56 protein-coding genes and 2 pseudogenes (1 of these 58 running past the window's edge) are annotated in these 57,671 nt (G+C 47.3%); 2 read left to right on the forward strand and 56 right to left on the reverse strand.

From position 1 onward, the window contains the following. The 14 genes and pseudogenes from DWX91_RS11145 to secG form a co-directional block, all read right to left on the reverse strand. Nucleotides 1–726 (reverse strand): glycosyltransferase family 2 protein (locus tag DWX91_RS11145; protein ID WP_147354397.1); only part of this gene is annotated, 726 nt, incomplete at its 3' end. Nucleotides 727–751: 25 nt separating this feature from the next. Next, nucleotides 752–1,702 carry a hypothetical protein gene (locus DWX91_RS11150; protein ID WP_118538878.1) on the reverse strand — a complete coding sequence of 317 codons (951 nt, stop codon included), beginning with the start codon at nucleotides 1,700–1,702 and terminating at the stop codon, nucleotides 752–754. A 12-nt stretch (nucleotides 1,703–1,714) separates the two neighbouring features. Next, on the reverse strand, nucleotides 1,715–2,851 hold the full coding sequence (locus tag DWX91_RS11155) for a glycosyltransferase (protein ID WP_182435076.1): 1,137 nt from the start codon (nucleotides 2,849–2,851) through the stop codon (nucleotides 1,715–1,717). Nucleotides 2,852–2,868: 17 nt separating this feature from the next. Beyond that, entirely contained in the window at nucleotides 2,869–3,606 is a 738-nt protein-coding gene (locus tag DWX91_RS11160; RefSeq protein WP_118490660.1) for an ABC transporter ATP-binding protein, read from the reverse strand. Between the two features lie 15 nt (nucleotides 3,607–3,621). Continuing rightward, nucleotides 3,622–4,449 carry an ABC transporter permease gene (locus tag DWX91_RS11165; RefSeq protein WP_412693894.1) on the reverse strand — a complete coding sequence of 276 codons (828 nt, stop codon included), beginning with the start codon at nucleotides 4,447–4,449 and terminating at the stop codon, nucleotides 3,622–3,624. Further along, on the reverse strand, nucleotides 4,407–6,224 hold the full coding sequence (locus tag DWX91_RS11170) for a glycosyltransferase family 2 protein (RefSeq protein WP_118538882.1): 1,818 nt from the start codon (nucleotides 6,222–6,224) through the stop codon (nucleotides 4,407–4,409). The genes DWX91_RS11165 and DWX91_RS11170 overlap by 43 nt, the downstream gene beginning before the upstream one ends. Nucleotides 6,225–6,249: 25 nt before the next feature. Next, nucleotides 6,250–7,365: a glycosyltransferase family 2 protein gene (locus DWX91_RS11175; RefSeq protein ID WP_118538884.1), complete on the reverse strand. Its 1,116-nt coding sequence runs from the start codon at nucleotides 7,363–7,365 to the stop codon at nucleotides 6,250–6,252. Next, nucleotides 7,328–8,662 carry an exopolysaccharide biosynthesis polyprenyl glycosylphosphotransferase gene (locus DWX91_RS11180; protein ID WP_412693895.1) on the reverse strand — a complete coding sequence of 445 codons (1,335 nt, stop codon included), beginning with the start codon at nucleotides 8,660–8,662 and terminating at the stop codon, nucleotides 7,328–7,330. Before DWX91_RS11180 ends, DWX91_RS11175 begins: the two co-directional genes overlap by 38 nt. A 144-nt stretch (nucleotides 8,663–8,806) precedes the next feature. Further along, nucleotides 8,807–9,718: a glycosyltransferase gene (locus DWX91_RS11185; RefSeq protein WP_118490650.1), complete on the reverse strand. Its 912-nt coding sequence runs from the start codon at nucleotides 9,716–9,718 to the stop codon at nucleotides 8,807–8,809. Further along, entirely contained in the window at nucleotides 9,715–10,251 is a 537-nt protein-coding gene (locus DWX91_RS11190; protein WP_118472846.1) for a transcription termination/antitermination NusG family protein, read from the reverse strand. The genes DWX91_RS11185 and DWX91_RS11190 overlap by 4 nt, the downstream gene beginning before the upstream one ends. A gap of 487 nt (nucleotides 10,252–10,738) precedes the next feature. After that, complete coding sequence (locus tag DWX91_RS11195; RefSeq protein ID WP_412693896.1) at nucleotides 10,739–11,305, reverse strand: PD-(D/E)XK nuclease domain-containing protein; 567 nt, start codon at nucleotides 11,303–11,305, stop codon at nucleotides 10,739–10,741. Between the two features lie 35 nt (nucleotides 11,306–11,340). Next, nucleotides 11,341–11,804: pseudogene (smpB, locus tag DWX91_RS11200) on the reverse strand (SsrA-binding protein SmpB). Nucleotides 11,805–11,853: 49 nt separating this feature from the next. Continuing rightward, nucleotides 11,854–13,958, reverse strand: a pseudogene (gene rnr, locus DWX91_RS11205) (ribonuclease R). Between the two features lie 615 nt (nucleotides 13,959–14,573). Then, the gene (gene secG, locus DWX91_RS11210; protein ID WP_107000428.1) at nucleotides 14,574–14,810 is read right to left on the reverse strand and encodes a preprotein translocase subunit SecG; all 237 of its coding nucleotides are present in this window, start codon (nucleotides 14,808–14,810) and stop codon (nucleotides 14,574–14,576) included. 250 nt (nucleotides 14,811–15,060) lie between these two features. Here secG and DWX91_RS11215 point away from each other — a divergent pair, with 250 nt between their 5' ends. Next, nucleotides 15,061–16,776: a CvpA family protein gene (locus tag DWX91_RS11215; protein WP_243099036.1), complete on the forward strand. Its 1,716-nt coding sequence runs from the start codon at nucleotides 15,061–15,063 to the stop codon at nucleotides 16,774–16,776. A gap of 7 nt (nucleotides 16,777–16,783) precedes the next feature. Further along, the gene (locus DWX91_RS11220; protein WP_117795671.1) at nucleotides 16,784–17,794 is read left to right on the forward strand and encodes a nucleoid-associated protein; all 1,011 of its coding nucleotides are present in this window, start codon (nucleotides 16,784–16,786) and stop codon (nucleotides 17,792–17,794) included. Nucleotides 17,795–17,861: 67 nt separating this feature from the next. Here the strand turns inward: DWX91_RS11220 and DWX91_RS11225 are convergent, their stop codons facing one another. The 42 genes from DWX91_RS11225 to DWX91_RS11425 form a co-directional block, all read right to left on the reverse strand. Then, complete coding sequence (locus DWX91_RS11225; protein ID WP_118472849.1) at nucleotides 17,862–18,590, reverse strand: histidine phosphatase family protein; 729 nt, start codon at nucleotides 18,588–18,590, stop codon at nucleotides 17,862–17,864. Nucleotides 18,591–18,675: 85 nt separating this feature from the next. Beyond that, entirely contained in the window at nucleotides 18,676–19,488 is an 813-nt protein-coding gene (locus tag DWX91_RS11230) for a hypothetical protein (RefSeq protein ID WP_118472850.1), read from the reverse strand. Further along, entirely contained in the window at nucleotides 19,485–20,705 is a 1,221-nt protein-coding gene (locus DWX91_RS11235; protein WP_118472851.1) for a DUF5716 family protein, read from the reverse strand. The genes DWX91_RS11230 and DWX91_RS11235 overlap by 4 nt, the downstream gene beginning before the upstream one ends. Nucleotides 20,706–20,732: 27 nt before the next feature. Continuing rightward, entirely contained in the window at nucleotides 20,733–24,311 is a 3,579-nt protein-coding gene (locus DWX91_RS11240) for a DUF5717 family protein (RefSeq protein WP_118472852.1), read from the reverse strand. A 268-nt stretch (nucleotides 24,312–24,579) separates the two neighbouring features. Next, a complete protein-coding gene (locus DWX91_RS11245; protein WP_118538888.1) occupies nucleotides 24,580–28,377 on the reverse strand; it encodes a hypothetical protein in 3,798 nt (1,265 codons plus the stop codon). Further along, nucleotides 28,320–29,471 carry a type II secretion system protein gene (locus tag DWX91_RS11250; RefSeq protein ID WP_118538890.1) on the reverse strand — a complete coding sequence of 384 codons (1,152 nt, stop codon included), beginning with the start codon at nucleotides 29,469–29,471 and terminating at the stop codon, nucleotides 28,320–28,322. Before DWX91_RS11250 ends, DWX91_RS11245 begins: the two co-directional genes overlap by 58 nt. Before the next feature lie 81 nt (nucleotides 29,472–29,552). Beyond that, on the reverse strand, nucleotides 29,553–30,224 hold the full coding sequence (locus DWX91_RS11255; protein WP_117795685.1) for a type II secretion system protein J: 672 nt from the start codon (nucleotides 30,222–30,224) through the stop codon (nucleotides 29,553–29,555). Nucleotides 30,225–30,235: 11 nt separating this feature from the next. Next, complete coding sequence (locus DWX91_RS11260; RefSeq protein WP_147341923.1) at nucleotides 30,236–30,661, reverse strand: hypothetical protein; 426 nt, start codon at nucleotides 30,659–30,661, stop codon at nucleotides 30,236–30,238. After that, nucleotides 30,651–31,514: a hypothetical protein gene (locus tag DWX91_RS11265; protein ID WP_117795689.1), complete on the reverse strand. Its 864-nt coding sequence runs from the start codon at nucleotides 31,512–31,514 to the stop codon at nucleotides 30,651–30,653. Before DWX91_RS11265 ends, DWX91_RS11260 begins: the two co-directional genes overlap by 11 nt. A 3-nt stretch (nucleotides 31,515–31,517) precedes the next feature. Further along, a complete protein-coding gene (locus DWX91_RS11270) occupies nucleotides 31,518–32,213 on the reverse strand; it encodes a hypothetical protein (RefSeq protein ID WP_118472854.1) in 696 nt (231 codons plus the stop codon). Beyond that, on the reverse strand, nucleotides 32,210–32,839 hold the full coding sequence (locus tag DWX91_RS11275; RefSeq protein WP_118472855.1) for a hypothetical protein: 630 nt from the start codon (nucleotides 32,837–32,839) through the stop codon (nucleotides 32,210–32,212). The genes DWX91_RS11270 and DWX91_RS11275 overlap by 4 nt, the downstream gene beginning before the upstream one ends. 12 nt (nucleotides 32,840–32,851) lie before the next feature. After that, on the reverse strand, nucleotides 32,852–33,913 hold the full coding sequence (locus DWX91_RS11280) for a pilus assembly protein PilM (protein WP_182431324.1): 1,062 nt from the start codon (nucleotides 33,911–33,913) through the stop codon (nucleotides 32,852–32,854). Nucleotides 33,914–33,926: 13 nt separating this feature from the next. Further along, on the reverse strand, nucleotides 33,927–34,703 hold the full coding sequence (locus DWX91_RS11285) for a prepilin peptidase (protein WP_118538892.1): 777 nt from the start codon (nucleotides 34,701–34,703) through the stop codon (nucleotides 33,927–33,929). A 118-nt stretch (nucleotides 34,704–34,821) separates the two neighbouring features. Beyond that, nucleotides 34,822–35,355, reverse strand: coding sequence for a pilin (locus DWX91_RS11290; protein ID WP_118293240.1), 534 nt, complete (start codon nucleotides 35,353–35,355; stop codon nucleotides 34,822–34,824). A 356-nt stretch (nucleotides 35,356–35,711) separates the two neighbouring features. Then, entirely contained in the window at nucleotides 35,712–36,179 is a 468-nt protein-coding gene (locus tag DWX91_RS18180) for a type II secretion system protein (RefSeq protein WP_270497524.1), read from the reverse strand. A 73-nt stretch (nucleotides 36,180–36,252) separates the two neighbouring features. Continuing rightward, nucleotides 36,253–37,476 carry a type II secretion system F family protein gene (locus tag DWX91_RS11300; RefSeq protein WP_118472859.1) on the reverse strand — a complete coding sequence of 408 codons (1,224 nt, stop codon included), beginning with the start codon at nucleotides 37,474–37,476 and terminating at the stop codon, nucleotides 36,253–36,255. A gap of 342 nt (nucleotides 37,477–37,818) precedes the next feature. Beyond that, nucleotides 37,819–38,253, reverse strand: coding sequence for a Fe-S cluster assembly sulfur transfer protein SufU (gene sufU / locus DWX91_RS11305; RefSeq protein ID WP_118472860.1), 435 nt, complete (start codon nucleotides 38,251–38,253; stop codon nucleotides 37,819–37,821). After that, nucleotides 38,243–39,454 carry an aminotransferase class V-fold PLP-dependent enzyme gene (locus tag DWX91_RS11310; RefSeq protein WP_107000052.1) on the reverse strand — a complete coding sequence of 404 codons (1,212 nt, stop codon included), beginning with the start codon at nucleotides 39,452–39,454 and terminating at the stop codon, nucleotides 38,243–38,245. Before DWX91_RS11310 ends, sufU begins: the two co-directional genes overlap by 11 nt. A gap of 168 nt (nucleotides 39,455–39,622) precedes the next feature. After that, entirely contained in the window at nucleotides 39,623–40,675 is a 1,053-nt protein-coding gene (locus DWX91_RS11315) for a SufB/SufD family protein (RefSeq protein ID WP_118538894.1), read from the reverse strand. 91 nt (nucleotides 40,676–40,766) lie between these two features. Next, nucleotides 40,767–42,173: a Fe-S cluster assembly protein SufB gene (gene sufB, locus DWX91_RS11320; RefSeq protein ID WP_118472862.1), complete on the reverse strand. Its 1,407-nt coding sequence runs from the start codon at nucleotides 42,171–42,173 to the stop codon at nucleotides 40,767–40,769. 99 nt (nucleotides 42,174–42,272) lie between these two features. Next, nucleotides 42,273–43,043 carry a Fe-S cluster assembly ATPase SufC gene (gene sufC, locus DWX91_RS11325; RefSeq protein WP_107000429.1) on the reverse strand — a complete coding sequence of 257 codons (771 nt, stop codon included), beginning with the start codon at nucleotides 43,041–43,043 and terminating at the stop codon, nucleotides 42,273–42,275. 259 nt (nucleotides 43,044–43,302) lie between these two features. Then, nucleotides 43,303–43,752, reverse strand: a complete 450-nt coding sequence (locus DWX91_RS11330; protein WP_118472863.1) for a SpoVA/SpoVAEb family sporulation membrane protein — start codon at nucleotides 43,750–43,752, stop codon at nucleotides 43,303–43,305. 15 nt (nucleotides 43,753–43,767) lie between these two features. Next, a complete protein-coding gene (locus DWX91_RS11335; RefSeq protein WP_118472864.1) occupies nucleotides 43,768–44,331 on the reverse strand; it encodes a stage V sporulation protein AB in 564 nt (187 codons plus the stop codon). After that, a complete protein-coding gene (locus DWX91_RS11340; RefSeq protein WP_118472865.1) occupies nucleotides 44,321–44,956 on the reverse strand; it encodes a stage V sporulation protein AA in 636 nt (211 codons plus the stop codon). Before DWX91_RS11340 ends, DWX91_RS11335 begins: the two co-directional genes overlap by 11 nt. Then, nucleotides 44,953–45,165, reverse strand: a complete 213-nt coding sequence (locus tag DWX91_RS11345) for a hypothetical protein (RefSeq protein ID WP_022358678.1) — start codon at nucleotides 45,163–45,165, stop codon at nucleotides 44,953–44,955. The genes DWX91_RS11340 and DWX91_RS11345 overlap by 4 nt, the downstream gene beginning before the upstream one ends. 121 nt (nucleotides 45,166–45,286) lie before the next feature. Next, complete coding sequence (locus DWX91_RS11350) at nucleotides 45,287–46,009, reverse strand: SigB/SigF/SigG family RNA polymerase sigma factor (protein WP_118468787.1); 723 nt, start codon at nucleotides 46,007–46,009, stop codon at nucleotides 45,287–45,289. Continuing rightward, nucleotides 46,002–46,460 carry an anti-sigma F factor gene (spoIIAB, locus tag DWX91_RS11355; RefSeq protein ID WP_182429178.1) on the reverse strand — a complete coding sequence of 153 codons (459 nt, stop codon included), beginning with the start codon at nucleotides 46,458–46,460 and terminating at the stop codon, nucleotides 46,002–46,004. Before spoIIAB ends, DWX91_RS11350 begins: the two co-directional genes overlap by 8 nt. A gap of 142 nt (nucleotides 46,461–46,602) precedes the next feature. Beyond that, the gene (locus tag DWX91_RS11360; RefSeq protein WP_022358681.1) at nucleotides 46,603–46,950 is read right to left on the reverse strand and encodes an anti-sigma factor antagonist; all 348 of its coding nucleotides are present in this window, start codon (nucleotides 46,948–46,950) and stop codon (nucleotides 46,603–46,605) included. Between the two features lie 192 nt (nucleotides 46,951–47,142). After that, nucleotides 47,143–48,564, reverse strand: a complete 1,422-nt coding sequence (locus DWX91_RS11365) for a tetratricopeptide repeat protein (protein WP_233430161.1) — start codon at nucleotides 48,562–48,564, stop codon at nucleotides 47,143–47,145. Nucleotides 48,565–48,570: 6 nt separating this feature from the next. Then, entirely contained in the window at nucleotides 48,571–48,726 is a 156-nt protein-coding gene (locus DWX91_RS16665) for a hypothetical protein (protein WP_022358683.1), read from the reverse strand. Nucleotides 48,727–48,780: 54 nt separating this feature from the next. After that, nucleotides 48,781–50,124 (reverse strand): bifunctional folylpolyglutamate synthase/dihydrofolate synthase, encoded by a 1,344-nt coding sequence (locus DWX91_RS11370; protein WP_118472866.1) that lies wholly within the window; start codon nucleotides 50,122–50,124, stop codon nucleotides 48,781–48,783. Nucleotides 50,125–50,636: 512 nt separating this feature from the next. Continuing rightward, the gene (locus DWX91_RS11375) at nucleotides 50,637–50,810 is read right to left on the reverse strand and encodes a helix-turn-helix domain-containing protein (protein WP_118482555.1); all 174 of its coding nucleotides are present in this window, start codon (nucleotides 50,808–50,810) and stop codon (nucleotides 50,637–50,639) included. A gap of 330 nt (nucleotides 50,811–51,140) precedes the next feature. Then, nucleotides 51,141–51,596: a hypothetical protein gene (locus DWX91_RS11380; RefSeq protein ID WP_118538896.1), complete on the reverse strand. Its 456-nt coding sequence runs from the start codon at nucleotides 51,594–51,596 to the stop codon at nucleotides 51,141–51,143. Between the two features lie 19 nt (nucleotides 51,597–51,615). Further along, nucleotides 51,616–51,900: a hypothetical protein gene (locus DWX91_RS11385; RefSeq protein WP_118538898.1), complete on the reverse strand. Its 285-nt coding sequence runs from the start codon at nucleotides 51,898–51,900 to the stop codon at nucleotides 51,616–51,618. After that, nucleotides 51,897–53,717: a DnaB-like helicase C-terminal domain-containing protein gene (locus tag DWX91_RS11390; protein ID WP_118538900.1), complete on the reverse strand. Its 1,821-nt coding sequence runs from the start codon at nucleotides 53,715–53,717 to the stop codon at nucleotides 51,897–51,899. Before DWX91_RS11390 ends, DWX91_RS11385 begins: the two co-directional genes overlap by 4 nt. Next, the gene (locus DWX91_RS11395) at nucleotides 53,717–54,547 is read right to left on the reverse strand and encodes a phage replisome organizer N-terminal domain-containing protein (RefSeq protein ID WP_118538902.1); all 831 of its coding nucleotides are present in this window, start codon (nucleotides 54,545–54,547) and stop codon (nucleotides 53,717–53,719) included. Before DWX91_RS11395 ends, DWX91_RS11390 begins: the two co-directional genes overlap by 1 nt. An 11-nt stretch (nucleotides 54,548–54,558) precedes the next feature. Continuing rightward, on the reverse strand, nucleotides 54,559–54,903 hold the full coding sequence (locus DWX91_RS11400) for a hypothetical protein (RefSeq protein WP_347559419.1): 345 nt from the start codon (nucleotides 54,901–54,903) through the stop codon (nucleotides 54,559–54,561). Between the two features lie 5 nt (nucleotides 54,904–54,908). After that, nucleotides 54,909–55,394, reverse strand: a complete 486-nt coding sequence (locus DWX91_RS11405) for a hypothetical protein (RefSeq protein ID WP_118538904.1) — start codon at nucleotides 55,392–55,394, stop codon at nucleotides 54,909–54,911. A gap of 44 nt (nucleotides 55,395–55,438) precedes the next feature. Further along, entirely contained in the window at nucleotides 55,439–55,750 is a 312-nt protein-coding gene (locus DWX91_RS11410) for a hypothetical protein (protein WP_118538906.1), read from the reverse strand. Between the two features lie 13 nt (nucleotides 55,751–55,763). Then, nucleotides 55,764–56,081, reverse strand: a complete 318-nt coding sequence (locus DWX91_RS11415) for a zinc ribbon domain-containing protein (RefSeq protein WP_182435077.1) — start codon at nucleotides 56,079–56,081, stop codon at nucleotides 55,764–55,766. A gap of 64 nt (nucleotides 56,082–56,145) precedes the next feature. Next, nucleotides 56,146–57,072, reverse strand: coding sequence for a DNA-methyltransferase (locus DWX91_RS11420; protein ID WP_118538910.1), 927 nt, complete (start codon nucleotides 57,070–57,072; stop codon nucleotides 56,146–56,148). Further along, nucleotides 57,069–57,671, reverse strand: partial view of a helicase-related protein gene (locus DWX91_RS11425; protein WP_118538912.1) — the 3' end only. 765 nt of this gene lie beyond the right edge of the window; 603 of the gene's 1,368 nt are visible here — the last part of the coding sequence; its start codon lies beyond the right edge, outside the window; its stop codon occupies nucleotides 57,069–57,071. The genes DWX91_RS11420 and DWX91_RS11425 overlap by 4 nt, the downstream gene beginning before the upstream one ends.

Consider the following 57,671-nt stretch of genomic DNA (forward strand, 5'->3'; position numbering starts at 1 on the left):
ATCATATATTTCTTCATATGCTTTAAAAAACAATGTAGGGTCATCTTTTTTCAAACTTTGAAGATTTTTTGTTTGATTAACTCTATAATGAACTAATATATCATCTACATATGTAATTTTTTCAGCAACCGCTAATGATGCCAACACAAAAAATACATCATTACTATATTTCAAATTTTGATAATGCAAGTTCTTTTTTATTACAAATTCTTTTCTATATAATTTAGTCCATGGACATGGTGTTGTAACCTGAAACAAAAAATCCGGAATAGTTTGTCTCGAAAACACTTCATTATCCCCAATCAAATCGGTTCTTAATAAATGTTTTACCATCATATATTCCTTAGTTCTGGTATTATAATGATCTGCATTAAATAACACTATATCTGCATTTATCTCTTTTCCTTTTTTATATGTTTTCTCAAGCAAATCTAATTCAAACAAATCATCCGAATCAAGAAATATAATATATTCTCCCTTTGCTTCTTTTAAACCATTATTTCTTGCTACACCCGCATACAAATTTTTCTGATGTAAAATTTTAATTCTATCATCTTTTTCTGAATGTTTTTTTAATATTTCTAACGAGCTATCTTTTGATCCGTCATCCACACAAATTATTTCAATTTCTTTCATTGTTTGATGAGTTAAGCACTCTAACGTTTCATTTAAATATTCTTCCGCATTATATACCGGCATTACAACCGACACTTTCACTTTGCTCATTTGTATTCCCCTTTATTCACTATATCTACATACTTAATAAAAAATCCCAGTTTTCACTTGCCCATACACAGGTTTCTTTTTCTCCTGAATAAATCTCGTGTTTTGCCTGTATTCCGCTCTCTTTTAATTTATTATCTATTTCTCGAATTGTTCTTTTCTCCTGCATTCGGTTTACATCATCTAATATGATTACAAACTGATTTCCTAAGTACTCTGGAATTAATGACAATACATCGATCCTTGAATATACTTTCATATCGCCACCTATTGGCGCATCAATCAAAATCAAATCAAATGTTTTATTATTTTTTAATTCAAGCAAAAAATCCTTATAAACGCGTACCAATTCTGCATCTTTATAATTTATATATTCAATATCCATTTGGATAATATGGCTATTTTCATTCATTTCATGTGATTTTTTAAAAAAATCAATCCATGATTTATCATGTTCAACAATCGTATGGTTAATCTGTGACGATGTTTTCACATATTGAATCGTCATTACACTTGACTGCCCAAGACCTAATTCTAATATATTTTGAGGACGAAACTCATCTAATATGCGATACAATGCATACAAGGCTGGATATCCCAATGCCCATCTTCCAGGAGAAAACTTTTTCTTCTTTAGCCATTCTGAACTATTTATTGTATTATTAAATATTTCCGCCCAGACCGCTTCCTTAGAAATCCCAATTTCTTTATCCAGCCCAATCTTCAACATCTCATTTTTTTCTTGCAATTCTTCTATTTGTTCATTAAGGTCACTATATTTTTTTTGTGTACACTTTTGTATTTCCAGTGTTTTTTCCGCCACCTCCCTTAATTCAGATATTGTCTTCTCTTGTTTTTCTACTTTTTTGCTCAACCGTTCTATCTCAGCCAATATTTCACTTTTACATCTTTCCGATTCTTCTTCAACTTTTTTCCAAGATGCTGGGATGATTTTTTTTAATATTCTTTTTAATTTCATAAAATACCTCCACTATCTAAAAAATACTAATTTAATCGAGCGTGGTATATATAATAAAATTTCTCCAACTCTAAAAGTAATCGTTTTTTTTACAGCATCCGCTCCCGCTTCTAAAACATTTATCGTTTCTACTTTTTTTCTATATTCATCTATTAATCTGTCATAAAATGGATAACCATTCCGTTTTTTTTTTACAGCATCCGCTCCCGCTTCTAAAACATTTATCGTTTCTACTTTTTTTCTATATTCATCTATTAATCTGTCATAAAATGGATAACCATTCCGTTCTCTTCTATTTTTATCCAAAATACTATATATCTTTTCGATCCATTCTCTTGTATTTTTTTCTTTTTCTATAATTCCTTCGAATATTATCTTTCCAAACTCCTCCATCATCCGAAACCAAGTCAAATCAACAAGCCTTTCCAAATGGTTCTGCACTGCCATCTCCATGTCCATATAGATACCCTTCAACAAATCTATTCTCTTTTCTTTTGTCCATTTCAATTCCCGATGACCGTAACGATATCGATACACTACCTTCTTAACCGCATAAAATCTTTCTGCGGTAATCATTGCTCTTACAAAAAACGGTGGATCCTGAAACCGAATCAATTTAGGAAAATACAACTGATGCTCTAAGATAAATTCCCGGTTATACAAAAACCTATGATACCCAAAATCAAACTGCCAATCCTCATATTCGATCACACCCTCATTTGGAAACACATATCCAAAATACTGTTCCGGAAACTCTGTCCTAACCTCTCCCGTTCTATCGTCGTATTCGCTAAACTCCCCACCGCATATATGACATCCGCTTTTTTCTGCTTTTTCAAAAAGGACCTCCAGAATATCCTCCTCTGGATACCAGTCATCTGGATCCATAAAAATCAGATATTTGCCGGAAGCCTTTTTTATCCCGTTATTTCTTGCTGTCGAAACTCCCAGATTTTCCTGACGAATCGGCAAAATTCTGGCATCTGCTTTCGCATATTCTGCCAGAATCTCCCATGAGCGATCCGTTGAACCATCATCAATACATACTACTTCTATCTCTTTTAAGGTCTGGCTCAAAATACTATCCAGACATTCTTTCACATATACTTCCATATTATAAATAGGAACAATTACTGATACTTTCGTCATACTTTCTCCTATCATTTCTATTTTCTTTGTTCCATATATGCATCACAGACAGTCTGTACTTCTCCCGCCATTTTAAGTACGCCATGATCCAACCACGCTGCATGATCACAAAGTTTTTTCACTGTCTCTATATTATGTGACACAAATAATAAAGTTGTTCCACCCTCCAGCATGTGACTCATGCGTTCCATACATTTCTGTTGGAAAAGGAAATCACCTACTGCCAGAATTTCATCAACAATTAAAATCTCCGGCTTTACCATCGTTGCAATCGAAAAACCAAGTCTGGCAGACATACCTGATGAAAAGTTTTTAATTGGTGTATCAAGGAAATCATGTAATTCTGCGAAATCCACTATTTCATCAAAATGGTCATCCATAAACTTTTTTGAATGTCCCAAAACAGTTCCATTTAAATAAATATTTTCCCGGGCAGTTAAATTCGAATCAAAACCGGCTCCTAACTCAATCAATGGGGCAATTTCTCCATGTACTGTAATACTCCCTTTATATGGTTTTAAAATCCCACTGATCGCTTTTAAAAGCGTTGATTTTCCCGAACCATTCATACCAATCAGCGCCCATGCTTCTCCTCGTTTTATTTTAAAAGAGACATCTTTGACCGCCAAAAACTCTTGAAATATCAATTCTTTTTTTATCAACTTAATAATGTATTCTTTCAGGTTATCAACCTTTTCACTTGCCATATTAAAGCGTATGGTCACATGATCTATTTCGATTGCATAATCTTCCATTCCAACACCTGTTCCTTAAATATATAAAATAAAATCATCCTGTTTTCGTTTAAACATCAAAATCCCAAAGAATAGCATAATGAATGCTATTAGCCAACCACCTAAAAAAACACGCGGTCCCGGAAAATGACCGTAATAAACTAAATCTCTAAATTGTGCCACATAATAGTACAAAGGATTTAATCCTTTTACTACGAAAGCGACACTGCTTGGAAGAGACTCCACAGGATAAAAAATCGGAGTTAAGTACATCCATGCTGTAATAATTGCCTGATAGATATACTGAATATCTCGGAAAAAAACATTAAACTCTGCAAGAAAAAATCCAAGTCCACAACAAAAAATATAGATTTGAAGTACTACTAACGGAAACAAGAAAAAAGTCCAATAAATCCGGGCACGTGTTACAAGCATAACAATAAAAAGGGCACCAAATGAAAAAAGCAGATCTACCATACAACTTGTCACTTTAGATAATGTAAAAATATATTTTGGCACATACGTTTTCTTCAAAAGTGCCGCATTACCCGTAACAGAAGTCATCGCCTGGTTCGTCGATGTGGACATAAAATCAAACAACATCTTCCCCGTAAACAAATACACCGGGAAATTTTCAATATTCCGGCTGAACATCGTCGAAAACACAATCGTCATAATAATCATGACAAACAACGGATTCAGCACACTCCACAGATATCCCAGAAAGCTGCGTCGATATTTCAGTTTTATGTCACGGCTTACCAGCTGTATCAGAAGATCTTTGTATTTCATAAAAACATTGATCCGGTCAATCCAAGCCCTCATTTTTTGCTTCCTTTCTCTATCTCCAAATACTGTTTCCATGCGTCCATGGATGTGAATTTTTGAATTTCCTTCTGGTACTTCTCAGCTGCTGTTTTATGCTTTTTCATCAGTCTCCATGCGTCACGGTAAAGCCCACATGCAAGCCACAACTGTTTCCACTCTCTCTTTGCTAGAACTGCTTTTCCCGAAAATGGCTCAAACAACACAACTTTTTTCTTCCGAAATGCCTGAAATGGAGACTCAACTGGCGATAAAGCGATTATTTTTTTATCCGCAGGAAGCAGCCAGCCATTAAACGTCACTTTTTTTATCAGATTCGCCGCTTTTCGCGCCGGACTGAAGTATTCGTCTACCGTTTTCACTTCATAGGAATCCCGATAGTCATCCGCATATTGTTTAATCCGACGATAGTATTCTTCCCCTAATTCTCCCTTCAGATTTTCAATCGGTTTCATCGCAACCTGTTCTCGGAGCCAGTTATTCAGCTTTTCTGCATCCGTTTTATATAACCATTCCGGTCCACGGCAGAAATCATAGAATGCCTGATATGCCAATCGCATTTCTCCGTAGCGAAATTCAATGATATCCACTGTAATACGTTTCCAAATCCATTTAAGGATCTCTGTCTGACTTCTCTCCTGTTCGTTCAAAGCTGTGGTGATTAATGTGTTTCTCACATCGTAATACGTATTTACGCCTGTAAAGGTAAGTTCAAATCCCTTATGCCATACGCCAAATCCATTTAAAAAGACAATTCCTGCTTTCTGGTTCCGAATGCCAAATTCGATATCATCATGGTGAAGGAACAGCGGAATCGGCAGGTTATCCGGGCGCACAAGATTTAAACTCATGCAGCAGCACCACCAACCGGAATATGGCATATTTTTATGAACCGCTTCACACATATATTTATCCGTACATACGTGAAAATCTCTTAAATCTGCCAGCGGGAAATCGTTCTGTACCACGAATTCTTTGAACCACTCTCCGGCTGCCTGCTGAATATACGGAAAATCCTCCCGCCACAGGCTTCCGCCCAAAGTAATATCCTCCCACTCATCCTTCCGCATCCCCAAAAATCCATATGCCCGCACAAAAAGCTCCGGATCCATCACAGCGTCATCATCCATCATCTGCACATGCGTCAGTCCCAGGCGTTCTTTCTCCTCGATCGCTTCAATCATGCCCCTCGTAAAGCCGCCGGCGCCGCCGACATTTCGGTTGGGAATGATGCGAATTGTATCTGGATGCTGGTCAGCCAGGCGGCTGATTTCTTCGTGTTCCGAGAGTGTTCTCCCATTATCCACCAGCCAATAGCAGAGATTCATTGATGCATTTTCCGGTCGCTCTAAAAAGCGGAGAACACTTTTTAAATTTCGCAGCACATACGGTTCGCGTTTAAATGTACAGACAACCGCCGCGATGCGAACCGGCTTTTCCTCCTGGCATTTTCCCTCATACCACCCAGATAGCTGCGGTACATCTGATTTGCTGCTTATTCCTGGTTTTACTGAAAACCAGAACACACCTTTATCTATCTCCTGATACGGAAATTCCAATGTCAGCGGCTCCGGCTGTCCGCTTAATTCGATTTCACGAATCATGGTTTCGTCATGCATCAGCCGGACTGCCTGGCAATCGCCCACTTCCAGATGCAGCGTCAGTGTTTCCTGATTTGTATATTTTTTTCTTTTTTCTATATAAAAGAGATTGAAATAGCCATTGAAATCAATCCACTCACCATTCCGGTGGAAATACAGCTCTTCTTCCCTGCAAATGTCCGGTTCTGGGAACCGTATATTCTGTAATCTCATCCGCTCTTCTCCTTCTTTTGTTTCGTCAGAACTGACGTTTCTGATGTTTCAGCGCCCAAACCGCCGCCCCATACAACCGATACCGGCTCATCCGGAGTGCCTTTACCGCCTTATTCCGGTTTGCATGGTAAATTCCCGGATATTTTTTCAATAATTCTTTGTCAAACCGAACCAGCTGATTTCTCACCTTTTTATCCGCCGGAAGGCTCAAAAGGATCTTGACTCTTCCTGCCGCTACGCGGGCGATTCCGCTCTCGATATAGCGCAGTTTTTCCTCGGAGCAGTTAATTTCTCCATTCCGGCATTTCTGATAAAATGCACACAGGGATTCCAGCACCCGGTCGTAATTTTTCTTGTTCTGCACCATTTTTTCCGGGCTGACACTCTGACCCGCACGTCCAATCCGGTACTGATAGACAAAATCCGGCAGAAAGGACACGGTCCGCACCCACGGGATCGGATACAGGATGTATTCCGCATCGACGTAATAACAATGTTCGTCGATCGAAAGCGGCATCTGTCTCAAAATCTCTGTCCGCCAGGTAATCCCATGCATTTTCATATAAACCTGATCAGCGATACCATCCAAAACGTATGATTTTCCGTATTTCACGCCCTTGAATGGCTCTTTCATCTCCGCCTTACTCGGAAAAGAGGATTCCTCCCCGCTTCCATTGTCAAACCGCCAGTAAAAGCCGCTGACAACCGCATCATCGCTGGTATGTGCCAATGCATCTAATAAATTTGAAAATGCCTCCGGCTCGACCCAGTCGTCGGCATCGACGACCTTTAGATACCGGCCGCGCGCCTCCCGGATGCCGCAATTAATGCCGGAACCGTGACCGCCGTTTTCTTTATGAATCACACGGACTGTATCGGGATAGATTTTTGCATATTGATCTGCAATTTTTCCGGTGTGATCTGTCGAACCATCGTCTACCACCAACACTTCCAGGCACGACTGCCCATTTTCCTGGTATCTCGCATCCGGTTCTGTCTCTCCTTTCTCCATGTCTGAAATTTCAGGTTTTTCAAGAACTAGACGTTTGTTTGTACATTCGTCACAGAGAGAGTCCAATGTGTATTTAATATATTTTTCCGCGTTATACGCCGGGATGACGACTGTCAGAAGCGTTTCCATTGTCCGCCACTCCTTCCGTACTTTCTTTTAACATCATGATCTTCGGTGTCATCAGCATCAGCTTCAGATCCAGAAGCAGAGAATAATTCCGTATGTAGGTCAGATCCAGTTTCAGCTTGTCATAGGAAGTCGTATTGTATTTCCCGTAAACCTGTGCATAACCAGTCAGTCCCGCTTTCATTTTCAGGCGGTAGCAAAATTCCGGGATCTCTTCCTCTATCTCCTCCGCCAGCTCCGGACGTTCCGGGCGCGGTCCCACGATCGACATCTCGCCTTTCCAGATATTAAAAAGCTGCGGAAGCTCGTCCAGACGGGTTCTGCGGAGGAAGTGTCCGACCGGCAGAATCCGGTCATCATTTTCAGCCGCCAGTCTGGCGCCTGTTTTCGCCTCTGCGTTCTGGATCATCGTCCGGAATTTACAGATCTGAAACTCTTTCCTACCCTCGGTCAGCCTCGTCTGCTTATAAAACACAGGTCCCCGGTCGGTCAGATAGATTGACAGCGCCACCAGCAGAAAAAATGGCGATAAAACAACGATTCCCAATCCTGAAAAGAATAGGTCAATCGCCCGTTTTACAAACCGCTGTCCCCCGGAAATTCCTTCATTTCTGGACAGAAGAAGCGGACTGTCGAAAATATCCAGTTCTTCGGACGTCCGAATCAGAATGTCTGAAAGTTTCGGCACCGTATAGGTACGGATGTCCTCTTCAAAACATTTTTTCAACAGTTCATTCCGGTCCTTGGCCGGAATATCGCCGATAATCAAGGCGTCAAATGCTCCTGCTTCCCGGATGATCGCCTCCATTCCTGCCCGGATATGAATCGCTTTCGCCAGGTAATATTTATCCTCGCGCGAATTGATTTTTTCCATCAGATGAAATGCCGGACGATCGCCGCATACCAGAAGCATTCTTCTCGGCGGAAACAGCAACCGGTACAGCCGCTGAAATAAATATGTCCAGACGATAGCCGCCAGAAGCTGTACCAGCATCATCGCCAGCAAAGTCCGCGGATCGTGAAATTTCTTATCCAGCAATGAGATTTGTATATAGGTAATAATATTTAAAAGCCCGATCGACAGTATCTGGGAGCAAAGCAGGTTTCCCTTTTTCAGATATCCGATCCGAAATCCCCCATATGTATATAGGAAGAAAAACAAAATTCCTGCATACAGGGCGATCATCAGCCAGTTTCCTCTTCTCCAAAATGGAAATTCAATTAATTTATTGAAATAACCGTTCCAGACGCATCCATAAATTCCCGTCAGGACAGCCATCAAAATGACCGCGCCTCCCATTCGGAACAGCCTCTTGAATGGTTCGTATTGTCTCAAAATCGTATCCTCTCGCAACTGTCTGCTTTCTCACAGGCAAACTCCGCGTACAAATGTACGGTTCTTACCAAACAGTTACTTTCTTTCATCTTTTTTTATCCTGAACTATCAGGCGTGCATTCTTTCCCGCAACTTTTTCTGATACAAATAGCCGCGAATCCCAACCGGCAGTATGCTTGCCGCCACACGCACAGCACAGTTACTTATATATTCAGGAAATGTCAAAAATCCACTTTTATAAAAATGGGTCTGCAGACGTATATTTTCTCTCGCATACGCCAGACCGCCGCGCCGCTGCATCATGCCATTTCCCGTTCTCGCGTATACCAGCACATCCGGCAGATTTTCCGCCCGATAACCAGCCTGCAGCATCCGCACCCATAGTTCGTAATCTTCGGCACCCTTCACGGCACGATAATTGCCAACCGCTAAAACAGCGTCCCGCCGCATCATAACCGCCATGTGGTTCATCGGGTTGCGCTTGCGGGCAAATATAAGAATCTCCTCATAACCGCACGGCAGCGTCCGGGTACCGGTGATACAACAATCTTCTGGAATCTCCACCGGCTCTTTCGGTGTATCTATCGTCCACTGCATATTTGCTGCTTTTTCCAGCGAATCCATCTCAAACTCGGCAATCGCCCCGCTCGCCAGCGCCAGCGCTGGGTTGCCTCGGAACTGCACCAGCTGCTTTTCACATCGTTCCGGACAGGCGATATCGTCGCTGTCCATGCGGGCAATCAGATTATTTCGGCAGCTTTCCACCCCTGCTGCCAGTGCCGGTCCTATGCCGCGATTTTCCGGCAGACGCACGATTTTCACCTGTTCGGACCATGTTTCTTCTAATTTTCTGATTACTGCATCGAGTTCTTCCGTCAGCGGACCATCGCAGACCAGGACAAACTCATCCGGGGAAACACTCTGTTTCATCATGCTGAGCGCCGCCCGGTAAAAATAGAACGGATTTTCCTTTCGGTAAACAGGCATCAGAACGGAATACTTCATATCTAAACTTCTCATATGCCTGCCACCTGCTCCCGGTTTTCATCGCCTTTTACACGGATCGCCAGTTCGACCCGCCGTGCTGCTCCCAGCATCGGTATCTCCAGCGTCACAACCCGTTTTCGGATTCGTTTCCGCACGATCTGTCCCAGCGACTCTCCCAATATGCCTTCCGCCGACACGAGCTCTCCCGCCTCGTTTACCTGTACGAGAAATCGTCTTACCGTATGCTGCGGATCCTCTCGAAGCAGACGTTTCAGGAAATCTTCCTCCGCCTTTTCCAACGGTACTGCCTTCTCATCGAGCGGAAGCTTCGCAGAACCAGCCAAAATTCCTATCTTCTGTTCCAGTTCTCCCGCATCATCCGTATCCACAAAGATATATCCCGGAAACATCGGCTCCACACCGATGTGATAAATCCCGCCCATCCGCCAGGACCGTTCTTTAGACAGCACAAAACAGGGCTTATCCGACTCTCCCGAATAAACCCGGTTCAATTTCTCTGCCATCTCAGCTTCTCTTCCTGTAGGCGTTTGTACTGCGTACCACATACCGAGCTTCTTCCTCTCGTTTTTACAGTTTTCGCAGAATACCTAGTTCTGCGAAATTTGGAGGAAATTTCAGAGACACAAAAGGAGTTTTATTTTGACAATATTGATTTTTAAATAGTAGTAATTGGAAATTTGGTAAATAATTGATCAGAAATGCGTATCTTAATAATTTCATAATAGATTCTTGGGAGAAACTTCTATTGAATTCGCTCTAAAAGCATAGTATAATGAACAAAGATTTCGCAGACTAGGTATTCTGCGAAATCTTTATTGTTTGATTTATTTTGCAATACTATACAGTATATATACACATTATCTTTATGCTCAAATTGTGTATAATTGCCCTTACTTAGTTTTTTTAACATACAAAAAGCAGAGATGGATCTTTTTATGATTTCATCTCTGCTTCCCAATTTTCTTATTCTTTTATGTCCTACCAAATTTTCCGATAGAACCGTATATCCCTTAATACCGTTATCTTAGATACTTACTTTTTCTTCACCATACACCGTTTCTTAAAAAACGAAATACCATAGCAGAGTACCTGATCGTAGTCATCCTCATACTCCTTCGCATACATTCTGTCATCAATCTGCTGTAGCGCTGTATCGCACTCACTTTCTAATTTTTCCAGATTTTTCGTATACTTTGCCTCAAAGACTGCAACCTGTGCGTTGAGGGAATCGTAGACAACCACATCACTGCGCCCCTCTCCATGCTCCTTATTGGAATCCACCATATACCCAGCGCCGGTAAAGATTCCAGCGAGAAACGCATGGTAAAAATCTTCCCGATAATCATGGTAACTGATCGTGCGCCGCAGCAATGCATTCATCTCTCTCGTAATACCCTCGCTGTCACCGTTCCAGACCGCGTCAAACAGGGCATTCCGATCCCATTTCCTGGTGCTGTCATCGAACCATTTGATAACGATCGTTTCAAAGATCTCTTTAATTTCCGCATTCGGAATCATAAGGGCAGACATGCCATCTGGCAGATCATCCTTATAATCAGCTCTGCGCGCTTTCGTTAAGTATCCTGTCAGATACAACATGCTCTGTTTTTTATCGCCTATTTCAAATAAAAAAATTATTTCTGTCTCGCCTTAAACGCCCGGTCAATCTCCCGCTTCGCGTCCTTTTTCGCCAGATCGTCTCTCTTATCATACAGCTTCTTACCGCGTGCCAGACCAATCTCCACTTTTACGAGACTTCCTTTAAAATACACCTGCAGCGGTACCAGCGTATATCCTTTTTCTTTGATCTTTGACATCAGGCGGCGGATCTCCAGTTTGTGGAGAAGGAGTTTCCGCACACGCAGCGGATCTTTATTAAAGATATTTCCCTTCTCATATGGCTGATATGCATGCCGAATACATACACCTGACCGTCGCTCTCGATCTTGATAAATGCTTCCTTGATGCTGCATTTACCCATGCGGATCGATTTGACCTCGGTACCGAATAACTCGATCCCGGCTTCGAATTTATCATCGATAAAATAATCATGGTAAGCTTTCTTATTGTTCGCCACCATCTTGATTCCTGCTCCCATTTTAATTCCTCTTTCCCTCTCTACTTTTTACATCTTATTTTACAATCTTCTACTTCCAGTACACCGCCGGCATAAAATCAATCGTCCTCGCATACCGGTCGCACGCAGTCACGCGGACGCGGATAGTCTGACCGAGCTTGTACGTCTTTCTCGTCATCTCTCCGACCAGCTCATAGTGTGCTTCGTCAAATACGAAATAGTCGCCGCGCAGTTCATTGACATGAACTAATCCTTCAACCGTGTTCGGCAGCTCGACATAGAAGCCCCAGTTGGTGACACCGGAAATGACTCCCTCGAATTCTTCTCCGATGTAATGTTCCATGTACTGGACTTTCTTCATCTTATCAGTCTCGCGTTCGGCTTCGTCGGCGCGGCGCTCCAGGGCCGAGGTCTGAACTGCCACTTCCGGCAGGATTTTTTCAAAATGGGCGGTTTTTCGCGCATCCATATTGCCGTGCAGGCACTCTTTGATGATCCGATGGATCTGCAGATCCGGGTAACGGCGGATCGGGGAGGTGAAATGGGTATAGTATTTCGCCGCCAATCCAAAATGACCGGAGTTCAAGGTCGAATATTTCGCCTGTTTCATGGAGCGCAGCGTCAGACGGCTGAGCAATGCCTCCTCCGGCGTGCCCTCGATCTTTTCAAGCAGCTTTTGCAGCTCTTTCGGGTGGACTTCGCCGCCCGGCATCCGCAATGTATATCCAAAGTTGTTGATGAACGTGCCGAGTTTCGCCATCTTCTCCTCATCCGGTTTCTCATGGATTCGGTAGAGGAACGGCATTTCCTGCCAATAATAGTCCTCGGCTACCGTCTCATTTGCCATCAGCATGAAATCCTCGATAAGCTTCGTCGCCGCGTTGCGCTCATACGGCTTGATCTCGATCGGGCGTCCTTTGGCGTCGAGTAAAATCTTGCTCTCTGGAAAGTCGAAGTCAATCGCACCGCGCTCCTGGCGCCTCTTGCGGAGAAGCTGCGAAAGTTCTTTCATTTGCAGGAATAAATCCACAAATTCCTTATATTTCTCCTTTGTCTCTGCATCATCATCCGTGATGATCGCATTGACCGCCGTATACGTCATCCGGCGATCGACGCGGATCAATGTCTCTGCAATCTCATGTCCGATCACGACGCCTTTGTCATTGATCTCCATGATACAGCTCAGCGCCAGGCGATCCTCGCCTGATTCAGGGAACAGATACCGTTTGAGAGTTTATGCGGCAGCATCGGAATGACGCGGTCGGTCAGATACACGCTCGTTCCGCGCTTTAATGCCTCGCGGTCAAGCGGGCTGCCCTCGCGGACATAATGGGTCACATCCGCGATGTGTACACCGAGCCGGTAACCCTGCTCCGTCTTTTCCAGCGTGATCGCATCGTCGAGATCCTTCGCTTCCTCACCATCGATCGTGACTGTCGGCAAATCGCGCAGATCCTTGCGTCCCGCCTTGTCCTCCTCGCGGACGGCATCCGGGATCTCTTCAAGCTGCGCCATGACCTCCGGCGGAAATTCTTCCGGCAAACCGTATGCTTTCACGATCGATAAAATATCGACTCCCGGATCGTTCATATGTCCGAGAATGCTGGTGATCACGCCCTCCGGCTTCTTATCCGGGCTGTTTCCGTAATCCTTGATCTTCACGATGACCTTATGACCGGTCACTGCGCCCGCGTCACACCCCTGCGGGATGAAAATGTCGCGTGAAATCCGTGGATTGTCCGGGATCACAAAGCCGAAACCGCCGTTTTTCTCATACAGACCGACCAGCTCCTGATTGGCGTGCTCCAGGATCCGCACGATACTTCCCTCAGCTCTGCGTCCGCCGTCGCTCTCCTGCTCAATCACAACCAGCACCTTATCGCCGTGCATCGCGCCCTTTGTTTTTTCACGCGGAACGAACACATCCTGCTCACGTCCCTCGATTGTCACAAAACCGAAGCCCTTCGGGTGTCCCGAATAAATACCTGCCTCTGAAAATGTCTCCGGGCGTCCCAGCTTGCCCTTGCGGGACATGCTGATTTTTCCCTCTTCCAGCAGATGATCGATAACCCGCTGCAGCTCCCGGCGCTGTTCCTTCGGAATATTTAAAAGAAGTGCCAGCTCCTTCAGCTTCATCGGCACGTATGCCGGTTCATTCATGACATCCTGAATCATCTTGCAGCGGCGGGTAAACTCCTCCTCGGAAGCACCAGCATCCTCACGCTCCTTCTTACCGCGCTTTTCGCGCTTCTTATCCATCTCACGCTCAAACTTCCGATCACGGTCTTTCTTTCCCGCTTTATCCTTTTTCCGGCGCACCGATTCCTCTTTCGGACCTTTCGCACGCTCCGGCTTTTTCTTCTTTTTTTCGTACCTCTCTTCCCACTCGCCGATCAGCCCATCCCCGTCAATCTGGCGCTGTACGCTGCTCTCCCGGCTTTCTCCGGACATTTTCTCTTCCCGCGCTTCTTCTTTCCGCATCGCAAACCGCTGTTCTGCATTCTTCCGGATCGTCTCCAGCATCTCATCCGAGAGCTTTGTCTCCGTCTGCTGGTGCTTTTCAAATGACTTTCTTTCTCTCCTGCGATTTTCCGGCATTTTCTGTCCTTCCTCTTTCTGTGAAGCTGCCGCACTCTGCATCTGCGCCTGGCGCTTCTGCTGTTTTGCGTATTTCTGAGCCTCGCTTCTCTTTATTTTTCCCATGATTTTATCAAATATGTTCAAATTTATCTCACTTCTCTTTCTCAATATGAAAAAAAGGCTGCCACGCGACAGCCTCTTAAAGGTTCCTTACAGGAATTTCAAATTCAAAACTAATGCAAGGATCAGCCACAGAATTGCAGCATATTTGGTCAGCTTCTCCAGCTTTCCTTCCATAGAACGGCTTTTATTTCTGCCCCAGTAGCTGTCAGCCATACCGCCGATGGAACCGGACAGACCTGCCGATTTGCCCTCCTGCAGTAGGATTACCGCCGACAGGAATACACAGATAATAATAAATATGATCGTAAGGATCGTCTTGATCATCTTCGCACCTCCTGAATAAACATAGTAATCATAGCATATTTTCGGCAGAAGGACAACTGTTTTTTTCCCGACTTCAACCCGGGAATTTGCCGTATTTAAATGCGAAGCCACGGCAAATTCCGTTTCCGGGCTTGATTTTATCTCCCGTCGTGCGATACAATAAAGTTCTATCACATTTACAATCAGCGAAATCCTTTTTTTCATGGGAACAGCTATTTTTTATCATAAAACGAGTCAGGAGGGTTCTATTTTGAAAAAATTCACTTCGACGTTTGGGCGTCTGTTTCTCTCTGCCGTCCTTATTTTTCTGGTGTTCTACACCATGATGCCAGCCATCAATCTGCACGATCAGGATTTCATCGTATTCCTGATTATCTGCATTCTGATTGTACTGGCAGTCAACTTTATGGAAAGCATTCTCATATTCCTGAAAACAGTGCAGCAAAACCGCGGCGTCGAGATCGTGCGCGATCCTGTGACCGGACGGATGGTTCTGCGGCGCAAGTACGCCGACGCCTCCGGCAGTCCGTTTGCCGGTTTTAAGGCGATGGGACGCCCGTGCAAATATGGCACGATCGCGATCGCTGTCCTGATCTTCTTTTCCCTGATCGCCTCGGCGGCGGGCATCCAGCTTTTTAATGCGTCCCGCTACCGCGATCTGATCACCGTTACCGAGGGCGATTTTGCCTCAGATGTCGCAGAGCTTGGCATGTCGCAGATCCCGGTCGTTGATAAGGACACCGCCTCCCGGCTCGGAAGCAAAAAGCTCGGTGAGATGACCGACCTGGTCTCCCAGTTTGAGATTCAGGAAAATTACACACAGATCAACTACAAGGGGACACCGTACCGCGTGACGCCTTTGCGCTATGCCGACCCGATCAAGTGGCTGTACAACCAGAAGAAGGGACTTCCGGCATACATTGCTGTCAATATGGTCGATCAGAATACTGATCTCGTCTGGCTGTCCTCCGGCATGAAGTATTCCACCAGTGAATATTTCTTCCGCAATATCAACCGCTACATCCGTTTCTGCTACCCGACACGGATGTTTGAGACGGTCTCCTTCGAGATCGACGACGATGGAAATCCATACTGGGTGGCGCCGACCATCGCCTACCGGATCGGCTGGTGGAACGGCAAGGACATCGACGGCGCGATCCTCGTCAATGCTGAGACCGGCGAATCTAAGTGGTACGCCAAGGCGGATGTCCCACAGTGGATCGACCAGCTCTATGATTCGAACCTCATCATGGAACAGCTCGACGACAACGGCAGATTTCAGAATGGTTATTTAAACTCTATCTTCGGTCAGCGCGGCGTGCGTCGGACGACCTACGGCTACAACTATCTAGCCATCGACGACGATGTGTGGCTGTACACCGGCATGAGCTCTGTAACCTCAGATGAGTCGAACATTGGCTTCGTCCTCGTCAACCTGCGGACGAAAGAAACGAAATTTTACACCGTTCCGGGCGCCACCGAGCTCGCCGCAATGGATTCCGCGCGCGGACAGGTGCAGCACTTAAATTACAGTGCGACCTTCCCGCTTCTCTTAAATATTTCCGGACGACCGGCATATTTCATTTCCCTGAAAGATGCTGCAGGGCTTGTGAAAATGTATGCGTTCGTCGATGTCGCGCAGTACCAGATCGTCGGCACCGGACAGACGATCGATGAGGCGAAGCGCAATTACCGTGAGACGCTGGGACAGGAGGAAATCGAAGATCCGACTGCCAAGGAACCGGCGGCAAGCGAAACTGTCTCCGGCACGGTCGAGGCGATCGAGAATGTCGTCATTTCCGGCAACACCTACTACTATTTCACGCTGACCGATGACCGCACCGACAGCATCTACACCGCTGCGATTACCGTTTCCGAGCGACTTCCATTCGTGCAGGCGGGCGACTCCGTTTCCTTTGAGTGCGTCGAGAATGGTTCTACAAAAGAAGTTATAACCTGGAGGTAAGATAACATTGAAAAGTGAAGATATGATTTTAAAGGCAGCCATCGTGCACATCCTTGATTCTTCGGTGGGAATTCCGGTTCTCTCCGACCAGAGCATGGAGGTCGGACCCGATTTTTCCGACTTCCTGAAAGCGCATATCGAGAAAATAACGGAAAGTGACGATGTCAAGCACTGTACATTTGCAGAAGGATCCGAGGTCAAAGAGCTGCTGCAAAACTGCACCCCCGACAATTTCGTCGAGACGAGCAAACAGCTCGCCGAGCGCCTCTACGACATCATGAATGCGAATATTGACATTCCAGCCGCCGATGTGGCGATGACCGTGTTCGGCTGCAAGGGCAAGGATTATCTGGCATTCTTAAAGATGAACTACAAGACCTCCTACACGCATCAGACCAGGGAAACGGACGGCGGCAACAGCAACGAGATCATTTTACAGCGCGCACTGCTTCCGGGACAGGGACAGCGCCTCTCCGAGGCGTTTGTCCTCGATCTCTCCGACGGCTCCCTGATTCTGGCTGAGAAAAAATATGAGGTCAACGGCGAAAAATGCTTCTATTTCTCCGAGCTCTTCCTCGAATGCCGCGCCCCGCTCTCCCAGAAATCCAAGCTCGATATCGTCACCCGCGCCGTCGATCAGGTTGCCAAAAAATATTACGGCGACGAGGATGCACAGAAAAAGATGGAAATCAAAGACATTATCTGTAATGAATTAGAGGAACAGGGCGAAATCAAGGTGTCCGAACTGCGCGAAAAAGTATTTCCCGGCAGCCCGGAGATGCTCGAGGAGCTGGATGAAAAACTCGACCGCTACAACCTCTCCTACGAGACGGTCGCGCCGAAAAATGAGCAGACGATCAAGAAATTCCAGAAACAGAAGCTGTACACTGACACCGGCATCGAGATCACGATCCCGATGGAAGAATACAGAAATCCCGACCATGTGGAGTTTATCACCAACATGGACGGGACAATCTCGGTGTTGATTAAAAATATTGGGATGCTGAGCAGTAAATAGCCTCTCACACAAAATTTATTTATCGGCTGATTCAAACGATTGCGATACATAATAACAGAAACATCCATCAGTCATGCCGCTGATCAAATCTTGTATACACCTCACAGAACCGCGCCGCAAACGACGGCTCGCGTCCACCCGCATACAGATGAGAAACATCCCCAAAACTGCTCATGCGGAAGGATGCGACGCCGGAGCGGCGCTCTTCTGTACAGAGCACCGTCACCGACGACGGCGCCGCACAGGTTCCGTGCCAGAGCTGCATCGGAGAGATATTTAAGAGATGGGAAAGCAGGACGCACTCGACGCCAAAATGACAGAATAAAACAATCGTGTCCTCATTCGGTGCCACGGCCCGGTAAAACAATCCATTTCTCACATATCCGTGCCGTCTGAGCAGCCGGTCAAGCTCTCCAATCACCCAGTCGTACTCTTCTTTTACATGGGCGTTCTGAAAGACTTCTGTTTCATGCCAGTGATCCTTATCAAAATACTTCGGCTCCGCCATCCACGCATCCGGCAGCCAGTCCCAGACACAGTGCCCGGAATCCTTCCCCGGATGTACCGCCTGCGGGGCAAATTCACGCAGCCAGCTGCAGGTTTCTGCCGTGCGGCAGGCTTTTTTTAAGGTCAGGGACGCCGTGTCCTTCGCACGCCCCAGCGGCGATACATAATAAGCCGCCACCGGAATCGGCGCCAGACGGTCTGCCAGAAGCTTTGCTTCCTCCCAGCCAGCCGGGGTCAGGGAATCAATTGAGTAATCAGGATCCGCATGGCGGACAATCAGAAGGCGCATAGGAAAACTCCTTTCGTAAAGAAATGTTACAAAACCAAAAAGCGCGGTGCTCATGACCAGGGGATGTATCTGGGCGCGGGCAAAATCAGAGCATCTTCCGATACTCCTGCTTCCACCCATTTAAAAGTTCTCCCGCACTCTCCATCCGCCGGACCGGATTGCGGTCAAACATCGTTTCGACCATGCGGACATTCCCGCACTTCTCCGCGGTCTGGTTCGCCTCGTCGAGTTCCCGTTTCCAGATCTTCTTCTGTTCCGGCGTCATCGCAGCCGCATGGCGCTCCTTAAGCTCCAGTTTCGGGTCAATCAAGGCAAGCTGGTACAGGTGCTTCAGCATCTCCGGGCTCTTGTCGAAATTGTACGCCATTTCATAAGCAGTAAACGCTTTCTCAAACCAGAAAATCCCGGCATACGCCGCCCCGATATTGTTCCAGATCTTCGCAGTAAATTCGTCCGTCAGCGATTTGACCCGCCAGTCCTCCAGAATCCGGTTGTAGTAATAGATCGCCGTCCCAAACTGCCGCAGGCGGAAATAGTAATCCGCCATCTCCTTCCGGAACTCCGCCGCATTCATTTTGCGAAATGCCGCCAATTTCTGGCGGTATGCCGCAATCTCCTTTGCCGTATAATAACAGCACTCCTGCAGAATCACGATCGGCAGCTCGTCCTGGCTCTCGCCGCTCCGCTGCCATGCCTCCAGTTTGCCTGCCAGAAACGAAAGTCCCAGCTCCGAACGGATAAACTCAATCAGGCGGTCATCCACAAATCCATCCAGCACCAGAAGCGGATTCTGATAAATGACATAACACAGCTCCTGCGACGATGCGATATGGACGCCCAGCCGTTCTATGTAAAAAGGATGTCGAACCGGCTCCTGCCGGCAAAGTATCAGACTCATAATGAAACCTCTTGTTTAATCATCCGGTTTGTCGCCGGAAATAATTCTCCAAATCCCAAATCACGTATCATGACGATCATCGTGTCTTCCCCGGTAAATCCAAATGCCATCTCGATCCGGGTCGTCCGGTCCGGGCGTTTCGGGAATCCCTCAAGCGGAATCTTCACCGTCTTCTTTTTGCGCGGTTCCAGCGGCTGGAGTGAAAATTCCACCTCCGGCGTGCCCGACACAATAAATTCCGCCGTCATTTTCGTCTCATACCAGCTGTCCCCGGCGGATGCCAGCACCAGCTGTCCCTCTTTCTCACGCTCCTGAATCTTTAAGGAAACCGTTGTTTTCAGCCGCCCCTCACAGATACAGGTAAAATGGTACGCACTCTGTGCCTCACAGAGATCTTCCGAGCGGATCAGCGCCCCTCGGGTAAATACATCCATCTCCGCAAATACACGGCGCCGTTTGCAGATCTGCTGCATAAAATCTGACGCCCAGTCCGTCTGTGCAAATCCCCTGCCGGTCAGGATGATCGCTGAAAACAGGCGCTTCTGCAGCAGCCGTTCCGCACAGGAGGAAAGAATCCGGTCTGCCATCTGGATGCCCGCGTCGCTGTCCAGCACATTTAAGTGGAATGACTCCTCCAGTTCCTCCTGATCCGCGACCACCTGCATCTGGCGCAACCCGCGCTGCACTCTCAATTCATAATAATGAAGACCATTCTCCGAAAGTTCAAACATTCCCACCTGGTTGCTCCAGACTTCCCGTTTCTGGCTCATCACGTAATATACAAAGCTCTCCGCGTGACTGATCACATGCACCCGGCTCCGGTCGATTTCCAGAAAATCGGCACAGTACATCAGGCAGTCCACCAGCTTTACCTCAAGCTTTGGCACCGTGATTACCAGGTTTTCTATCTCTTCTTTTCCGGACGCCTGTCTGGGAATCGCAAGCACCTGCTTCAGGAACATTTTCAGCAGATATAAGCCCTCGTAGCGGACACCGTCGATCGTGGCGGTGCCGTCCTTCATCGCCAGGGAAAGCAGCTTATCTTCCACTACCATGCCCTCTAACGCGCCCCCGGCACTCTCCTCTGCCACCCGCCAGACGTCCGAATCCGGTTCTTTTCCGATCCGGGTCGGAACCGACCAGATCGTCTCCTGCCCCTGACAGGATATATGTGTGCATGAATCACACAGATCCATGCCAATTATAAGTCCATTCATCTATCGTTTGTCCGTCTGTCCCTTTCCTCAGGCGATCGGGAAAAGTGCGCTTACCGCCGCATCTCTCTTCTGGTACTCCCGCATCTTTTCCCGAAGCGCCGTCTCGTTATTTACTTTTAAAGAAAGACTCATCTCATTGAGCGCCGCAAACCGGCTTTCCCGGCTGCGTCCCGGAATCTCCCGGCAGGAAATCTCTCCCTTTTCTTTCGTTTTCCGGACGCCGTCCTCTTCCTCTTCGATCTGATATTCCAGCGTCTCGCCCTCAAAAATCACCTTTTCACGAATGTAAATATCCCGGTAAACGAGACGCATTTCCTCATAGTGGAACTCTTCCTCCTGCGGCAGAATCCGCAGCCGCAGATACGGGCGCACCGCCCGGTTTCCGTGATACTCGATGATTTCTTTATCTAAAATATTGCCCGGGATATGGATAAACCGCGCCAGATCCTTAAAATAGGCAAAAATCATGCCCGCATCTAAAAGCACATCCACCACCGACTGGCACAGGCGCCGCTGTTCCTCCGAAAGCTCCGGCAGCGTCGCATAATACTTTGTCAGCGCCAGCAGATAAATATCCGGGATCCGCTCCCGATCAGAGCTTCCCTGCACAGCACCCTCCAAAAATGCGAACACCTTGTCGTCCGTCGGACGGTTTTCCAGAAAATATTCCACGCTCTTGACCGTGAAATACGCGCGCACGATATTTTCCCCTGTTTTCTTGCGTGACGCATAAAGCTCGAACACCCGGTCTAACTTTGCTGTATTGCCGGTAAAGAGCATCTGCGCCACCAGCCGTTCCTCCAGATCGTACGTCTCCACCCGGAGCCGCAGTCCCTGCATCAGGACGCGGTACATCTGATCCACCGTACCGTTGAAATGTTCGCAGAGATAATCGAGAATCACACTGTCCGGCTTCTCGTGTTCAAAGACATACCAGGTCAGATAAAGCAGGTGGTCATCCCGGTCAAAGAGATTTTGAAGCAGCATTCTCCCGCAAAGCCGCAGCAGCAGATTGACCGGCAGACCTTCCAGACCATACCGGCACACCATCTCATACGCCTCGCTGAAATGCCCGCACCGGATCAGCGTCCCGCAGACGCCGTTTCTCTCATCCCGCGTCAGCTGGTCCTTGTCAAGGCTCAGAAGGTAGGAAACACTTCCATCCTTTTTCGCATCCTCAATCCCATCCGCCATCCTCTTATAATACCGCACGATCGCTGACAGCACCTTTGCCCTAAACAGCGGGTGCAGCTCCATCTTCTGATCCGCGTGCTCCAAAAGGATCGCATCGTCCCCGGTCAGCACCTCCTTGCGGCAGGCTTTTGCACACGCATTCATAAAGAGGAACGGATGCATCGGATTCATTTCAAAACAGGTCTGTAAAAGTTCCTCCATATCCGTAAATACCGGCTGGATGGCGCAATTTACCCGCGCATACCGCGTCTCATTTTCATCCTGGAATAGAACCAGATCGCGCTCCGAAAACAGCGGCACATACGCCGTGCCCTCGTTCAGCACATACGCGTCCTCCGTCATCTGCTCCTCATGGCGCACCACCACGTATTTCATCGCCGGTTCCCGGCATTCTACCCGGCAGGATTTCAAAATCCCCGGCAGGACACGCGCCATCTGCGTATCGATCAGTTCCGGATAGATCAATTTCCGGTACAGGACCGCCAGGGCACCGTCTATCCGTTCCTTGAAAAGCTGATCCACCGCAAACTCTTCCATCGCCCGCTCGTACATCCGGTAAATATCCGAATCCGGCGTTCCATATGTAAGAAGGTTCGCATAAAGCTTCGCCAGTGACCCCGCATCCAAATTTGCCGAATACGAAAAGTATAAAAATACCTCACGCGACATCAGGCGGTCATAATTCTCCGGCATCGCATATAAATAATATTCATACAGGCGCGTCAGACTCAAATCTGCCTCCAGCGCCCGGCTATACCATTCAAAACAGGCTGTCTCCCGGCAGTCTCCCCGGATCAGCATTGCACAGAGCGCCTCCAGAATCTCCGTCTCCGGATACAGCCCGTAAAGTTCCGTCAAAAGGCGTCTGTAAAACTCCCGGTACGAACGGGACGCACGCATCACCCGGACCGCCGCCAGTGCCAGCTCGCGGCTGATAATTTTCCGGCGTGCCCCATAGTACAGGGCATGAAGCTCAAAATTGCCCGCATTGTCTAAAAGGATCGGATCACTCTCCAGAAGTTTCAGTCCCGCCGCATAGAGGAATGGGCTGTGACAGCCATCCTTAAACTCCTGCTCCATGCTGATCAGCACCGTAACCGGATTTTTCTGCAATTCCTCATCCAGACGCAGAAGCATCAGATAATAAAACAGGCTGCTGCCCGTCTCCTCCGACGCATACTGCTGCAACAGGCGGATCAAAGTGTCCTTCTGCTCGGCATTGCCGGTCAGCGTCACGTACAGATAGCGGTACAGGCAGTTAAGCTTCCGGTCGCCCGATATTTTAAGCGCCGCTGAATCCTGCAGCTCCTTTAAAATCGTCTGCGCTTTCTCGCGCCGATCAGTCAAAAGGTATAATTCCGCCTGCAAAAGCCGCAGTCCCGCGTCATAGTGCGTCATTTTCATCAGATCCAGCTCCCGCTGCATCTGGTGAACCGCCTCCGTGCCGCCGATCCCATTTTCATACGCCAGACGGGCAGTCAGATAATTTCCAAGCTCTTTCTGGAATGACATATGTGCCCGGTCGCATCCGCCCGCATCGGCAGCCGATGCCTCGATCGGGATCCGCACGGTTTCTCTGGCAGTGTGAATCAGGACGGCACCGAAATTCTTTCCGGCATGCAGCCGTTCCGCCAGAATCCGTACCGGAAGACGGAGCAGACCATCTTCAAAATCCGCCTGCGTCGCACTCTTCTTTGGCAAATGGAGGAACTCGCCGTCTGCCGTCACCTCCAGGTACACACTGCCCCAGTTATCCATCCGGATCTCGATCGTGTCCTCGGCATTCTCAGCCAGCTCGGCATATACGCGCGCCCTGCCCGGAATCGTCAGACCGACCGGCTTTTTCACGCCCAGTCCAACCAGAAATTCTTCCATAAAATTTGCCCGGCTGCCGTGCCCCTTCAGGCCGTCATAGAGTGCGCGCACATGCATATCCTGCATAAACGGCACTTCCACAAAATCCGGGTACTCCAAAAGCCGGAGCGCCGTCTCCATATCATTTTCCGCGATGTGCAGAAAATCTTCCGCCGTTTTCAGATCACCTAAAGTCTTCCCGGCGTCTGCCACCTCGACGTGAAACTCATACGGAATCTCCTCTTCCCCGCAGTTTGTCACCAGATAAAAAGAACCTGTGATCGTGTCGCCTGCCGTCAGGAACGAAGTGTCCACTTCATATACGATCCGGCACCGGAGTCCGCCAAACGAATTGTTATCCCCCGGAATCCGCACCCGCAGGTTTGAGGAATACACAAATCCCTTCACACTTAATCCATTTTCGCTCCCGATCCATAAATTTCTCTGCATCAGGGTATTCATCCGCAGCGTCTCGTCTATCTTTTCAGGCGACCAGGTCATCTTCGGCTGTTCCGAATCGATGATTCCCTTCGCCAGCCGGTTAATTCTCTCTTTCATTCCTATCACCTGCCGTTTCATTATCCTGTCCCGGTAACTGCTTTGTCTTCCCACAGTTCCGTCGGTTCGAAATCTCGTACCTTATATCATACCATATTTTGTCTGCATTTACATCAGGGAATTGGAGAATTTCGCTGATTGCCCATCCGGCATTTTTATAGAAACAAGCGCTATCCTGCCTGCCGGGCAAAAATTTGATGGTTCCGCCCGGTATGTAAAATAGCGCCTGTTTCCAGTTTTCAATCGTTTTCTAATTTTTCTTAATTTCCTAATCCCAGTCGCCCACATACAGGCGTGTGCCAGTCTGCCAAACTGTTGGTTCATAGATCGTCCAAATTGGATATGGATATGCTTTTCCTTGCAGAGAATCATCTATTGCGATCGTCTGATCAACGCCATTGGTGCCTGTTTTGGACGACAGGTCAGCGGCACCTGTCCTGGTAATACTAGAATAGCTGTCCTTTACAGAGCTGCTGTCCACATAAGGTGCGCCAATGATTGCGTCGCTTAGCTTTGGCAGATACCAGCATTCTTCCGGGACCGAAAGAATGCCAGCTTCCAGCTGGGCTCCTGGCCCCCACCACCAGGTATTGTTCAACTGACCAATATAGTGTCCAAGGAACATTGAGGTTCCAGCCGCTTTCACACTTCCTGTTGTGTAGCAGTTCGAAAGAACCAGTTTTGCAGAATCATATTTTCCAAATAAACCGCCTGCGATGGCATTATATGTATTCGTTCCACACGCATCCGCTGCACTGAAACTCTGTATTACCGAAATCGGACCATCCATCCACCCCACGAGGCCTCCGGCACACCTGCCGCCTGACACATTCTTTCTATCTGACAGCACTTCCGCACCACTTTCCGTATAACCGTAAGAGCGGTTCCGTCCGCCGACATAACTGTTTTCAATGCTGAATTCTTTCCCGGCAGTTCCGCCATTCTGGTTGTTTTTCAGGTATCCATACAAACCTCCGGCGGTTCCAGTTGTATCCACATACCCAGAGAAGAAGCTGTTTTCCAACTTCATCTGACCAGAGCTCTCGGCAAAGCCGACCAGACCTCCGCTAGCATCGGTTCCCTGTATCCGTGCATTTTTTCCTGAAACATATACGTGATTCATCACTAAATCACTTACTTTTGCTTCCCCGATCAAGCCTCCGGTTTTTCCTCCACTTATTTGCAGCGTCGGTGCATCTACAACTACATGGTCGAGTGTCAGACTGCCACTATTCGTGCTTCCAACCACCGCGCCTGTTGCCAGCGTTCCAGAAATCCGGGATTCTTCTCCATATATATGGATATTTTTAATCGTTAGATAGCTGTCCGCCGAAGTGCCTGCCTGCGCCACCAGCCCTGCTGTATTCTGCCCCTGACAGGAAATGTCCGGATCCTTCAGATTCAAGTTTGATATCGTCAGATGATCCGTCTTCTGAAATAAAGCCGCACCATTCCAGGCAACAGGAGTTATCTTTAAGCCTGCAATCGTATAACATTCACCCAGTTTTGCTTTTTCTTTCTCATCCACCTCCGCATCATAAGAGATAATATCCGGGTTGTTAATCGGCCAGAAACTTCCACCTTCATACTTGGAATTTCCCGGACTGTAGATCGTCATCTTTCCGTATGCATCTTTCACCTCTTTACAATACGCTTCCGTCTGTGAGGTAATCGAATCATCCTCCTGCCAGAGAATATTATCGGTCTGAATGACCCGTGTGATCTTTAAACCACCATAGCCTTCTCCGCAGAAATTCAGATTCTGCAGATGACGCCCATTGGCAACCTTAACCGTATAGGTATCCGTTCCATCATCATTGGGTTCAATTACATCGGCAAAACAACTGTTGAACTTATATGAGAGCCTTGTATTTTCTGTCGGTGGATAGCCATCCTCGCTCAATTTTACGGTAACATTTTCTCCATTTATGTAACCGCCCGGCTGATAACCTCCCCAGGTACCCAGACTACAGAAATTTCCACCCTCGCGTGATAAATCATCCAGATAGAAACGCAATTTCAACTTTTTCTCTTCCGTTATGCCTATTTCAAAACGATTTACCCTGTTTTTGTCGGCAAATCTCGTCCAACTGCCATTTGCCTCATTTTTTACACAGCTGGCAGCTTTCTCTTCCGTATCTACAAAGCAAAATTTTGATCCCATTCTCAGAGTATTTTCCTGCAAATCACCCGTATTGACTTGGAGAACATACCACATCGTTTTACCGCTCAATTCGCCGGTAATCGAAAATATCAGATGTATTCTCTGATTTTCTTCAAGCGGAGACGGAGAGACATAATCGATATACAGCCTGTTTCCAGTATGCAGCGCCTCTTCGTTCTCTTCCTTGTCCCAGTCCCCGACATGGTTATTCAGAAACCAGGAAAATCCCTTTGAAGCGTTCTGCGCAGCAAGTTTTTCCGCTACTTTCTGGATCGTCGGCATGGGATAAATCGGTATTTCTGCTTTCTTTAATTCTGGATCATACGGATATGTATTCTCGCTGTCTGCACCCGTTCCCTCAGCACCAAACAGTTCTGAAAGTTCTTCTGCGTATGCGAGCACATATTTCTCATTCACCTTACTGCACACATAACAGCCCGGATAAACTGATTTTTTGTTTGTTCCCGTACCGCTCGTCTCCGACGGCAGCATTCCATCCGTTCTATTTGCATAATCATAGAACGCAACAAACGCAGGTGCTTTCAGCGCCGGATTCTCTGTTTCATTCGCTGCCGTTCCGCTTCCATCCTCCGTTTCATCCGATTTTTCCTCAGCCGTCGGCGAATACACCGACGCCGACACATATGTATTCGCTATCTGACTGTCTGCCGGAAGCTGTGCGGCGAGACCTCCTGCGAATCCGCCGGTATATGCCGCTACATTATAACGTCCGGTAAGATTCTCAAAGGCTGCATTGGCATTTGCCCCATTCCCCGGTTTCTGGGATGTGTCAAACTTCTTGTTTGCTGTATGACCGCCGACATAACAGCTCTGAATCTGCACCGTGGGACCGCTTGCGGCGGCTGCAGTTGATGCTTTCTCAACAGTTCCGACCAGACCGCCGGCGTACATGCCTTCCACATAGAGTGCCGCTGCGCTGTCGGTCAGAGAAATTTCCCCCTTTGCCGTGCCGATCAGGCTGCCCGCCGTTCCCTTTAAAGCGCGGATCCGGTATTTGCTTTCTTCCTCCTGCTTCAGATCTGCCGCTTTTTCTGTGCTGCTTCCCAGCTTATCACGGAAATGATTCTCCGCCAGTGCATCCTGGACGGTCAGAGTGACGCCCTCAAATGTGCCCACCAACGCACCGGCAGAAGCGCCGGTCTGCTCTGCCTGTACCTGCGGATATTCAATCTGCACATTTTTAATTTTCACCGTTGCCAGATTCGTAGTTCCCCGGGAATCCGTTCCCGGCGTCACCGCACCAATCAAAGCGCCTGCACTCGCCTTCGTCCGGACCACCGGCTGGCAGATCAGCAGGTTTTTAACACTCATATCCTGTGTTACCGTTCCAAACAGTCCACCCGTCCCATCTACTGCTGTGATTGAACTTCCCGCCGTTTTTCCTACCTGCAGACCATCGATCCGGTATGTATTTCCCTGATAGTCCAGTGGATACGGCAGACTAAGCGGAAGATAGCTTCCCGCCTCCGTGATATATGCCTGTGCCGTCGGGTTCGTCCGATCTGCATTCGTTTGATCCGTCACCCGGTAGGCAATCGAGATGGTTTCCGCATTCTGATTCAAAAAATTCGAGCCAAATGCCGTATGCAGCTTCGCCACATGTCCGCAGTAACCGCTCTCGTCCGCAATATTTTCTCCCGCTTTCCAGGTCAGATCACTATTCTGCATCGCCGTAACCGTTTTGGATGTAGTCACCGCCCCAGTGTACAGCTGATCCGGATCCCAGCCTGAAACCCGCTCATCCAGATTTTCCAGATGGCGGAAGCTGCCAATCTCCGCGCTTCGGTCCGTACTGATCGATGCAAAGAGGCTGCTGCCGGATTCTATATTGCTCGTTTTAACCTGCGAAAGCGCTTCATTGTTGAAAACCTGCGCGTACACAAAGATATTTCGCCCGGAATAAAGGAGGCAAAACCTCTTTCATCCTGCTGAAATATCATATCCGTCTGTGCCGGCTGGTTGAAATCCATAAATTTGAATCCTGTACTTGTGCCCGTGCCGGCTGGCGCCGCTATGTCATCCAGAATGACCTGATACGTTCCATCCGAATTGCCCGAAGCTCCGGACACCTTCGCCACACGCGCCGAGCGGCTGGTTTCCGGGGGATTGATCTCGATGTATCCGGTTGTACCGCTCTTTTCTCCCTTTACAAACAGACTCAGTGAATGTTCATTTTTATTCGGATCCTCGATTTTTGCATATAAAATATCATCATTCACCAGTTTCACTGTCGGCGCCTCGAATTCCTCCACCGGCAGTTCCGGGACTTCCAGATTTCCTGATGCGTAATATCCGATCGGCAGTTTCTGATCTTTATAATTGGAGTTAGCTCCCGTAAACCGCTCCCGTTTTCCGGCATCAGACGCCGCCGCCAGAAGTGCCTCGCTTCCGATATCCGTCTGCACAAACTGATAACGATCCGAATACCACACCTCGCGGACCAGTCCTGCCTCCGGATCATAGAAAATAAGATAGCTCCCGTCTCCACGGACGGTCTCATCAATCGATCCAAACGGAAGAAGGCGCTGCCGGATCTCCTCGGTCACATTCGCAGATGCCAGCGCCATCTCACCGCCAGACTCTTCTTGTTCCGATTCAGGCTGCCCTGCCTGTTTTTCCGGCACATAGAGAACCCCGTAGATATTTCCCTCTTTCTCCTCCGCCAGCACTGTATTATCTACCGAAATTCCCAGCTTTGCCTGCTTTTGATCGTCTGAAAATTCCCCCTGTGCCTCCATATGGAGCAGACGCGGAATCGTCCCACTGGAGACCTCCAGTGTCAGATGATTCTGCGCCGCCAGAAAGATCTCCTTCGCCGTCTGATCCATCTCCAGACGGCGGAGCTTTCTTTGGTAATGAATCACCGCAACAAAAGAAAGACTGGCAAGAATACCGACAATCGCAATCACCGTCAAAAATTCCGCCAGTGTAAACGCCGCCCTTCTCTTCTGTTTGTTCTGTCTCTTCTGCTCCATCTGTCCTCGTTCCTCTTTTTATTGTAACTGTTCAGTACCTTCACAGTCACGCGCAGACCTGCTGAACAGTTAGTTTTTATTTTATTTCTGATCCAGATTGACTGCACGCACGGTCAGGTTAATCGGCTTTACCACCGCTTTCCGGGAAGTTCCCATCGTATCTTTTTTCCGGTAGATCGCCAGATTTTGAACCGTAAAGCATGCTGTCTCCTCCGAATAGGTATAGCCGTCAAATGCCGTATAGTATTCATCCGAAATCGCCGCCTGCGTCAGCAAGGATATCTTATTATACGCATCATCGTAAGTATAATCCCCATACCATTTTTCAATGCCCGTGCCAGACCAGTCTGTCGCACTGAAGTGCAGCCACAGGTGGCTGTTTCCACTCCGCAAAAGAGGTGTTACCAATTCTCCTGTTGCGGAAGTCCCGGCAGAATTTTTCACTTCCAGCGCATTCGCAAATTCATCGGTCATCAGCTGCGCCGTGAGCGACAGCGCCTGCTCTGCATCTGCCTGTTCCTGCGTCCTCTGGTAAACATTTTTTACCATCATCACGCCGCCTCCAAGCACCGTGCCGATCATACCGAGAATCACAATCGCCGCCAGAAGCTCCGTCAGCGTCATACCGTTCTGTGACCGGAGTTTTTTCTGACATACTGAAAAGAGCTTCCGGTGACCCTTGGATGCCGTCTGTTTCTGCTGCCTGCAATGCCTATTTCTGCATCTGCGGCATTCACATCTCTCCTGTCCCATCTCTGTCTCCTCTATCGGTATCTGTAAAGCAGCTCTTGTAAGTTTACCTCTTCCTCTTCTGCATCCGAATCAGCCTGGCTCACATACAGCACGATGGGATACTGTCCCGTCCGGTAATTCGTCTGTGTGCCTGTCTGGTAGGCATTTGACGCCAGGCTTTTCTTCATGCCGCCGGTTCCAGATGCCTCCAGCTCCAGAACATATCTGCCCGACGCCTGTTTCGCTGTCCGGTTGTTCTCCAGCTGATTGCGGCTGTCATAATAGCTCGCCATCTGCTCTTCGCCCTGCCGCAGCATCCTGCCGGACGCCAGAAATGCACTCAGAAACATCGTCATTCCCAGTGCAATCACAAGAACCGATATCAGTACCTCTGTCAGTGTCTCGCCCGTATTGGCACGCAGCTTTCTTCCAGCTGCCCATTTCATTCTACTTATCATTCTGCAGCAGCTCCTTCTCTATTGTTCCGTTCTGCCAGCGGATCGTCGTAATGATGGTCGTCGTCGTGATCGTGTAGGAATCGTCGTCGTCCGATTCGTCGTCATCGCCCCGTACTGTGACCGTCTTATGCTCGGAGCTATGTGCTGCTTCCAGCTCCAGCCGTTTCTCGCACCGCTCTTCCTTCCTGTCATCCGCCGTTACTGTATCTGAGATAACCGCCTTGATTTTATAATCATCCGCCATCCACAGACGTACACTGGTCTTTAACGGGTCAATCGTGTCCCCGGTCGTTCCGTCTTTCTTCACTGACAGGGTAAAATCTTTGTACGCCATTTCTTCCTCCGACGCATCGTCCCCGTCTGCCAGCTTCCGATACTCATTATTTCTATAAATATCCACGATCAGTGAATCGAGAATCGCGCTATTCCCACTCTCTGGGCTTGACAAACCCGAATCCGTTCCATAGAACTTCTGCCACGACGCCTCATTATCCGTGTTTTTCCAGCTGCCGACGTAGTAGCAGTAAAAATCATCCTTATCGTTTTCCTCGTCTTCCCGGCTGTCATGCACGATCACTTCCTTGATCTTGACTATATTTTCCGTCTTCTGCAGTTCATCCCGCAGAAATACCGCCGCCGAGTCCACCGCATACCGCTTCTGATCTTCTCCCGGAAGATTCCGGATCTTACCAGCCGATGCAGAGGCGGACGCCAGAATGATCGACGCGCCCACCCCGCAAAACACAAAAAACAGGAGCGCCGCCATCAAGCTGGCGCCATCCTGATTTTTCATACAGCTGAAAACCCGCTTCCAGATTTCCGGGTGTTTTTCACTGTTCTCTGCTTTTTTCATGCTTTATTCTCCCAGCGCCGCCTCTGCCGCTGTCTCAAGGTCCGAACGCTGCAGGTTCGACACATCCGCATTCGCCAGTCCCGACGGTGCCTGCGTTTCCTCCGGTTCCAGATCCAGACCTTCTTCTGATTCCGCATCGTATCGGGTCTCAAAATAAGTCAGCTGGAACGTCACTGCTACCGGGTGGATGCGGATATCCTTTAACTCTTCATCTTCCAGATCTTCATCATCTTGAATGCTCAGATCCTCGATCAGGCAGCGGTATGATCCTTCCACTACCTCATGAAGCATCGAAACAGCGTGATCAAACGAATCTGCCGTAAAAGAAATATTCATCGCACGCCGGATCTGCATCCCATCCACCTTCGGTTCCGAATACTGGAAGCTGAAATTATACGCATCTGCAAAAATGCGGTTCAGCTCTTCCGTCTCTTCCTTAAAATGATTGTAAGCCGGAACCATCGGCGCATTGGATGCCTTATTTTCCTCTATCTCCTTCTTCATCTGCTGGATCTGCTTCGACTTTACCTGCTCCATCTGGATCTGTGCCTCCAGATCCGTCGTATCCGCCGCCTGGATCCGCCTCTGCACCGGAAGATAGAATCCGGCATAGTAGCCCGCCGCGATCAATATGATTACAAACAGAAGCAGTACAATCTTCTGCGTTCTTGATAAGATATATTTCTTTAACGAATTCATTGTTTTTCTCCGTCCTCTTCTGGTACGTTAAAAAATACAGTCATCGACACGCCCACCGGTTTGGAAGCCGCAAGAACCCGCTCCTCCCCCTCTTTCTGAACCGTCTCTTCCAGAGACGCCGTCACATAGCGTGCATCCGGATCCGCCTCCGCATCGCGAACCAGCTCCGGAAAGGAGGAACCATTGGGAATTCTTCCCTCTAATGCCATCTGATCGGAGGTGATCGAAACCGTCGAAACGGCCGTCAGCGGGAAAATCTGTGATTTCAGCGAATCCAACATCTTTCTCCGGTCTGGAAGCTGTCTCTCTTCCTCATTCAGGTACCCATTTCCATAATGTGCGTATTCCGCCTGAACCTCACTGTACACCTCGTTGGACTTCTGAAGCGCCGAAAGCTGCTGCTCAGTCGCCGCATAGACTGCCTCCGCCTGGTCTGCCTTTCTCAGAAGACGCACCACGTCAAACTGCGAAAACCCATAAACTAGTCCCATAAATACGACAAACACACCCAATTCTGCCGCTATCTTTCCTTTTTTAACCTGCTTCTGATACAGATTGATGCGCCGTTTTTTCGGATACTTCGGACCGCCAATCTGCATATTCGCGATTGATTTTAAATCAGCCACCGCTCTTCCTCCTTATGCAAGTAATACACCGTATGCCTGTGGGCTGTCGATCCACTCGTCTTCCTCATCCAAAGAGACCTCCGGCAGAAGCTCCGCCACACTCCGCACCGGCAGATTAAGCGTTTCTTTCAGCGCATCAATCAATTCCCCGTATCGTGCGCCTCCGCCGCAATAATAGAGGCTGTCGATCGTATTATTCACATTGTTGAAGCTATAAAAGTTCAAAACTCGCATGACCTGGACGGCGCGGGTCCGGTACTGCTCCTCCAGCACAGCCGCCATCTTTTCTTTGTCGGTCTCCTCGCGGTTTTCTTCCTCCACCTCAATTCCCAGTTCCTGCATCTTGTTCTTATCTCCCAAACGGATCTGCTCGATCTCCTCACAGCCCGGCTCCATGGTACGGGTAATATCATAGATCCCCTGGCGAAAGAAATGGATCCGCAATGCTTGGGTTCCCAGATCGAGAATCGCATAGTCTTTCACAGTTTCCGATTTTTCTGCCCCCTCTGCGTTCTCTTTTTCTTCCTTTTTATGAGGTTCTGCATTCAGCTTTGTCTCCAAAGCCTTCTTCTCATCCGCCATTCTCTCTTCTGCATATTCCAGAATCCATTCCAGTCCCAGCACGGCCGGAACCAGACCGACCAATTTCAAGTGTGCCATCTTGGCCAGTTTTTCAAATTGCTGCGACAGCTCTTTCGTACACGCCGCACCAATCAAATCCATTTTTTCCTGATCCGCATAGATCATCGCATAATCAAAGACGTACTTATCCATCTCGTTTCCGATATAATCATGGAACTCATATGGAAGATTCAGCCGGAGCTGTTCCTCCGTCATCAGCGGCAGCTCAAAGCGCCGCACATACGCATCCTCCTGCCGGATGACAAACACGACGTTCCGGCAGCGGATCGCATACTCCTTCAACAAATCCTTTATTAAATCCGCATATTGACGCATATCGTTCCGGTCGATCCCCTCGACCCGCTCGCTGATAAATTCGCGAAGCTCGCCATTTTCCGCATATGCAATCTTGATACGGTAATGTCCAATCTCAATTCCTAAACAATTCTTCATCTCTGCACTCCCTTTAAAAGAGCCCTGTATACCATTGTGTCCATATATCTCCATACAGCAGCATACAAAAACATGCCGCCGCAATCGCCGGTCCAAACGGAATTTTCTCCCTCCGACCGATGACAGAACCTGCAATTCCCAGCACACAGCTGAGAATCAGGAAAAATAATACCTCCCAGGCGGAACGCATATACAGTCCCGTCACAAAAAAAAGTTTTACATCGCCGCCCCCCAAGCTTTCTTTTCCGGTCAGGCGGTCAAACAGCAGGGAAAGTGCCAGCATACTGACAGCCAGTCCGGCACCGGTCAGAACTCCCCGCAGCATCTGTCTTCCCGGTTCCGGTAAGCCCAGCGCCGTGCCAAAAAAGATCAGGATTCCGGCTATCTGAAGCCGGTCCGGTATGATCCACGCATGCAGATCTGTGAGTGTCAGACATAAAAGCACCATCCAGAGCAGAATTCCCCGCAGTGCCAGCACCGAGACATCGTACCGGTACATAATCAGGCAGCATGCAATTCCTGAAACAAATTCCGTCCAGAATGCCTCCGCCGGGATCTTCGCTCCGCAATAACGGCACCTGCCCCGCAGGCACAGCCGTGAAAAAAGCGGTACCAAATCCAGTACTCCCAGCACATGACCGCAGGCATCACAGTGGGATCTCCCTTTCAAAACGGACGTTCCGTTTAACATCCGCCCTGCCAGACAGTCAGTAAAACTTCCGAGCGCACAGCCAAGGATAAATGTTATGGTTAATATGTAAATCGTTAAAAATGTGGTTTGATGCAGCATCAATGGAATATCTCCTGTCCGTATCCATGTTCTGTCTGTTTGTAAATCCCCAATGTTTTATATCTTCCAAGATATGTAAAACGCTATCTTTATCTTAAAACGCCCACTTTCATTTCTTTTACTTGGCACCAAATCCCGGCTTCGGACCAAATGGATTCTGGTCGGTTCCCCCAACTTCATTTCCCTCATAGAAAGGAGCGGTCTGAAGCGGAGACGTATTCGCATATGGATTAGCCGCCGGATTTCCGATGTACACCAGAATATCTGTACACGGTGTCTTGGCTTCCATCGCCGTCTTCCGGTATTCCTGCCCCAGGTCATTTACCTTCTTTGTTCCACTTCCCTGTGCATACTCAATGTGCGCGTTCTCTCCCTCTGCCTGACAGACAATTTTTCCTTCTTTTACATTATACCGGTAATAGCGGTATTGCTTCCGCGGCTGGTTCTCGTAACGTTCCAGGCTTTCCTTGCTTCCATACAGCATCGCCACGGCCGCTGCCTTCGCCGCACGGACATTCGCCTGATTGGCTGCGATGACCGCTTTTTTCCGCTGTGCCGTAAAAATCGGAATACTGATCGCCACCAGAATCCCTACGATCGCTATCACCACCAGAAGTTCTGCCAGTGTGAAACCGTGTTGGTTCTTTTTCATTTGCTCACCCACTTTTTATCAAAATGACCTGCTGACTTTGTTTTGATTCGTGCGTTGCAGGCCACGCTTATGTATCTGACAATGAATGGATTTTTCAATCCTGAAAAATTTCTGATGTGAACATCACTTTCATTCTAAACCTTCATGCGCCTGGCAGTCAGGTGTACCACCACAAATGAAAGCTCTGGCAGGCACATTTGGCATCCTTGAATTCATGCCGCCTAATCGGCGGCAGAACTTTCATAGTAAATTGACTTTATACTGTGTGTTTACTTGTCAGAGAAGCACGTCAGGCGCCTTTAGCAAAAATGGATGGGAAAACCCCATCCATTTTCTCCACGTATGTGGTTTATTTCTTACTCCTTAGTAGAAGCATACAATTTAACTTCTGTACCGTTTGCAGTACTGTCTGAATCGCTGCTGATTTTAATAGCCACCTGTATATGCTCGTACTTAGCTTTATCGGTTGCAGAATCCATATCAGTGACTTCGCTATAGTCAGTTGTTGGTGCTGCAAAATCAGTCTTAAGAGCACCATCTTTCGTAGACGTGCCACTATCCAAATCGTACTCATAATATACAATTTTACCATCTTTATCGGCTAACGTCACATCTTCATCTGTCAAATACGCTGCTATCGCTGCTGCCTTCGCCGCTCTTAAGTTTGCCTGATTCGTAGCCTTTCTAGCCTTGCTCAGCTGTGCCGTAAATACCGGAATCGAGATTGCAACCAGAATACCTACGATCGCAACAACCACCAGCAGCTCTGCCAGTGTGAATCCTTTTTTGTTCCCACGAACTTTTTTCATTAATCCTTTCATCATAATCATTCTCCTATTTCTTTTTTATTAATGAACAGGGATTCCGCCCTGTTTCATCCTGAATCATGCACTCCGTCTACATCAGATCGTACATCGTAAAGATAGGCAGATAAATCGACACTACAATGATACCCGCAAAAATCGCAAGCACCACCAGCATCGTCGGTTCCAGCAGTGCCAGAAGCCGCTGAATTCGATAATCCGCCTCGTTGGCGTAATAATCGGCAACATTGTCCAGTGTCTCCTCGAGCTCACCGGTTTCTTCTCCGACAGAACACATATCGACCATCGTCGGCGGGAAATATTTCTTTCCCTGCAGACATTCCACCAGACTGCGTCCCCGCTCGATTCCTTCGCGCAGGGAGCGGACATCCTCGCTCAGAAGTGCATTGTCCATGACCTTCGCCGTCGTGTCAACCGCCTGATTGATCGTGATACCCGCTGCCAGAAGCACCGACATCGTATTAGCAAACTGTGCTGCGCCGTTCATCTGGTTGATCACGCCCACAAGTGGAAGGGATAACGCGATCTTTGCTTTCTGAATTCGCCCCTGCGGCGTATTGCCATAGACCTGCGAACCAATCTTCAAAAACACCAGCACCGCCAGCATCAGCAGCCACCACTTCGCGAAGAAATGGGAAGTCGCAATCAGCATCCGCGTCATCAGCGGCAGCGTACCGCCCAGATCGGTAAATACATCTGCCAGTGTCGGGATAACCTTCGCCATGACGATAATCAGGACAACCACCGCAATCGCAACGACGAACAAAGGATACGTCATCGCTCCCTTGATCTTCTCCGTCGTCTTGTAGGACTTTTCGTAAAACTTCTGAAGCCGGTCAAAGGATCGTTCCAGTGTACCGGACTGCTCGCCTGCCCGGATCGTCTCGATAAACGTGAGCGGAAAACGGTCGCTATACTTTTCCAGCGCCGACGCAACGGTACTTCCGGCAGCTACTTCCTCTGCCGCAGCCCCCATGATCTTCCGGATCCGCTTGTCCTCATTCTGAGCTGCCAGCATACGCATCGCGCGCGCCACGGTCATACCCGAATGAAGAGTGATTGCAAACTGCGAACACAGGATCGCCAGCTTCTTCGTCTTGATCCGCCTGCTTCCGATCTCCATCTCCAGGAGACTGCCGTCATCAGGTCTTTTCTTCTCTTTCTTCTGACTGATGCTCAGAAGAATCGGATAGTTTTCCCGGATTCTGGAAGCGGCTGCCGCTTCACTCTCAGCCTGGAGCACTCCCCGGACTTCTTTTCCATCCCGTCCCAGCGCTTTATATGAAAAATTCGGCATCTCTCATACCTCCAGCCACAGGATTCAGCTGTACGCCATCTGTATGTACATCGCCATCTGCATCCTTTTTATGATTATTTTAACATCTTTGTTTATTTTTGTAAATACGCTGTCAATCTTTTGAATATTTTATATAAAAGTGTGCATCTAGATTGGCTTATTTTTTGCTATTTTCTCTATACGCGCTTTGTTTTTGCCAATCTATTTTTGTATATATTTTCGCCAACACTTCTGACTTTTCTTTTCCAGACTATTTCTGGTATATAGATCATCAGAGCGGAAATGGTACGTCCCGCCTGACACTCCCAAAAGAATAGCTCCCGTTTCTTTTTATCTTCTCTCTTATTTCTCGTTCTTCTTATCCAGCATCTCTTCCATCGTATGCCATCCCAGCACCGCGCATTTGACACGCGCCGGCATATGGGAAACATCGACCAGGGCACCGGCTTCCTCGAGTTCTTCGATCTCGTTCTCGCCTGCCTCGCCCTTGATCATCCGCAGGAACAGATCCGCCAGATGGCGTGCTTCCTCTTCGGATTTTCCGATGATCAGATCCAGCATGATATCAGCGGACGCCTGGGAGATTGCGCAGCCGCTTCCCTCAAAAGCACCGTCTACCACCTGTCCATCTTCGACCTTCAACTGAAGAATGATGTCATCTCCACAGCTCGGATTGACGCCCTCTAATACCAGATTGGCATCCGGCAGCTTTTCTTTATGTAACGGATGCAGATTGTGATCCGTCAGTATTTCATTGTAAAAGGTTCTATTCTCCATATCCCATTTTCCTCCGGATTTCTTTCAGGTTCTGGACAAAACGGTCGATGTCCTCCTCCGTATTGTAGAACGCAAAGCTGGCACGCGCTGTTGCAAATACACCCAGATGTTTTAAAAGTGGCTGGGCGCAATGGTGGCCTGCGCGCACATTGACATTTGCGGCATCCAGAATCGACGCGATATCGTGCGGATGTACGCCGTCCACGGTAAAGCTGATAATTCCGTTGTGCTCTTCCGGCTTATCGCTTCCCTGGATATGAACGCCCGGAATCTGCTGCATCGCCGTCATTGCCCGTGTTGTCAGCAGCTCCTCACGCTTCCGCACCTCGTCAAATCCGACGTTCATCAGATAATCGATCGCCGCCTGTAAGCCGACCGCACCGCCGCCATTGACGGTACCGGCTTCGAATTTGTGCGGCAGCTCGGCAAAGACTGCGGATTCCCGGCTGACCGAATCGATCATCTCGCCGCCCGTCAGGAACGGCGGCATCGCATCCAGAAGGGTCTCTTTTCCGTACAGGACGCCGATTCCCATCGGTGCCATCAGCTTGTGACCGGAAAATACAAGGAAATCTGCATCCAGTGCCTGCACATCCACCGGAATATGCGGGGCGCTCTGTGCCGCATCGATGACAATGACACCGCCTTTTTCATGCACCAGTTTCGTCAGTTTCTCGACCGGATTTCTGCGGCCAAGGACATTGGAAATCTGCGGCATCGCTGCGATCTTTGTCTTTTCTGTCACCAGGGCTTCCATATCTTCATCCCGGTAGGAACCATCCGGCTGACATTCCAGATAAACGAGCTTCGCGCCTGTCTGTCTGGATACCATCTGCCACGGCAGGATATTGCTGTGGTGGTTATCAATGCTGATTAAGATCTCATCGCCTGCTTTCAGACTGGTTAAACCATAGCTGTACGCGATCAAATTCAGGCTCTCGGTGCTGTTGCGTGTAAACACGACCTCGCTCGTCTTTCCAGCATTGATAAATTCCCGCACGCGCTCTCTTGCCGCTTCATATGCCTCCGTCGCCTCGATTCCCAGCTCATAGAGCCCGCGGAGCGGATTGGCATTTTTCTTTGTATAGAAATCTTCCACTGCCTTTAATACCGCCTCCGGACGCTGTGCCGTCGCCGCATTGTCCAGATATGCGATATCCGAACCCGCAAGCAGGGGAAAATCTTTCTTGTAATCTGTCATGTTCTGTTCCTTCTTATATATTTGTTTGTATACTTGCTGCAAAAACAAACCGCAGCCAACTTACAGTTTTTTCATTTTATTATCGCTTCTGGTTCATGAACTCCTGAACCTGCTTCTGTACTGCCTCGTCTGCTACCAGCTCATTCAGCGCGTCGATTCTCGCCCGCGCTACCATGCGCTCAGCTCCTCTCTCGACAGTCCGCGGGAGCACAGATAAAACAGCGTTGCATCGTCCAGATCGCCCATCGAAGCGCCGTGATTTCCTTCGACATCTTCTTCCGCACACAGAATCAGCGGAATTGTCTGATTTACGATGTCATCGCCGAGCAGCAGCACATCCTCGCGCTCAGTTCCCTTTGCCCCGGCGCATCCCGGCACGAAATCGATCGTTCCGCGGAACAGCTTGGAGGAACCGTCCTGCAAAACGCCGGAGACTTCCATCATACTCTCTGTCTTTTTGCCGCGGTGGCGTACTGTATAGTTCATATCCAGCTTCTGGTTTACACTGGTGTAATAGCCGATCTTCGCGTCAGCTGCGCTCTTTTTTCCTTCCAGCTCGGTCAGGCAGCCCGCGTAGACCTTGCCTGCGCCCAGTTCCAGTTTCAAAAGCTCAAATGTGGCATTTTCCCCGCAGGACGCACCGATATCACTCAGGCAGGTATATCCGGCGCCGAGAAGCTGCACTTCCTGAAGCTGTACCTTTGCATTCTTTTCCGCATGGACCTTTACCTGGAACGAGGATGTTCCCTGTGCGCCCTCCCCGGAGCGGAATACGATCAGCACGTTTAAGCGGCTGTTTTCCTTTGCATCCAGGCAGAGGCGGTTCTGGTAACTGCCGTTTTTGTAATCGACGCAGAGAACCGTCCATTCTGTATTTTCATTCTGCAGCACAGCTGCCGCTTCCGCTGTCAGCCGGTAGATACTTCCCACACCGGCATTTTCTTCTGCAACAGCCGTTCCATTTACAGTGTCCGTTCTATTTGCGCCAGCCGTTCCGCATTCCGCCGCCATCACATCGTACTCGCGTCCCATGCCGGTCTGGATCTCGTCCCACTCTTTTCCGGAGATTTCTTTTTCCCAGGTCACACCTGCTGCCAAGCGCTCCGGTTTTATCAAAACACTTTCCTCCGGCCACTCAATCTGTATCTGGCTTTCGTTCATTCCCAGCCGGTTCCAGGTTCGGGTCGGAAGAATGTTTACTGTCATTTCTTTCTGTCCCATTGTTTCCTCCTGTCGTTACCATTCATGCACTTGCATGCCCCGCAGCAGAATCTGTTATTTCAAAATCCCCGCTGCAAACAGTAACCATCTATTATCCGATACTGCCTTTCATCTCAAGCTGAATCAGGTTGTTCATCTCAACCGCGTACTCAAGCGGCAGCTCCTTCGATACATCATCCGCAAATCCGCTGACGATCATTGCGCGCGCGTCCTCCTCGCTGATGCCGCGTGACATCAGATAGAAAACAGCCTCGTCGCTGATCCGTCCGATCTTTGCCTCATGGCCGACGTTCGCGTCGCGGGTCCGGATATCCATCGCCGGGACCGTATCGGAACGTGAAATATCATCCAGCATCAGGGACTGGCAGGAAACCGATGCCTTAGAACCGGATGCCTGTTTTCCAATCTGCACGCTGCTTCGGAACGTACTGATACCGCCGTCCTTGGAAATAGATTTCGTATTAACATAGGAAGAAGTCCGTTTGCCCGTGTGGACTACCTTCGCACCGGTATCGAGGTTCTGACCTTCTCCGGCAAAAGTAATGCCGGTAAATTCCATTCTTGAATCATCGCCCTTTAAGATACTCATCGGGTACAGATACGATACATGGGAACCAAAGGAACCCGATACCCACTCGATCGTGCCGCCCTCTTCCACAATCGCGCGCTTGGTGTTCAAATTGTACATATTTTTCGACCAGTTCTCGATCGTCGAATAGCGGAGTTTCGCATTTTTGCCGACGTACAGCTCGACACAGCCCGCATGCAGGTTTGCTACGTTATATTTCGGCGCAGAACAGCCCTCGATGAAATGCAGATATGCCCCCTCATCAACGATGATCAGAGTATGTTCAAACTGTCCGGCTCCCGGTGCATTGAGACGAAAATAGGACTGAAGCGGGATCGTAACCGACACACCCTTTGGCACGTACACAAAAGATCCGCCGGACCAGACCGCCCCGTGCAGCGCTGCAAATTTATGTTCCTGCGGTTTGACCAGATGCATAAAATGCGTCCGGATCATTTCCGCATATTCGCCGTGCATTGCGCTCTCCAAATCGGTGTAGACAACGCCCTGCGCCGCTACCTCCGCGCGCACGTTATGATATACTAACTCCGAGTCATACTGGGCGCCCACGCCTGCCAGTGATTTCTGCTCCGCCTGCGGGATTCCCAGACGCTCAAAGGTATCTTTGATGTCCTTCGGAACCTCCGACCATTTGGCGCTCATCTTGGATTTCGGACGGACATAGGTTACGATGTTATCCATATCCAGATCCTCGATATCCGGTCCCCAGTTCGGAACCTGCAGGGAATTGTAAATCTGTAAGGACTGCAGACGAAACTGCTGCATCCATGCTGGGTCATTTTTCTCCTTAGAAATCTTCTCAACGATCTCCGGGGTCAGACCCGCTTTTACTTTATATGCGTCATTTTCTTTGTCTTTTATATCGTAGATGCTGCGATCAATGTCATCTACATACGTTTTTTCTTTCATGTTTGATGCCTCCATATTACCCGTGCTGATTCGTTATTACTGTCGCGTTATCCTGCAGCACTTTCGATTTCAAAAATGCCTGCCTGCGAACAATAACAATTAGTTCCGGGCGTCTGCCACACCCGCCTCACGGATAAAGGATTCGTAGCCTTCCTGGTTGATCTTATCAACCAGGGAGCCGTCACCGGTTGCCACGATCTTTCCATCTACCATGATGTGCGTATAGTCAACATGCAGTGCATCGAGAATCCGGGTGCTGTGCGTGATAATAAGAAGCGCGCCGTTCTGGTTCTTCTGGTACTCTTCCACACCCTTAGAAACCAGACGGACTGCATCAACATCCAGACCAGAGTCTGTCTCATCGAGGATTGCCAGGCTCGGATTTAAGAGCATCAGCTGTAAAATCTCAGATTTTTTCTTCTCACCACCGGAAAAGCCCACGTTTAAGCTTCTCTGTGCATACGATTCATCCATCTGGAGAATGTCCATCGCCTTTTTGAGCTGTTTATGAAATTCCCAGATCTTTAAGTTCTTGCCAGTCTGCTGGCGCATCGCGCTCCGCAGGAAACTTTCCAGCGAAAGTCCCGGTACCTCCAGCGGCTCCTGGAAGGACAGGAACATACCGGCTTTGGAACGCTTGTCCGTGGACTCATGTGTGATATCCTCACCCTTAAATAAGATCTGACCGCCCGTGATCTGATATCGCGGGTTTCCCATCAGGACGTTTCCGAGCGTCGATTTGCCCGCGCCGTTCGGTCCCATCAGGACATGTACCTCTCCTGCGCCGACGCTCAAATCAACGCCGTGCAGGATCTCTTTTTCTTCTATATTTGCTTTTATCTGATTTACTTCTAACACTTTTTCTGCCATAAAGCACTCCATTTCCGGGACCGGCTGAGACATTCATGCTCGGTCTATCTGATCTGTGACAGCCGCCTCGTCACGAAAGCGGTTATCCTTCTTAGCAAACGTCCATCTCTCTGGTTCCTTTTTTCTATAATGAATCTGGCTGTTCAGACGGTCAGATTACCCTATGGCTATTATAGGTATTTATTTCCGGATTGTAAACCCTCATTTTTCACAAAACAAGAAAGATTCTTATTATATTATTGAGACTTTTTCTCGTTTATTATTGAGTCAGCATCATCCACCCCCAATACACAACCCCTAATCCCCACGAACTCAGAATCCCATACAGGATCACCGGACCCGCGATTGTAAATATTTTGCATCCGACACCAAACACCTGTCCTTCCGCCTTGTATTCCAGCGCCGGGGATGCAACTGAATTGGCGAATCCGGTGATCGGAACCAGCACACCAGCTCCAAAAACACGAGCCAGCCTCTGGAATACATTTGCCCCTGTCAGGATAACGCTGAGCAGAATCAGTCCCAGCATCGTCCAGAGCGCCGCCGTTTTCTCCTCCATGCCTGTCTGAACCAGACAATTTGTGCTGATCTGCGCCGCCAGGCAGATCAGCCCGCCGGAAATGCCCGCCATCAACACATTTTTCCATGTACTGTGGACGGGCGTAATCGATTTGACATATGCTTCATATTGATCTTTTCTGGCTTCCATGGTTTCTCCTCTCTTCTACTGTCTTCCAATTCCATGTAAGAAATAATACAGCGAACCCGCACATTTCCCCGCCGCAATCGCGAGAAGGAGATATGGCAGCCCCACTGCCAGACGCAGGCGGCGGCTCAGCACCGGCAGGGCTTTCAATGTCTCTGCCAGCGACATGACGAGGCAGCCCACAAAAATACCACAGGAAAGTCCCGCAGCCGCTAGAAGCAGCTGTCCGGAGACATTTCCAAGCATCACCAGAAATCCAGCACCAGCTCCCGTTCTGCCACCGCCTTCTGCTGCCTTCTGCCACAACTCTACCTCCGGCATTGCCGCTGGCCACGCTATTCTCAGAAAACTCCCGGTCAGCTGTTTCACTTTCTCTGTAAATAAATCCACCACATTTCCAAACAATCCTCCCAGCGCGATAATCGTCTCATACAAGAAGATTTTCCCCTTCGACGCCGTCGCCGTCTTTCCAATCAGGCGCGGATAAACGCCGATGACCACCAGAAAGGCGTAGACTCCTGCTGCCACCGTGCTTCCCGCCGCCAGCCCCGCCAGCAAAAGCAGCGCTTCTTTAAGAAACATCGATGTCATCCTCCTTCCGCTCCTCGTTCTGAATCAGCGTTTTATTGACATTTTCCTCATACAGGCGCATTTCTACCTCCAGCGGCGTCGGATCGAGACTGAATTTCCACGAAGTAAAATGGTTAAAAAACAGCAAAATCCCCACCGGAAGCCCGATCGAATAACCGACCTCCAACGCCGTTGTTCCGTCCGACGCCTGCCCCGTCGTGATCTCATATATTTTCCTGAATACATCCAGCACGTTTGCATCGTTGTTGAATGTCATGATCGCAAATGCCGCCCCGAAAAAGCAAATCAGGCAGACGAACAGCGTCTTGCACCACTGCCAGACAAGCGCCTGACGGCGCGGCGGCTGATAATGAATGACATAGTCCGTCTCCCCCAGATTCTGCACCGATGTCCCCGGAATTTCCCGTTCAATCTGCTGGATAATCTCCATGACGTTTCCAATCAGACGGCTTTCGCGCTGTTTCCCGCCGCCGCGGATCCTCTTCACGATCATCGCACGACAGCGGCTTTCCACGCTTTTTTCACTGCAATAAACTTCTCCCAGGCTTGCAAGCGGTACATTTTTCTCATGTACCTGCGTGATCTGGCTGAGTTTCAGATAGACCGTCTGTGTCATAATGCTGCCTTCTCCGTCTGTGCCTCCGGTCTCAAAAATGCCTCCGCGCTGTCCCCGGAATGCTGTACGAAGGTTCCGTCAATGTAGACGCTGTCCCGCCCCACTGCCATCAGACAGAGACAGAGCGCTGCCACAATCAGAATCATGCATCCGACCCAGATACAGATTCCCATCTTTTTTTTCATTGTCACTTTCACATTTCCCGTCATTTTTTTCCATCCTTCCTGTGTATTCTGGAAACTCCAAAAGTTCCTGTATCCAGTAGTATGGCTGTCTTTCAATGGAGTATGCACATTCATATATTCTGAATTATGAGCCTGTCTTTTTTTCTCATGTTTCTTCCAGCTTTGCGCGCATCTGCCCTAATATTTTCCGCTCGATCCGCGACACCTGTACTTGTGAAATGCCGAGCTGCGCCGCGATCTGAGTCTGTGTCTGATCATAAAAATAGTGCCGCACAATGATCTCCCGCTGCCGTCCATTGAGCATTTTCAGCAAATCTCCCAAAAGCATCCGGTCAAGCAGAACCTCATTCTCCGCTGTCTCCCCAGCAATCCGGTCCTGAAGCAGAAGACCAGTTTCTTCCCCGGCGCTGGCTGGTGCAGAGAGCGATTCAACCGGACTGTCCGCCGCCATCGATGCGGCAGCTTCCTCACAGCTCACTCCAATCTGCGCCGCCAGCTCTTCCAGCGTCGGCTCCCGCCCAAGCGCCGTGCAGAGCGCTTCCCGCGCTGCCCGGAGCCGCTGGTTTTGCTCTTTGATGGAACGGCTGACCTTGATGATCCCGTCATCCCGGAGAAAACGTTTGATCTCCCCCGCAATCATCGGCACCGCATACGTCGAAAAACGCACCTCATATGATAGGTCAAACTTATCAATCGCCTTCAACAGCCCGATACTTCCGATCTGAAATAAGTCCTCCGTCTCACACCCCCGCCCCGCAAAGCGGCGGACGATGCTCCATACAAGTCCCAGATTGTCCTTTACCAGCGCCTCCCGCGCCGTCTTATCGCCCTGGTGTGCCCGTTTGATCTGCTCGATGGTTTTATCCATAGGACTCTGCCGTTTCTTTTTCTTCCTGCTCTTTATTCATATATCCCCTTCCAATTTGCTTTTTCATCGTCACACACGTTCCGCAGCCCACCTTGGACTCCACCTCAACCTCATCCATAAACGCTTCCATAAACGAAAAGCCCATCCCTGAGCGCTCGCCGGTCGTGTCTGTCGTATACATCGGCTCCATCGCCTTTTCCACATCCAGGATTCCTTTTCCCTCATCCCGGACCGAAATTATCAGTTCTTCTCCCTCAATCCGCGCTTCTATGTAAATAATTCCGATTTCATCGCTATACCCATGAATCACCGCATTTGTCACCGCCTCCGAGACCGCCGTTTTCACATCCTCCAGCTCCTCCATCGTCGGATTCATCCGACTCATGAAGACTGCCGCTGTGACACGGGCAAACTCCTCGTTCGATGAATGGCTGTCTATCTCCAGGTGCATCCACGTGCCATTCTTCTCTGCTTGTCTCTGTTCATTCTGTTTAAATTTTCTGTATTCTTCTGAATCTTTTATTTTTTTAAGTTTTCCTTTCACTTCCGTTTCTGATACAGATATATCATCCGCATACATATTCATCTCTCCTTTAATGTCTCCCATCCAGTGCCTCCTCTCTCGTCCGGTACGACTGCACCAGACGATACACGCCGCCGATCCGCAAAATCCGGCGCATCCGCTCGCCTGCCCCGTACACCGCCACCGTGCCGCTGCTGCCCTCCATCTGCTTATACCGGTTGAGAATTACACCGATCCCGGAACTATCCATAAATTCCGTCCCCGAAAAATCAAAAATAATCCGGTTAATATAATTTTCCGCCAGAAGCAGGTCTGTTTCATATTTGAGTGTCAGGCAGTTATGATGATCTACCTCCTTCGGCAGATGAATCACCAGCGCCGAATCGATCGCTTCGTATGTAAACATATTTCGTTCCATATCAGGATTCCCCCTTTTTCGATTTTTTATGCGACATGTTTCTGCTTCGCGCGAGTGCGCATCATTGGCACGTTAGTGCCTTTTTGTGTAATAGGGAATTCCAAGGAATTTCCTATTACACAAAAAAGCACCGTAAAGTTTTTATCTTTACAGTGCTTTTCTTCTTAATTATCTGCCGTATTATATTTGTACTTACTGCGCCGCTTGCGTCTCCGCTCCGCTGCCTGCTGCCGTTTCATCCGCCGCAGTCTCTCCCTGACTGATGATGGACTGACCTGGAACTGCAGCCTGCTGGTTATCCGGCGCAAGCTCGGCGAGCTGCTGTCTTGCCTTGTCCGCCTGCTCGGAATCCGCATACTGGGTCACAATCTGCGTAAACATTTCGACCGCCTTGTCTGTCTCGCCCTGTGCCCGGTAAATCATACCCATGCTGAAGATAACCTTCGGGTTTGCCGGACGGATCGCCAGACAGGTCTGGTAATCTGCCAGTGCTTCCGCCATACGGCCTGCCGACCACATCGTGTATGCCAGATCCTCCAGCGTCTGGTAGCCATTTGTCTCGATGTCCTGCTTTACCCCGTTGGCAATGGAAACGACCGTCTCGTCCGTAAATAACGACGGATCAAAGCCCTCATAATAGGTAACCGCCTCTGCCAGGTTATTGTTGCGGTATGCCTGCAGCATTTTGACGAGCTTCGCATACTGGTTCAGAACGCTGTCATTGCTGTTGAGCATCGTATCCAGCTTGTTCTCCGCCTCTTCTTTGTCCTTTTTCGAAGTCTCAATGCTCTCATTTAAACTGTCAATCTCTTCATTTTTCTGATTGAGCTGCTCGTTGTACTGGAGCATTTCCTGCGTATGTGCATTATTTGCCTGCTTAATCTTGGCTGGCATCACCAGGAAAAAGATAACTGCCGCGCCCAAAAGCAGTCCCGCGCCGATATTGAGCACCGACTGCAGTCCCGTATTCTCCTTGTACGTCGGCGGCATAATGACATCATCATCCTGCATCTGGCGGTGGGAAAATGCGTTTTTCAGCTTTCTCCGCTCGATATCCGCCTTGCCGGTATGTTCCTTAACAATCTCCATATACCAGTTCGCCTTGGGATTGTTTTTATCAATCTTGAGTACCTTATACAGGGATTTGCCCGCTTTCGTATAATCCTCATGACTAATATGCAAAAGAGCCAATAGAAGATGCGCTTTTACAAATCTCGGATTAGCTTCTACAACTCTTGTAAGCTGTAAGGTCGCCAGATCGTCGCTTCCGGTCTGCGCCTGCAGAAGCGCCTGATTATATTTCTGAATCGTCGCGCTCGCCTGATCCAGACGATCCTGTTTACGCTGAATCTGGTCTAAATAATAATCAGCCCGGTTATCCTGCTCCTTAAAGTTCATGCTGATAACCCACTGCACCAGCGCCTCCGACACCTCACCCATCTCATAATAGATAAGTCCGAGAAGATTTCTGGCATCAATATGATACTTGTTCAGGTTCAGGCATTTTTTCAGATACTCGACCGCCCCTGTTAAATCCCGTCTCTTTGCCCGTTCCAGTCCGGCATTGTAAAAGCTGTTGGAAATCAGGCGAATTTTTCTTGTTCGATCCATCATGTCCGCCTATTCCTTCATATGTTTTAAAAGTTCCATCATAATATCCGACATATCTGTCAGGTCACTCTTCACGATCGCCTCGCCGACCTCCTCGACCTCCAGACTCGGTTTAAAATGTTCGATTTCTTCTTCGAAATTGATTGTCATTCCTTCGCCACTCATGTTTTTCCTCCAGAGTTTCTTCCTTTATTACATGGATATACATTCCCGCTAATCTTACACCATTCTGGCGGTGCTGTCAAATCCAGTTCGGGAAATCTTTTTCTCCAGCTCTCCGATTAAATACAAAGAACCCACACAGAAGCAGGTATCCTCCGGACGTTTTTCCTGAACCAGTGTCTGATAAGCTGTTTTTACATCTGGTACACTTTGAACCTCACAGCCATCTGCCACCCGGTGTGCTGCTTTTTCCATCGCCTCCATCGAAAGTGCCCGCGATGTATATAAATGAGTCAGCACCAATCGATCCGGCTTCAGTTTCCGCATCAGTGTTTCCAGCATCGATTCATAATTTTTATCTGAAACGGCTGCAAACAGCAGAAAAATCCGACCATCTTTCCCGGACTCTTCTCTTCTGCGCGCTGCCACCTCTGCCGCCGCGCCCACAAACGCACGGATTCCGCCCTCATTGTGAGCGCCATCCAGATAAACTCCGTCCTGGATCTCCTCCATGCGTCCGTGCCATACCGCATTCCGGATGCCCGCTGCCGCTGTCTCCCCGTCCACTGCAAGAAGCCGTGCCGCCTGGTAAGCGATGCAGGCGTTGACCGCCTGATATTCCGCTTCGAAGGGAATAAACAGACGCTGGCTTTTCTCTTTTATCATCAGAATCATCCCGCCATGTTCCCGCCGAAGATCCGTATACACTGCCGGGCTGATCGGATATGCCGGACAGGAAAGTTCCGCCGCCCGATTTCTGATAACAGCCGAAGCCGCCGCATCCGTATCATCGTACACCACCGGCATATTTTTTTTCAGAATTCCCGCCTTTTCGCCCGCGATCTGTGTCACCGTGCCGCCCAGGTATTCCATATGGTCAAGGCTGATCGAAGTGATAACCGTAAGCGCTGGATGCTCGATGCAGTTCGTTGCATCCAGCCGTCCGCCAAGCCCCGTTTCCAGAATCACATACTCCGGCTTTTTCCGGCGCACCATCCACATGAACATCAAAAACAGATATTCAAAATACGTCGGATGCCCCAGTCCTTCCTGCTCAAAATGAACATATGATGCCTTAACCGCCTCAAATGCCTCCAGGAACAGTGCATCGTCTGCTTCCTGTCCATCAAAAGAAAAACGCTCCGTCACGCGTACCAGATGAGGAGACGTAAACCGCGCCGTCCGCTTCCCGGCTTTCTGCAAAACCGCATCGAGAAACGAGCAGACCGACCCTTTCCCATTCGTTCCGGCCACATGTACGATTCTTTCCTCCTGCGGCAATGCATTCAGGTATGAAAGCATCCTGCGAAGCCCCTCCGCCGTATGTTTTTCACTGGTAAATTTCGGTATCTCATTCAGATATGCATCTGCCGCTTCTACCGTCCATTCTTCTTGTCTCATGGCATGAAATATCCTTTCCTGGCAAACGGAAGCGGCAGTACGAACTCTGCCGTCTGCCGCCTTGTCTTTTGTATGTTATTATTTTATATCATTTGCGGAGATCGTGCAAGTGGTTATATAGAATAAAGGCTGTACCGTTACTGTTCACAGATAGGAATTTTCTGAACTGAAATTTCCGTACGACACAGTTCTGATTGCAGATTTTGCCAATTTAAAATGTGAAGCATCGGCAAATTCCAAGGTATTTCTTATTATGCAAGAAACCCCTCTTGATAATCAAGAGGGGTTCCACTCATCAGCTCCCTGCCGGACTTGAACCGGCGACCTACGCATTACGAAAGAGGAATTTCTTTTTCTCCACATTTTTCTAAATCAGAGAAAGCCTTGATTTATAAGGCTTTCTCGACTTTCTATTTTCTCTGTTTTTATCTACTTTTATCTATTGTTTTCTCTCTTTGGTCGACAAATGGTCGACAGAAGCGACCAACAATAAAAATGTAAAAGTCAAAAAATCACTGTTCACCTGTGTTCAAATATTCAATCAGCTTTTCTAAATTAATCAGAAATCTTCTTCCGGCTTTAATATGCACGATTTTACCTTCTAAACACAATGTTCGAATTCTACTGTATGAAATGCCAGTTTTTTCGGCAGCTTCTTTTATTGTAATCATGGTTGGAATCGTCATTTCCGTTACCCCCTTAATCATTTATTGTATAATTCCATGAATGTTTCTGAATAATACATTGGCTACACTTCTTTCTGATTGTGCAAAGACATGGAATTCTCGCCTGTGTTATGCAATTTTCTAAAGTCAACTTTATTGACTTTAGAATTCGTCAGCTTAACAACCTATTTCTCATTCATTTTTGCAACAGCCATCTTCACTGAACTGTCACCCAACTCCAGGCAAGCACCTACATGGTACGGATTAAATAATATCTGTCCATTCAGTTCAAATACCTCTACATCGTGTCATTCAAAAATCATTAAGTTATTCATAAAACGTTCTCCCTTCTTATTTTAAATCCTGCATTACGAATTCGATTCCGAACTTTTGTGTAACTTCTTCTCCATATCGTCTGATGTCAATGGCTTGATCGTCGCTGACTCTGTTTACTTCCTTTATAACTGCATCTACAAAACGCCACAGTTTGTTATGCATATCATTTTCCCATCGAGGGCTTTTCCATCCAAAGTCTTCACACAAAACCTTGACCGGTACCGACATCAGTAAACAGAGTGCTTTCTGCATTCGTTCAGTCTCATCAGTTCCAGAGAAAAATTCTTCTCTCTTTCTCCATTCTTCATCGATATGTTTGTCAATTTCCGCTCTGGTTTTTGCCTTGATTCTTTCCGCGGCTTCGGCTACTGCCTGATTTTTAATCTGTTCAATCTGCTCGTTGGTATATTCATAGCGGGTCTGAGCTGCATTATTTTCTCTTTCCGCTCTTCTTCTTTCTGCGCGTGTCATACTTATACCTCCTCGTTGTTTAACTGTTCGACTTTTCCGAACTGTTCAATCTACGTTCCAAAATCTCTAAAAACCACATGATCATCGGAACTGCTGTCAAAACTTCTTGCATTTGACCATCTTTATAGGTACGGTGTGTAAATTCTTTATATTTTTCAGTGAGAGCTCCCACGTCATTTACAATTTCATCCCATTTCCCGTCTGACATATCCTCTGGCGTTAAATTTCGATATTTCAAGAAAAAGACGTTGTGCACATCGTTCATCAAGGACATTACATCCTCATTTTTCATTTCCTTTGTCATACAAACACAATCTCCCCTGCATCAATAAATCCATCGTTTTCGGCATCCAGCGATTTTTCCCATCCGAATTTACGGTGTAATTCATTAGCACTGGAAAAAATACGCTTTGATTTCTCATCGTACTGTAAGATATATCCTTTATAGTACAATTTTCCGATCAATCGGCTTTTTGATAATACCAATCGTCTCTGATCATCGCCTAAATTGTCATCTCTATCATAGCTAACTACTACGGTCGCCATGTTGGTAATATCTCCAGAACCGGAGACCTCATCATTTACGTCGGTGGTCATATTGCTTTTCCGTCGATGTGCTACTAGCATGATGATAATATTGAATTTATATGCCAATTTTCTCAATTTGTTGACGAATTTTGATTGCTTTTCAAATTTATTTGATTCTTCTTCTACGTCCAAGTCCAAGGCAGTCATGAGGTTATCGATCAATACTACTTTAATTCCATACTGCATGATGGCATCTGTGATTGTTTTGATTAAATCTTCCTGTTCATCATCGTCAATGATGGAATTGTCATAAAGGTACATTTTATTCCAGTACCAATCATTAAGCCGATTTTGAATTGGGGTAGTAACAAATTGATATTTTGTGTTATCTGGATTGTAATTTTCTGCTATATTATTTGGACCGGCAGCCTGCAAATCCATCCAGTTTTTACACTGATTTTCTGTCATTTCTCCGGAATAGATAAGTGTTGGATATCCTTGATCGATTGCATTCAATGCGATCTGGTTGGCAAATGTACTTTTACCGTCTCCTCGCTTACCGGCTATTAGGAAGATTCCCCCAAAGAAAATGCCACCCGCAAGAATCTGGTCCAATTCTCTGAATCCGGTTTTCATTTTTGGAAGATCTTTGAAATCAGTCTTTTTGATGTCCGCAAACTGTTTAATTCGTTTTACCGGAAGCAGCTCTGCGTGTTCTACTGCCAATTTAACAGCATCTTTTCCGTGCTTTTGAAGTAATTCATTTGCATCTTTACAATTCTGATAATCATCTGGCTGTACTACCCTAATTTTGTTTGGAAACCTGGATTTAATCTCTTCTAAAAGGGTCACGTGTTCTTTTTCGTAGTCTCCAAACACAACAATCTCTTCAAATTTTCTTACCCAATCCCAGCAATATGGAACCCATGTAAATCCTTTTGCCCCGGTTGGAACAGAAACAGCATTTTTGATTCCTGCCTCTGCTACAGATAACGAATCTAGTTGCCCCTCTGTAATAACTAACTGATGGAAGTCTACACACTGTTTCATGCCAAATAAAATCGGTTTACAGTTGGACTCACACCATTCTTTAGCTTTATCTTTTTCTTTATCAAAATCAGTTTTCCGATATTTGACGAACTGCATTTTACCTTTTTCGTCATAGAACGGAAATACCAAGACGTTTTCGTGACCATTCTGGACAGTTATCTCATACTGCTTGGCTGTTTCAGAAGAAATCCCTCTCGATTCCAAATAAGCTATTGCCGGATCTTTCGGAACAATCGGTGCATCTGGTGTTTTCAATTTTCTGAACTGCTTTGTCGGATGGATATATTCTCCGAAATCTCCGCTCAGTTTGAAATTAAAATCTTTTGCAAGTGTTACCATATTACCTGTTGCACTGCATGATTCACGCAAGCACTTAAATTGACCTGTTTTCATGTTGATAGAGAATGTATTGCTGTCTCTGCTATCTCCACCTTTACAGTATGGACAGATGCGGAAATGCAACTCATCTCCTTTCATCTTTGGCTGTTCCCCAATGGTTCTGGCAAAATCCCATGCATCCTGTTGATTGAATTTATACTGCATTATATCGTCACTCCTGCTGCCCTTATTTTATCTGCCTGTTCTGTCGTTAATTTAGCGTAATTGATTGCTTGATTAACAATTACACCTGATTTTTCAAGTTCTGCACGGAAGTCTGCTGAAAGTACGGAAAATCTATCATTTGATGAATCATCAGACGCTAAATCCGCATCCTTTTTGAATTCATCCATTCGATTCCAAACAATCCCCATGTAATTGGATGATATTGCAGAATCAATTGCCAAGCGTACTGCCGTAATTCCAAATTTATCAGCATATCGAATCATCTGATTTAACAGACGAGTCATAGATAGCTCTGAATTATAGTGATTCTGCGCTTTTGGCAGTTTCCCATCTTTGTGCTGCATCCACATCAATACGCTATTGTAGAAATCAGAATTTCTGGAAATGGCAGAAAAAGATTCATTCCCCGCAATAATTGCTTTGAAATTCTGTTCATTTGTGCGCAGTTTAACAAAATGTGTGCTTTCTTTTTCTGGTTTGACTTTGTCAGAAGTTTTCGAAGCTACCATTTGTTTTTCCATGTCGCTTTCTTCATATTCAATGTCAATCATTCTCAGTTTATAAAAAGTATTCATGGCTTTTCTAATTAATTCTATCGGGCGATTGAACTCCTTAGATAACATCTGTTCAGAATATGCCATTTTATCATTGATAAGGAAAATTCCATCATTAATCAGCCGTCCAGAAAAACGAATAAGTTTAAACCACATACACTCTATTGAATCCGCATCCGGCATTGTATCGATTTGCTTAAATTTAGCATCTAACGATATGTTTGTTTTAATCCTAATCCATTTTACTCCAGACATTTCAACCCCTCCTACTCTTTATAAGGAACTCTCCATTTTGGTTTGTTTACCGCTTTATCATCAATGTAAACGTCTGCGGATATCTTCCTGGGATCGTTACCCCAGAAATTGACAAGATCTGCTAGATTTTCGTTTACTGCATCAAATTCTAATCCGTACTTTTTGCAAAAATCGACCGCTTCTTTAAGCCTATCATTACAGCGACACGTCCAAAGAATCACTTTGTCTCCAGATGCCCTTTTCGCTATCAGATAACGAATCAAAGACATATTCGGGACTCCAATTCCAGGAAAGGCACTCTCACAAAGAGTCCCATCAAAATCCACTGCAAATACTGTATATTTTCTTCCCATCATTACTCCTACATGATACATCTTCTACGCCCTGGGGAACGATAGTACAATGCTAATTGTGCATAAGATACGCAACATCCATTATTCAATCTGACAAGGAATGGATACTTTGCAATAACAGTTGCCATTTCAACTTTCCCCCAAGAATCATCGTTTCGATTCCAGATTTTATTGTTGAATACACGAATATTACTGCCAATCTTGCATTTCTTTGCAGCTTGTACAAGTTCACTTTTATAAATTGGAATTGAAGCGGATTTAGCAAGCGCTTCTTCTACTGTTTTATCTGGCTCTGCCCGATAATAATACAGTTCTTTCTGGTGCGGCTTATTGGCTCTTACCAGGATTCCAGCAATCTCCATTCTATTAACAACTGGAGCTGTCTTTTCTCTTGGTAAATTCAGTCTGGAAGATATTTCCGTGATGCATAACGGCTCTTCGGTTTTCAGCGTTTCTAGAATATGTTTTCTTATATCTACTTCAATTGTAGGCATAGTGGTTTTTCCTTTCCTGTTTATCTTTTAATAGGGAGAACTTGTTACAGTTCTCCGCCATCATCTTCTGGGTCATCGACAATTCTACGTTCTTCCCACATTTTTTTAAATCTTTCAGCTGCCTGATTCTTCTGTTCTTCTGAAACCTTTTTTGGAGGACTGACCTTGATATATTTAACCGGCACATGATACAAAACTGAACCATCCACATTTTCAAACACCCGTTTCACTTCTTCTGGGCGTTTTTCTGCCAATGCGATCAGTTTGCTTTTTAATGCTGTTCCAGATGGCGCTGTTACTGTCGCATAATCTCTATCTTTCGTCCATTCAATACAGAATTCGTTCATACTGCTCACTACTCCATACCTCCTAATTCATACTTTGTTTCCAATAAGCCTTGTAGCTTTCGTCTCTTGATTTAATACACTGGTTAATAGACAAAATTCTCTGTTTATAGCATTTTGGACAAACTTTCTTGTTTTTTATCACCTGCTCTTTCCCACAAATATAACAAATTCCATAATTGGGTCTTTCCGAACGAGAGATTGTCTTTTTATCGTGTTCTCTTTTGGCTTTCATTGCCGATCTGCATGTTTTGCAATAAACTTTTCCATTATCTGATGGTTTGCCACATCTTGGGCAGATGGCATTTTCCTTGCACTTTTTATAATATTCACGTCTTGGCATACCCGTTACTTCCTTATAATTGACAGACACATTCATTGGCTCTATTCCAAAAAATCAAAAATTGTCATCTGATGTCCGCAGGGGATTCCGTTAAAAAATCTTCTATGCTCATCTGTCCTACTGGACAGTCCATAATCCCATGATGCAAGGCTTCTTCTACATTTCCTTTCATTTGTTTGAAATAAGATTCTTTCAATTCGCTAGAAACAGCTCTGCGTCCTAATGACAACGCTACATAAGGTGTGCTTCCAATACCTCCAAATGGGTCGAATACAATGTCGTTTGAATTAGTCCATAATTCAATGCACCGCTGAATCACTTCTAATTGAAGTGGGCAAATGTGACGTTCATCTTTGTTGTCCCTAGCTGATTTCTTCTGCAATGTATCTGACTGACGAATATCCATCCAAACAGGACTAGCATAGTTCTGCCAAACATCTACAGGAAACGTTTCATGAGTGTGCGATATTCTTTCCGGATTGTCTCCTGGCTTTCTCATTGTGACAATATAATCTGGAATCCCCTGTCTATTCATGGCACTATCTTTTCGAATCTGCTTGTGCAACAATCCCAAGGCTTTGGTTCTCTGCATTTCTGTAACAGGGTTCTTCCAAATGGTTACCTTGGAATGATAAATAAAACCGCAATCTTCAAAGATCTGTCTTAAAATAGAAGGAAAATCTTTAAGGCCAATTACACCATCTCTTTCTTTCATGAGTGGAAGATCCATACAGTGAAAACTTAATAATCTGCCCGGCATTGTGATACGGTAAAGTTCTTTGGCAAGGAAAGAAAAATGCTTACAAAACTCATCATCTCCTTTGCTGTTTCCCATATCCCTGTCACTATTTGAATAGGTATACAGACTAGAAAACGGTGGGCTGAAAATTGTATAGTGAATACTGTTGTCTGGAATTCCTTTTGTAATCTCACAAGAATCTCCGTTATAAATTGCATATCTATTTTTTACTACCTGATCTAAAATATTCATTTGTTGAATTCCTCCCATTTTGGTAACTCCATTGTGATTTCTGGTTCATATGGTGTGCTGATTCTACAAGTGCTCTTTAACTCTTTTTTTGTTATTTCTTTTGTAAGAGATGTCATTTCACGCTGCATTTTAAGGAAATCATTCTGTTTCCTTTCGATGTTCTCTTTTACACATCCTTCTTTTTTGGAAATGATGATATAAACATTCACTTCCTTATCCTGACCAAATCTCCAACATCTGCGAACTGCCTGATAATACTGCTCATAACTATCTGACAAGCCAGTAAAAATCATATTGTGACAATTCTGCCAGTTCATTCCAAATCCTGCAATTTTAGGTTTAGTAACTAAGCACTTGATATCACCGTTACTAAAATTCAGCATCGAATTAGATTTGTGTTCGTCTTTATCACTTCCTTGAACTTCTACACTCTCATTAATTAATTCGTGCAGTTTATGGCTTTCATCGTTTAAATCACACCAGACAAGCCATTGCTCATCCGAATCGTTGACAAGAGATGCAGCCTGTTTACATCTCCATTCCAAACTATCTTTTCTAGCCTGTCGTCTTTCTGTCAAAGAAAGTGATTCGTGTGTAGG

The sequence above is a fragment of the Clostridium sp. AF22-10 genome (assembly GCF_003478725.1).
GTDB classification, from domain to species: domain Bacteria; phylum Bacillota; class Clostridia; order Lachnospirales; family Lachnospiraceae; genus Otoolea; species Otoolea fessa.

Bases quoted from the DNA above. Each gene is read 5' to 3' on its own strand.
- sufC (WP_107000429.1), bottom strand. From the start codon at position 43,043: ATGGCAGAAAAAGTGTTAGAAGTAAATCAGATAAAAGCAAATATAGAA.
- DWX91_RS11290 (WP_118293240.1), bottom strand. From the start codon at position 35,355: ATGAAAAAGAACCAACACGGTTTCACACTGGCAGAACTTCTGGTGGTG.
- DWX91_RS11155 (WP_182435076.1), bottom strand. From the start codon at position 2,851: ATGACGAAAGTATCAGTAATTGTTCCTATTTATAATATGGAAGTATAT.
- DWX91_RS11310 (WP_107000052.1), bottom strand. From the start codon at position 39,454: ATGACAGATTACAAGAAAGATTTTCCCCTGCTTGCGGGTTCGGATATC.
- DWX91_RS11190 (WP_118472846.1), bottom strand. From the start codon at position 10,251: ATGTGGTACGCAGTACAAACGCCTACAGGAAGAGAAGCTGAGATGGCA.
- DWX91_RS11175 (WP_118538884.1), bottom strand. From the start codon at position 7,365: ATGGAAACGCTTCTGACAGTCGTCATCCCGGCGTATAACGCGGAAAAA.
- DWX91_RS11395 (WP_118538902.1), bottom strand. From the start codon at position 54,547: ATGTCTGGAGTAAAATGGATTAGGATTAAAACAAACATATCGTTAGAT.
- DWX91_RS11390 (WP_118538900.1), bottom strand. From the start codon at position 53,717: ATGCAGTATAAATTCAATCAACAGGATGCATGGGATTTTGCCAGAACC.
- DWX91_RS11345 (WP_022358678.1), bottom strand. From the start codon at position 45,165: ATGACGGGAAATGTGAAAGTGACAATGAAAAAAAAGATGGGAATCTGT.
- DWX91_RS11400 (WP_347559419.1), bottom strand. From the start codon at position 54,903: ATGATGGGAAGAAAATATACAGTATTTGCAGTGGATTTTGATGGGACT.
- DWX91_RS11165 (WP_412693894.1), bottom strand. From the start codon at position 4,449: ATGGAAACAGTATTTGGAGATAGAGAAAGGAAGCAAAAAATGAGGGCT.
- DWX91_RS11335 (WP_118472864.1), bottom strand. From the start codon at position 44,331: ATGTTTCTTAAAGAAGCGCTGCTTTTGCTGGCGGGGCTGGCGGCGGGA.
- DWX91_RS11195 (WP_412693896.1), bottom strand. From the start codon at position 11,305: ATGTTGTATCTGACAGGATACTTAACGAAAGCGCGCAGAGCTGATTAT.
- DWX91_RS11235 (WP_118472851.1), bottom strand. From the start codon at position 20,705: ATGAATGGACTTATAATTGGCATGGATCTGTGTGATTCATGCACACAT.
- DWX91_RS11150 (WP_118538878.1), bottom strand. From the start codon at position 1,702: ATGAAATTAAAAAGAATATTAAAAAAAATCATCCCAGCATCTTGGAAA.
- DWX91_RS11380 (WP_118538896.1), bottom strand. From the start codon at position 51,596: ATGACACGCGCAGAAAGAAGAAGAGCGGAAAGAGAAAATAATGCAGCT.
- DWX91_RS11225 (WP_118472849.1), bottom strand. From the start codon at position 18,590: ATGCGCCTTCTGATTGTCCGCCATGCGGATCCTGATTACTCAATTGAT.
- sufU (WP_118472860.1), bottom strand. From the start codon at position 38,253: ATGGAGAATAGAACCTTTTACAATGAAATACTGACGGATCACAATCTG.
- DWX91_RS11420 (WP_118538910.1), bottom strand. From the start codon at position 57,072: ATGAATATTTTAGATCAGGTAGTAAAAAATAGATATGCAATTTATAAC.
- DWX91_RS11255 (WP_117795685.1), bottom strand. From the start codon at position 30,224: ATGGGACAGGAGAGATGTGAATGCCGCAGATGCAGAAATAGGCATTGC.
- DWX91_RS11240 (WP_118472852.1), bottom strand. From the start codon at position 24,311: ATGAAAGAGAGAATTAACCGGCTGGCGAAGGGAATCATCGATTCGGAA.
- DWX91_RS11385 (WP_118538898.1), bottom strand. From the start codon at position 51,900: ATGACAAAGGAAATGAAAAATGAGGATGTAATGTCCTTGATGAACGAT.
- secG (WP_107000428.1), bottom strand. From the start codon at position 14,810: ATGATCAAGACGATCCTTACGATCATATTTATTATTATCTGTGTATTC.
- DWX91_RS11280 (WP_182431324.1), bottom strand. From the start codon at position 33,913: ATGAAGAATTGTTTAGGAATTGAGATTGGACATTACCGTATCAAGATT.
- DWX91_RS11180 (WP_412693895.1), bottom strand. From the start codon at position 8,662: ATGGGAGGCGCGGTCATTTTGATGGCTGTCCTGACGGGAATTTATGGA.
- DWX91_RS11365 (WP_233430161.1), bottom strand. From the start codon at position 48,564: ATGATGGATCGAACAAGAAAAATTCGCCTGATTTCCAACAGCTTTTAC.
- DWX91_RS11170 (WP_118538882.1), bottom strand. From the start codon at position 6,224: ATGAGATTACAGAATATACGGTTCCCAGAACCGGACATTTGCAGGGAA.
- DWX91_RS16665 (WP_022358683.1), bottom strand. From the start codon at position 48,726: ATGAGTGGCGAAGGAATGACAATCAATTTCGAAGAAGAAATCGAACAT.
- DWX91_RS11405 (WP_118538904.1), bottom strand. From the start codon at position 55,394: ATGCCTACAATTGAAGTAGATATAAGAAAACATATTCTAGAAACGCTG.
- DWX91_RS18180 (WP_270497524.1), bottom strand. From the start codon at position 36,179: ATGATGAAAGGATTAATGAAAAAAGTTCGTGGGAACAAAAAAGGATTC.
- DWX91_RS11270 (WP_118472854.1), bottom strand. From the start codon at position 32,213: ATGAATTCGTTAAAGAAATATATCTTATCAAGAACGCAGAAGATTGTA.
- sufB (WP_118472862.1), bottom strand. From the start codon at position 42,173: ATGAAAGAAAAAACGTATGTAGATGACATTGATCGCAGCATCTACGAT.
- DWX91_RS11185 (WP_118490650.1), bottom strand. From the start codon at position 9,718: ATGAGAAGTTTAGATATGAAGTATTCCGTTCTGATGCCTGTTTACCGA.
- DWX91_RS11265 (WP_117795689.1), bottom strand. From the start codon at position 31,514: ATGAAAAAAGCAGAGAACAGTGAAAAACACCCGGAAATCTGGAAGCGG.
- DWX91_RS11285 (WP_118538892.1), bottom strand. From the start codon at position 34,703: ATGCTGCATCAAACCACATTTTTAACGATTTACATATTAACCATAACA.
- DWX91_RS11370 (WP_118472866.1), bottom strand. From the start codon at position 50,124: ATGAGACAAGAAGAATGGACGGTAGAAGCGGCAGATGCATATCTGAAT.
- DWX91_RS11375 (WP_118482555.1), bottom strand. From the start codon at position 50,810: ATGACGATTCCAACCATGATTACAATAAAAGAAGCTGCCGAAAAAACT.
- DWX91_RS11160 (WP_118490660.1), bottom strand. From the start codon at position 3,606: ATGGAAGATTATGCAATCGAAATAGATCATGTGACCATACGCTTTAAT.
- DWX91_RS11330 (WP_118472863.1), bottom strand. From the start codon at position 43,752: ATGGAAGCCAGAAAAGATCAATATGAAGCATATGTCAAATCGATTACG.
- spoIIAB (WP_182429178.1), bottom strand. From the start codon at position 46,460: ATGCACCTGGAGATAGACAGCCATTCATCGAACGAGGAGTTTGCCCGT.
- DWX91_RS11350 (WP_118468787.1), bottom strand. From the start codon at position 46,009: ATGGATAAAACCATCGAGCAGATCAAACGGGCACACCAGGGCGATAAG.
- DWX91_RS11230 (WP_118472850.1), bottom strand. From the start codon at position 19,488: ATGAGTCTGATACTTTGCCGGCAGGAGCCGGTTCGACATCCTTTTTAC.
- DWX91_RS11360 (WP_022358681.1), bottom strand. From the start codon at position 46,950: ATGGAACGAAATATGTTTACATACGAAGCGATCGATTCGGCGCTGGTG.
- DWX91_RS11415 (WP_182435077.1), bottom strand. From the start codon at position 56,081: ATGCCAAGACGTGAATATTATAAAAAGTGCAAGGAAAATGCCATCTGC.
- DWX91_RS11340 (WP_118472865.1), bottom strand. From the start codon at position 44,956: ATGACACAGACGGTCTATCTGAAACTCAGCCAGATCACGCAGGTACAT.
- DWX91_RS11250 (WP_118538890.1), bottom strand. From the start codon at position 29,471: ATGGAGCAGAAGAGACAGAACAAACAGAAGAGAAGGGCGGCGTTTACA.
- DWX91_RS11260 (WP_147341923.1), bottom strand. From the start codon at position 30,661: ATGATAAGTAGAATGAAATGGGCAGCTGGAAGAAAGCTGCGTGCCAAT.
- DWX91_RS11300 (WP_118472859.1), bottom strand. From the start codon at position 37,476: ATGCCGAATTTTTCATATAAAGCGCTGGGACGGGATGGAAAAGAAGTC.
- DWX91_RS11315 (WP_118538894.1), bottom strand. From the start codon at position 40,675: ATGGGACAGAAAGAAATGACAGTAAACATTCTTCCGACCCGAACCTGG.